The organism is Streptomyces sp. NPDC025806 (assembly GCF_055558275.1).
In genome coordinates this window covers 1-42,226 of record NZ_JBVHMU010000017.1, presented here as the reverse complement: position 1 = coordinate 42,226, position 42,226 = coordinate 1, and the positions used below count along the sequence as shown (strand labels likewise).

At 72.3% G+C, this 42,226-nt stretch carries 42 protein-coding genes; 14 read left to right on the top strand and 28 right to left on the bottom strand.

The genetic code is table 11. The features are described from left to right. Positions 1-150: 150 nt before the first annotated feature. The 4 genes from ACZ4E1_RS31395 to ACZ4E1_RS31380 all read right to left on the bottom strand — a co-directional run bounded on the left by ACZ4E1_RS31395 (position 151) and on the right by ACZ4E1_RS31380 (position 4,597). Positions 151-1,275 (bottom strand): GuaB3 family IMP dehydrogenase-related protein, encoded by a 1,125-nt coding sequence (locus ACZ4E1_RS31395; RefSeq protein ID WP_399129153.1) that lies wholly within the window; start codon positions 1,273-1,275, stop codon positions 151-153. A 102-nt stretch (positions 1,276-1,377) separates the two neighbouring features. Next, entirely contained in the window at positions 1,378-2,883 is a 1,506-nt protein-coding gene (gene guaB, locus ACZ4E1_RS31390; RefSeq protein WP_467545872.1) for an IMP dehydrogenase, read from the bottom strand. Between the two features lie 161 nt (positions 2,884-3,044). Next, complete coding sequence (locus ACZ4E1_RS31385) at positions 3,045-3,632, bottom strand: sigma-70 family RNA polymerase sigma factor (RefSeq protein WP_188337338.1); 588 nt, start codon at positions 3,630-3,632, stop codon at positions 3,045-3,047. A gap of 353 nt (positions 3,633-3,985) precedes the next feature. Beyond that, positions 3,986-4,597, bottom strand: coding sequence for a response regulator transcription factor (locus tag ACZ4E1_RS31380; protein ID WP_003948568.1), 612 nt, complete (start codon positions 4,595-4,597; stop codon positions 3,986-3,988). A gap of 393 nt (positions 4,598-4,990) precedes the next feature. On the opposite strand from ACZ4E1_RS31380, the gene ACZ4E1_RS31375 reads away from it, so the two are divergent. After that, positions 4,991-5,332: a WhiB family transcriptional regulator gene (locus ACZ4E1_RS31375; RefSeq protein ID WP_467545870.1), complete on the top strand. Its 342-nt coding sequence runs from the start codon at positions 4,991-4,993 to the stop codon at positions 5,330-5,332. A 102-nt stretch (positions 5,333-5,434) separates the two neighbouring features. Here ACZ4E1_RS31375 and ACZ4E1_RS31370 read toward each other — a convergent pair whose 3' ends face one another. Continuing rightward, positions 5,435-6,385 (bottom strand): LysR family transcriptional regulator, encoded by a 951-nt coding sequence (locus ACZ4E1_RS31370; protein WP_467545869.1) that lies wholly within the window; start codon positions 6,383-6,385, stop codon positions 5,435-5,437. A gap of 82 nt (positions 6,386-6,467) precedes the next feature. Here ACZ4E1_RS31370 and ACZ4E1_RS31365 point away from each other — a divergent pair, with 82 nt between their 5' ends. The 3 genes from ACZ4E1_RS31365 (at position 6,468) to ACZ4E1_RS31355 (ending at position 9,610) form a co-directional block, all read left to right on the top strand. Continuing rightward, positions 6,468-7,148, top strand: a complete 681-nt coding sequence (locus ACZ4E1_RS31365; protein ID WP_467545867.1) for an MOSC domain-containing protein — start codon at positions 6,468-6,470, stop codon at positions 7,146-7,148. A gap of 111 nt (positions 7,149-7,259) precedes the next feature. Beyond that, positions 7,260-8,816: a multicopper oxidase family protein gene (locus ACZ4E1_RS31360; RefSeq protein WP_467545865.1), complete on the top strand. Its 1,557-nt coding sequence runs from the start codon at positions 7,260-7,262 to the stop codon at positions 8,814-8,816. Between the two features lie 20 nt (positions 8,817-8,836). Next, complete coding sequence (locus ACZ4E1_RS31355; protein ID WP_467545863.1) at positions 8,837-9,610, top strand: SDR family NAD(P)-dependent oxidoreductase; 774 nt, start codon at positions 8,837-8,839, stop codon at positions 9,608-9,610. On the opposite strand, the gene ACZ4E1_RS31350 is transcribed toward ACZ4E1_RS31355, so the two are convergent. The 5 genes from ACZ4E1_RS31350 to ACZ4E1_RS31330 form a co-directional block, all read right to left on the bottom strand. After that, the gene (locus tag ACZ4E1_RS31350; protein WP_467545861.1) at positions 9,604-10,041 is read right to left on the bottom strand and encodes an SAM-dependent methyltransferase; all 438 of its coding nucleotides are present in this window, start codon (positions 10,039-10,041) and stop codon (positions 9,604-9,606) included. The two genes, ACZ4E1_RS31355 and ACZ4E1_RS31350, sit on opposite strands and share 7 nt — an antisense overlap. A gap of 93 nt (positions 10,042-10,134) precedes the next feature. Next, entirely contained in the window at positions 10,135-11,763 is a 1,629-nt protein-coding gene (groL, locus tag ACZ4E1_RS31345; protein ID WP_467545859.1) for a chaperonin GroEL, read from the bottom strand. A 133-nt stretch (positions 11,764-11,896) separates the two neighbouring features. Beyond that, positions 11,897-12,205 (bottom strand): co-chaperone GroES, encoded by a 309-nt coding sequence (groES, locus tag ACZ4E1_RS31340; RefSeq protein ID WP_006347174.1) that lies wholly within the window; start codon positions 12,203-12,205, stop codon positions 11,897-11,899. A 343-nt stretch (positions 12,206-12,548) separates the two neighbouring features. Continuing rightward, a complete protein-coding gene (locus tag ACZ4E1_RS31335) occupies positions 12,549-13,403 on the bottom strand; it encodes a polysaccharide deacetylase family protein (protein WP_467545857.1) in 855 nt (284 codons plus the stop codon). Beyond that, positions 13,400-14,215, bottom strand: a complete 816-nt coding sequence (locus ACZ4E1_RS31330; protein WP_467546062.1) for a polysaccharide deacetylase family protein — start codon at positions 14,213-14,215, stop codon at positions 13,400-13,402. Before ACZ4E1_RS31330 ends, ACZ4E1_RS31335 begins: the two co-directional genes overlap by 4 nt. Before the next feature lie 643 nt (positions 14,216-14,858). On the opposite strand from ACZ4E1_RS31330, the gene ACZ4E1_RS31325 reads away from it, so the two are divergent. Further along, positions 14,859-16,058, top strand: a complete 1,200-nt coding sequence (locus tag ACZ4E1_RS31325) for a THUMP-like domain-containing protein (RefSeq protein ID WP_467545855.1) — start codon at positions 14,859-14,861, stop codon at positions 16,056-16,058. A 31-nt stretch (positions 16,059-16,089) separates the two neighbouring features. Here ACZ4E1_RS31325 and ACZ4E1_RS31320 read toward each other — a convergent pair whose 3' ends face one another. From ACZ4E1_RS31320 to tsaB, 6 genes are all read right to left on the bottom strand, one after another. Then, the gene (locus ACZ4E1_RS31320; RefSeq protein WP_467546060.1) at positions 16,090-17,328 is read right to left on the bottom strand and encodes an RNA polymerase sigma factor; all 1,239 of its coding nucleotides are present in this window, start codon (positions 17,326-17,328) and stop codon (positions 16,090-16,092) included. Positions 17,329-17,426: 98 nt separating this feature from the next. After that, positions 17,427-17,783 (bottom strand): YciI family protein, encoded by a 357-nt coding sequence (locus tag ACZ4E1_RS31315; RefSeq protein WP_467545852.1) that lies wholly within the window; start codon positions 17,781-17,783, stop codon positions 17,427-17,429. A gap of 153 nt (positions 17,784-17,936) precedes the next feature. Continuing rightward, a complete protein-coding gene (locus ACZ4E1_RS31310) occupies positions 17,937-18,185 on the bottom strand; it encodes a hypothetical protein (protein ID WP_467545851.1) in 249 nt (82 codons plus the stop codon). Next, positions 18,182-19,276, bottom strand: a complete 1,095-nt coding sequence (gene tsaD, locus ACZ4E1_RS31305; RefSeq protein WP_467545849.1) for a tRNA (adenosine(37)-N6)-threonylcarbamoyltransferase complex transferase subunit TsaD — start codon at positions 19,274-19,276, stop codon at positions 18,182-18,184. The genes ACZ4E1_RS31310 and tsaD overlap by 4 nt, the downstream gene beginning before the upstream one ends. Beyond that, positions 19,269-19,751 carry a ribosomal protein S18-alanine N-acetyltransferase gene (gene rimI / locus ACZ4E1_RS31300; protein ID WP_467546058.1) on the bottom strand — a complete coding sequence of 161 codons (483 nt, stop codon included), beginning with the start codon at positions 19,749-19,751 and terminating at the stop codon, positions 19,269-19,271. The genes tsaD and rimI overlap by 8 nt, the downstream gene beginning before the upstream one ends. 20 nt (positions 19,752-19,771) lie before the next feature. After that, on the bottom strand, positions 19,772-20,428 hold the full coding sequence (gene tsaB, locus ACZ4E1_RS31295) for a tRNA (adenosine(37)-N6)-threonylcarbamoyltransferase complex dimerization subunit type 1 TsaB (protein ID WP_467545847.1): 657 nt from the start codon (positions 20,426-20,428) through the stop codon (positions 19,772-19,774). Between the two features lie 132 nt (positions 20,429-20,560). On the opposite strand from tsaB, the gene ACZ4E1_RS31290 reads away from it, so the two are divergent. Next, positions 20,561-21,109, top strand: coding sequence for a hypothetical protein (locus ACZ4E1_RS31290; RefSeq protein WP_467545845.1), 549 nt, complete (start codon positions 20,561-20,563; stop codon positions 21,107-21,109). Between the two features lie 995 nt (positions 21,110-22,104). On the opposite strand, the gene tsaE is transcribed toward ACZ4E1_RS31290, so the two are convergent. From tsaE to alr, 3 genes are read right to left on the bottom strand one after another with little or no spacing between them, the layout of a single operon-like run. Next, positions 22,105-22,620 (bottom strand): tRNA (adenosine(37)-N6)-threonylcarbamoyltransferase complex ATPase subunit type 1 TsaE, encoded by a 516-nt coding sequence (gene tsaE / locus ACZ4E1_RS31285; RefSeq protein WP_467545843.1) that lies wholly within the window; start codon positions 22,618-22,620, stop codon positions 22,105-22,107. Further along, the gene (locus ACZ4E1_RS31280) at positions 22,601-23,815 is read right to left on the bottom strand and encodes an alpha/beta fold hydrolase (RefSeq protein WP_467545841.1); all 1,215 of its coding nucleotides are present in this window, start codon (positions 23,813-23,815) and stop codon (positions 22,601-22,603) included. Before ACZ4E1_RS31280 ends, tsaE begins: the two co-directional genes overlap by 20 nt. Before the next feature lie 13 nt (positions 23,816-23,828). Continuing rightward, positions 23,829-25,007 carry an alanine racemase gene (alr, locus tag ACZ4E1_RS31275; protein ID WP_467545839.1) on the bottom strand — a complete coding sequence of 393 codons (1,179 nt, stop codon included), beginning with the start codon at positions 25,005-25,007 and terminating at the stop codon, positions 23,829-23,831. A 153-nt stretch (positions 25,008-25,160) separates the two neighbouring features. On the opposite strand from alr, the gene ACZ4E1_RS31270 reads away from it, so the two are divergent. Next, positions 25,161-26,543 carry a cellulase family glycosylhydrolase gene (locus tag ACZ4E1_RS31270; protein WP_467545837.1) on the top strand — a complete coding sequence of 461 codons (1,383 nt, stop codon included), beginning with the start codon at positions 25,161-25,163 and terminating at the stop codon, positions 26,541-26,543. 239 nt (positions 26,544-26,782) lie between these two features. On the opposite strand, the gene ACZ4E1_RS31265 is transcribed toward ACZ4E1_RS31270, so the two are convergent. Then, a complete protein-coding gene (locus ACZ4E1_RS31265; protein ID WP_467545835.1) occupies positions 26,783-27,799 on the bottom strand; it encodes an LmeA family phospholipid-binding protein in 1,017 nt (338 codons plus the stop codon). Positions 27,800-27,945: 146 nt separating this feature from the next. Between ACZ4E1_RS31265 and ACZ4E1_RS31260 the strand changes: the two genes are divergently transcribed. From ACZ4E1_RS31260 to ACZ4E1_RS31250, 3 genes are read left to right on the top strand one after another with little or no spacing between them, the layout of a single operon-like run. Further along, entirely contained in the window at positions 27,946-28,524 is a 579-nt protein-coding gene (locus ACZ4E1_RS31260; RefSeq protein ID WP_467545833.1) for a TetR-like C-terminal domain-containing protein, read from the top strand. Further along, positions 28,521-29,390, top strand: a complete 870-nt coding sequence (locus ACZ4E1_RS31255) for an alpha/beta fold hydrolase (protein WP_467545831.1) — start codon at positions 28,521-28,523, stop codon at positions 29,388-29,390. Before ACZ4E1_RS31260 ends, ACZ4E1_RS31255 begins: the two co-directional genes overlap by 4 nt. Beyond that, entirely contained in the window at positions 29,377-30,810 is a 1,434-nt protein-coding gene (locus ACZ4E1_RS31250; RefSeq protein WP_467545829.1) for an NAD(P)H-hydrate dehydratase, read from the top strand. The genes ACZ4E1_RS31255 and ACZ4E1_RS31250 overlap by 14 nt, the downstream gene beginning before the upstream one ends. 277 nt (positions 30,811-31,087) lie before the next feature. Here ACZ4E1_RS31250 and ACZ4E1_RS31245 read toward each other — a convergent pair whose 3' ends face one another. From ACZ4E1_RS31245 to ACZ4E1_RS31235, 3 genes are read right to left on the bottom strand one after another with little or no spacing between them, the layout of a single operon-like run. After that, positions 31,088-31,459, bottom strand: a complete 372-nt coding sequence (locus ACZ4E1_RS31245; RefSeq protein WP_399129177.1) for a holo-ACP synthase — start codon at positions 31,457-31,459, stop codon at positions 31,088-31,090. Positions 31,460-31,510: 51 nt separating this feature from the next. Then, positions 31,511-33,358, bottom strand: a complete 1,848-nt coding sequence (gene glmS, locus ACZ4E1_RS31240) for a glutamine--fructose-6-phosphate transaminase (isomerizing) (RefSeq protein WP_467545827.1) — start codon at positions 33,356-33,358, stop codon at positions 31,511-31,513. Between the two features lie 33 nt (positions 33,359-33,391). Further along, positions 33,392-33,589, bottom strand: a complete 198-nt coding sequence (locus tag ACZ4E1_RS31235; RefSeq protein ID WP_467545825.1) for a hypothetical protein — start codon at positions 33,587-33,589, stop codon at positions 33,392-33,394. 274 nt (positions 33,590-33,863) lie between these two features. On the opposite strand from ACZ4E1_RS31235, the gene coaA reads away from it, so the two are divergent. Together coaA and ACZ4E1_RS31225 are read left to right on the top strand one after the other, a co-directional pair. Further along, positions 33,864-34,850 (top strand): type I pantothenate kinase, encoded by a 987-nt coding sequence (gene coaA, locus ACZ4E1_RS31230; RefSeq protein ID WP_467546056.1) that lies wholly within the window; start codon positions 33,864-33,866, stop codon positions 34,848-34,850. Between the two features lie 20 nt (positions 34,851-34,870). Continuing rightward, positions 34,871-35,797: a DUF389 domain-containing protein gene (locus ACZ4E1_RS31225; RefSeq protein ID WP_467545823.1), complete on the top strand. Its 927-nt coding sequence runs from the start codon at positions 34,871-34,873 to the stop codon at positions 35,795-35,797. Between the two features lie 96 nt (positions 35,798-35,893). Here ACZ4E1_RS31225 and glmM read toward each other — a convergent pair whose 3' ends face one another. From glmM to ACZ4E1_RS31205, 4 genes are all read right to left on the bottom strand, one after another. After that, complete coding sequence (gene glmM, locus ACZ4E1_RS31220) at positions 35,894-37,252, bottom strand: phosphoglucosamine mutase (RefSeq protein WP_467545821.1); 1,359 nt, start codon at positions 37,250-37,252, stop codon at positions 35,894-35,896. 100 nt (positions 37,253-37,352) lie between these two features. Next, positions 37,353-37,874: a 30S ribosomal protein S9 gene (gene rpsI / locus ACZ4E1_RS31215; RefSeq protein WP_467545819.1), complete on the bottom strand. Its 522-nt coding sequence runs from the start codon at positions 37,872-37,874 to the stop codon at positions 37,353-37,355. A gap of 44 nt (positions 37,875-37,918) precedes the next feature. After that, positions 37,919-38,362: a 50S ribosomal protein L13 gene (rplM, locus tag ACZ4E1_RS31210; protein ID WP_188337365.1), complete on the bottom strand. Its 444-nt coding sequence runs from the start codon at positions 38,360-38,362 to the stop codon at positions 37,919-37,921. Between the two features lie 176 nt (positions 38,363-38,538). Beyond that, positions 38,539-39,741: a glycosyltransferase family 87 protein gene (locus ACZ4E1_RS31205; protein WP_467545817.1), complete on the bottom strand. Its 1,203-nt coding sequence runs from the start codon at positions 39,739-39,741 to the stop codon at positions 38,539-38,541. Positions 39,742-39,839: 98 nt separating this feature from the next. Between ACZ4E1_RS31205 and ACZ4E1_RS31200 the strand changes: the two genes are divergently transcribed. Continuing rightward, a complete protein-coding gene (locus ACZ4E1_RS31200) occupies positions 39,840-40,688 on the top strand; it encodes a hypothetical protein (protein WP_467545815.1) in 849 nt (282 codons plus the stop codon). A 36-nt stretch (positions 40,689-40,724) separates the two neighbouring features. Here the strand turns inward: ACZ4E1_RS31200 and truA are convergent, their stop codons facing one another. Then, complete coding sequence (truA, locus tag ACZ4E1_RS31195) at positions 40,725-41,579, bottom strand: tRNA pseudouridine(38-40) synthase TruA (protein WP_399129186.1); 855 nt, start codon at positions 41,577-41,579, stop codon at positions 40,725-40,727. A 122-nt stretch (positions 41,580-41,701) separates the two neighbouring features. Between truA and ACZ4E1_RS31190 the strand changes: the two genes are divergently transcribed. Continuing rightward, a complete protein-coding gene (locus tag ACZ4E1_RS31190) occupies positions 41,702-42,124 on the top strand; it encodes a peptidoglycan-binding domain-containing protein (RefSeq protein ID WP_467545812.1) in 423 nt (140 codons plus the stop codon). Positions 42,125-42,226 lie beyond the last annotated feature (102 nt).

Sequence of the window (42,226 nt, the reverse complement as noted above, 5' to 3'; positions counted from 1 at the left end):
CCCCGCCCTGACCCCCGTTTTCTGGGCGGCCGCCGGGCGGGCGGGGCCGGCCAGCCCCCCCCCGGCCCGCGTTAACGCCCCGCACCCACATTCGGGGGGGGCCCCCCCCTTGGGGGGGGGCCCCCACTCATATCCGGCTACGACACAGCGTCAGCGACGGTGCTGGGAGTCAGCCACCGTGACCTCGACCCGCTGGAACTCCTTGAGCTCGCTGTAGCCGGTCGTGGCCATCGCGCGCTTGAGGGCACCGAAGAAGTTCATCGAGCCGTCCGGGCGGTGCGACGGGCCCGTGAGGACCTCCTCCGTCGTGCCGACCGTGCCGAGGTCGACCTTCTTGCCGCGCGGCACGTCCTCGTGGACGGCCTCCATGCCCCAGTGGTGACCGCGGCCCGGCGCGTCCGTCGCGCGGGCGAGCGGCGAGCCCATCATCACGGCGTCGGCGCCGCAGGCGATGGCCTTGGGCAGGTCACCGGACCAGCCCACGCCGCCGTCGGCGATGACGTGCACGTAGCGGCCACCGGACTCGTCCATGTAGTCGCGGCGCGCGGCGGCGACGTCGGCCACCGCGGTCGCCATCGGGACCTGGATGCCCAGCACGTTGCGCGTGGTGTGCGCGGCGCCGCCGCCGAAGCCGACGAGGACACCGGCCGCGCCGGTCCGCATCAGGTGCAGCGCGGCCGTGTACGTGGCGCAGCCGCCGACGATGACCGGCACGTCCAGCTCGTAGATGAACTGCTTCAGGTTCAGCGGCTCGGCGGCACCGGAGACGTGCTCGGCGGAGACCGTCGTGCCGCGGATGATGAACAGGTCGACGCCCGCGTCCACCACGGCCTTGGAGAACTCGGCGGTGCGCTGCGGGGAGAGCGCGGCGGCGGTGACGACACCGGAGTCGCGCACCTCCTTGATGCGCTGCTTGATCAGGTCGGCCTGGATCGGGGCCGAGTAGATCTCCTGGAGGCGGCGCGTGGCGGTCTCCGGGTCCAGCTCCGTGATCTCGTCGAGCAGCGGCTGCGGGTCCTCGTACCGGGTCCACAGACCCTCGAGGTTCAGCACGCCGAGGCCACCGAGCTCACCGATGCGGATCGCGGTGGCGGGCGAGACGACGGAGTCCATGGGCGCCGCGAGGAACGGCAGCTCGAAGCGGTAGGCGTCGATCTGCCAGGCGATCGAGACCTCCTTCGGGTCGCGGGTGCGCCGGCTCGGCACGACGGCGATGTCGTCGAAGGCGTACGCGCGGCGGCCGCGCTTGCCGCGCCCGATCTCGATCTCAGTCACGTTGTGGGGCCTTTCCCTCTTGGTCTGCGCGTACCAGTATCCCCGACACGCGCGTGAGGGGCGGCCCCGGAGTGTCCGGGACCGCCCCTCATGGGCGTACGGCTACTTGCGGCTGTAGTTCGGCGCCTCGACCGTCATCTGGATGTCGTGCGGGTGGCTCTCCTTGAGACCCGCCGACGTGATGCGGACGAACTTGCCGTTGGCCTGCAGGTCCGGCACGGTGCGGCCGCCGACGTAGAACATCGACTGGCGCAGTCCGCCGGTGAGCTGGTGGACCACCGAGGCCAGCGGGCCGCGGTAGGGCACCTGGCCCTCGATGCCCTCGGGGATCAGCGCGTCGTCGGAGGCGACGCCCTCCTGGAAGTAGCGGTCCTTGGAGAACGACTTGCGCTCACCGCGCGTCTGCATGGCGCCCAGCGAACCCATGCCGCGGTACGACTTGAACTGCTTGCCGTTGATGAACAGCAGCTCGCCCGGCGACTCCTCGCAGCCCGCGAGCAGCGAGCCGAGCATCACCGTGTCGGCGCCGGCGACGAGCGCCTTGGCGATGTCGCCCGAGTACTGCAGGCCGCCGTCACCGATGACCGGGACACCGGCCGCCTTCGCGGCGAGCGAGGCCTCGTAGATCGCGGTGACCTGCGGGACGCCGATGCCGGCGACCACGCGGGTGGTGCAGATGGAGCCGGGGCCGACGCCGACCTTGATGCCGTCCACGCCCGCGTCGATGAGCGCCTGGGCGCCGTCACGCGTCGCGATGTTGCCGCCGATGACGTCGACGCCCGCGTGGTTGGACTTGATCTTCGCGACCATGTCGCCGACGAGGCGGGAGTGGCCGTGCGCGGTGTCGACGACGATGAAGTCGACGCCCGCCTCGATCAGGGCCTGCGCGCGCTCGAAGGAGTCACCCGCGACACCGACGGCGGCACCGACGAGCAGCCGGCCCTCGGAGTCCTTCGCCGCGTTCGGGTACTTCTCCGCCTTGACGAAGTCCTTGACGGTGATGAGGCCCTTGAGGACGCCCGCGTCGTCGACCAGCGGAAGCTTCTCGATCTTGTGGCGGCGCAGCAGCTCCATGGCGTCGACGCCGGAGATTCCGACCTTGCCGGTCACGAGCGGCATCGGCGTCATGACCTCGCGCACCTGACGGGTGCGGTCGGACTCGAAGGCCATGTCGCGGTTGGTGACGATGCCGAGCAGCTTGCCCGCCGGGTCGGTGACCGGGACGCCGGAGATCCGGAACTTGGCACAGATCGCGTCGGCCTCGCCGAGCGTCGCGTCCGGGTGCACCGTGATCGGGTCGGTGACCATGCCGGACTCGGAGCGCTTGACCAGGTCCACCTGGTTCGCCTGGTCCTGGATGGACAGGTTGCGGTGCAGCACGCCGACGCCGCCCTGCCGCGCCATGGCGATCGCCATGCGGGACTCGGTGACCTTGTCCATCGCCGCGGACAGCAGCGGGATGTTCACCTTGACGTTCTTGGACACGTGCGAGGAAGTGTCGATGTCGTCGGGCGCCATGTCCGACGAGCCCGGCAGCAGCAGCACGTCGTCGTAGGTCAGCCCGAGTGTCGCGAATTTAGCGGGCACTCCGTCGACGTTTGCAGTCATGACACCTTCCCCAAATGGCCTTGATCGGTGCGGATGTCCATGCTAACGGGAACAAGACCCGTCTCATTCCACGAGCAAGATCATCAGCAGACTTTGTACGTTCACACGTCTGCCACCGGGGTCGTGCGGGGGTCGTGCACCACCTGGCCGCTACGGCCGGATCACTGCTCCGCCAGGGCCCGCAGGCGGCTGAGCGCGCGATGCTGGGCGACCCGGACGGCGCCGGGTGACATGCCCAACATCTGCCCGGTCTCCTCCGCGGTGAGCCCGACGGCGATACGCAGCAGGAGCAGCTCCCGCTGGTTCTCCGGGAGGTTCGCGAGGAGTTTCTTCGCCCATGCGGCGTCACTGCTGAGCAGCGCGCGCTCCTCCGGGCCGAGCGAGTCGTCGGGCCGCTCGGGCATCTCGTCGGAGGGCACGGCCGTGGACCCGGGCCCGCGCATGGCCGCGCGCTGCAGGTCGGCGACCTTGTGCGCGGCGATGGCGAAGACGAAGGCCTCGAAGGGCCGACCGGTGTCCTTGTAGCGCGGCAGGGCGAGAAGCACCGCGACGCAGACCTCCTGTGCGAGGTCCTCCACGAAGTGCCGCGCGTCCCCCGGGAGCCGCGACAGCCGCGTACGGCAGTAGCGGATGGCCAGGGGATGGACGTGCGCGAGCAGATCGTGCGTGGCCTGCTCGTCGCCGTCGACGGCGCGGCCGACGAGTGTGCCGATGCCCCCCTGAGGGGTCACTGTCTCGTCGTCGCGCATCGATCCATGGTGCCCTGCCGAGGCGCGGTCCGCGGCACCGCGCCCCTGGTTGTGCACCGAAGCGTTATGGACAGAAGCGTCATGGACAGGTGCGCCGGAACTCATCTCCTGCGCCCTCCCCTCTCGCTGACCCTGTTCGCCCGACTCGTCGTCCCCGAGGAACTCCACACATCAAGGATGCGGCATCCGACGCGAAACGAGGCAGCGACGCCCACGCCGAGCGTCCCCAGGGCGCACGAAGTGCGCCTGAGGGGGCGCGGGGCCGCATTCATCAGCGGCTCCGCCGCGGGGCGCGACCAGCCACGACGGCGGGCCAGTCGCGCGAGAACGACCACCACCCCGAACGTCGGGCGTTATCGAACGAGCCCCCACCGGAACCCGAGAGCGACCGCGTGCGCCCGGTCGGACGCGCCGAGCTTCTTGAACAGGCGCCGGGCGTGCGTCTTCACGGTGTCCTCGGAGAGGAAGAGCTCACGCCCGATCTCCGCGTTGGACCGCCCGTGGCTCATCCCCTCGAGCACCTGGATCTCGCGCGCGGTGAGCGTCGGCGCGGCGCCCATCTCGGCGGACCGCAGCCGGCGCGGGGCGAGCCGCCACGTCGGGTCGGCGAGCGCCTGCGTCACCGTGGCCCGCAGCTCGGCGCGCGAGGCGTCCTTGTGCAGGTATCCACGGGCACCGGCGGCGACCGCGAGGGCCACGCCGTCCAGGTCCTCGGCCACGGTGAGCATGATGATGCGCGCACCGGGGTCGGCGGACAGCAGCCGCCGGACCGTCTCGACGCCGCCCAGACCGGGCATGCGTACGTCCATCAGAATCAGGTCCGAGCGGTCGGCGCCCCAGCGGCGGAGGACTTCCTCGCCGTTGGCCGCGGTCGTCACGCGCTCTACACCGGGCACGGTCGCGACCGCGCGGCGGAGCGCCTCTCGGGCAAGCGGGGAGTCGTCGCAGACGAGGACGGATGTCATGACCGTCCTCCGCAGCTGATGCGCGTCACCTTGAGCCTCCAGGCTGGTACGAAATCGTCACCTGTGCGGTCGACCCTCTCCGAGCGATCCGGACATCTGCCCGAACCCCTCGGTGCTGCAACCGCCTCTGCACTCTCAACGACGGTCACCCGAAAGAGTTACGGGTCGGACGGCCTGGTTCGGCACTCTACGTGAGGGGCCGCACACGGCAAGGGCAGCGCGGCGTACTCACAAGGTTTCCCCACAACCTATGCCCCATTCGGCCGCTTTTCTTCCCATCCGCTGGTGTCTGTAGCTAGATTCTCAATGAGTCATATTTTCATCTCCTTAGACAGTAGATGTACGGTCATGGGCACCGTATCCGCGTCACAACGGCTACAAGGGGACAACGCAATGGCAGATTTCTCCCGCCTTCCCGGACCGAACGCAGATCTGTGGGACTGGCAGCTCCTCGCGGCCTGCCGCGGGGTCGACAGCTCGCTCTTCTTTCACCCGGAGGGCGAGCGGGGGGCGGCGCGCAGCGCCCGTGAGAACTCGGCCAAAGAGGTGTGCATGAGGTGCCCCGTACGTGCAGAGTGCGCAGCTCACGCGCTACAGGTGCGTGAGCCGTACGGCGTGTGGGGCGGCTTGACCGAGGACGAACGCGAAGAACTCATGGGACGGGCGCGCAACCGGCTCGTCACGGCGTCGGCGGGGGGTGTGGGGCGCCCTGCGGCCACTCCGGCCGGTCACTGAGGGGTCATCGAAGGACCGCTGAAGGAACGTTTTTGCACACCGGACGGGCCTGGGCGCGCTGCGGCGCGCCCAGGCCCGCGGCGTGTTCCGCGCGCCGGCGGATCAGCGCGTGGCAGCCCGCTCCAGATGGTCGAGCGTCGCCGCGACAGCCGGCACCTGGGCCAGATCCGGCAGGGTGAGCGCGACGATCTCGCGCTGCACGGGCGGCTCCACCGTCACTGTGCGTGCACCCTTGGGCCGAACAGACTCGATGGCCAGTTCGGGCAGGACCGCCACACCGAGGCCGGCGCCGACGAGTCCGACCACGGCCGGATAGTCGTCCGTCGCGAAGTCGATGCGCGGCGTGAAGCCCGCACTCCGGCACACCTCCACCAGCTGGCGGCGGCAGCGGGGACAGCCCGCGATCCAGGGCTCCTCGGCGAACGCGTCGATGGTCACCGAGCCCGCGCCGGCCAGCGGGTGCGCCTCCGGCACCAGGCCCACGAGCCGGTCGGCGAGCAGCGGGCGCACGACGAGGTCGTCCCACTCCTCCTTGGCCTGCGCCCCCTCGCCCTCCCGTCTCCCACCACCACCCTTCTCCTGAGGCGCTTCGCGCCGCCCCTCGTACCGGAAAGCGAGCGCCACGTCGCAGTCGCCCTCGCGCAGCATCTCGACCGAGCGCGGCGGTTCGGCCTCGACCAGCGACACGCGCGTGCCGGGGTGCTCGGCGCGCAGAGCGGCCAGCGCGGTCGGGACGAGCGTCGAGCTGCCGCTGGGGAAGGAGACGAGCCGGACCCGGCCCGCGCGCAGGCCCGCGATCGCGGCGACCTCCTCCTCGGCGGCGGTGAGCCCCGCGAGGATGCCCGCCGCGTGCCGTACGAGGGCCTCGCCGGCCTGGGTCAGGCGCATCTCACGGCCGGTGCGGATGAGCAGGGGGGTGCCGGCCGAGGACTCCAGGGCCTTCATCTGCTGGCTGACCGCGGGCTGGGTGCAGCCCAGTTCACGGGCCGCGGCGGAGAAGGAGCCGGTGGCGGCGACGGCGCGCAGGACACGGAGATGACGAGCCTCGATCATGCCTCAAGCATAAGCGGAGCTTGGGGTTGACACCGATTAATGCGTGGCGGCTTTGGATCGTGGTCCCGTAGCGTGCGTTCTCATGAAGCTTCTGTCTCTCAATCTGGGCCGTCCCGAGGCCGTGGAGTACACCGATCAGGCCGAGGGCGTGACCGGGATCGACAAGCGGCCCGTCGAGGGCCCCGTCCGGGTGGCGGCGCCCGGTGAGCGCGGCGTCGGCGGGAGCGGCCTGGCCGGGGACGCGGTGTGCGACCTGCGCTATCACGGCGGCGACCACCAGGCCGTGTACGCGTTCGCGCGCGAGGACCTGGACGGCTGGGAGCGGACCCTGGGGCGGACGCTGCCGAGCGGCTGCTTCGGCGAGAACCTCACGACGGAGGGCGTCGACGTGTCGGGCGCCCTGATCGGCGAGCGCTGGCAGGTCGGCCCCGACCTGCTCCTCGAAGTGGCCTCGGGCCGCATCCCGTGCCGCACGTTCCAGGGGCACCTGGGCGAGCAGGGCTGGGTCAAACGGTTCACGCAGGAGGGGGCGCCGGGGGCGTACCTGCGGGTGATCGAGCCGGGTGAGATCCGGGCCGGGGACGCGATCGAGGTCGTGCACCGGCCGGAGCACGAGGTGACGGTGGCCTTCCAGTTCCGCGCGGTGACGGTCGAACGGGCGCTGCTGCCCCGGGTGTTGGCGGCCGGGGACGCGCTGAGCCCCGGCACCGCGCGGGCGGCGCGGGAGTACGTGGCCAAGTACGGCTCGGGGGACGCCTCTTGAGCCGGGGCGCCTCTTAAGGGAGAACCCCACCGGGGGTGAGGGCGGGGATCGGGGTCGGCTCCGGGGCCGTCCCCGATGTGCCGGTACCGGCCCCGGCGGGACGCTCGGCACATGGCCCACACCGACCGGAAGTCTCCCGGCAGGCGCCGACTGCGCCGTGTCCTCGTCGTCCTCGGCTCCCTCGTCGCCGTCCTCGCCCTCGCGCTCGGCGCGGGGGTGTGGTGGCTGTGGGCCGACGCGAAGGTGACGACGGCCGGCCGGACGACGTTCACGAACGAACTGGCGATCCCTCCGCTCGCGAAGTCGCACGTCGACCGGAGGACCGGGCGGCGCGTCTTCGACCTGCGGATGCAGGCGGGCGAGACCGAGTTCCGCCCCGGCCGCACGACACCCACCTGGGGTTTCAACGGGAGCTACCTGGGCCCCACGCTGCGCGCGAAGCGCGGCGAACGGGTCGAGGTCCGCGTCCGCAACTCCCTCGACGAGGCCTCCACCGTCCACTGGCACGGCATGCACCTGCCCGCCCGGATGGACGGCGGCCCGCACCAGATGATCGAGCCCGGCGCCCGCTGGTCCCCGAACTGGCGGATCGACCAGCCCGCGGCCACCCTCTGGTACCACCCGCATCCGCACGGGAAGACCGAACGGCACGTGCAGCGCGGGCTCGCCGGAATGTTCCTGCTCGACGACGAGAACAGCGAGCGGCTCGCGCTGCCGAAGCGGTACGGGGTCGACGACCTGCCGGTCGTGGTGCAGGACGTGAAGTTCGACGGGGACCGCTTCGACCACGGCCACGCACTGATGCGGAACATCGGCTTCCTCGGCGACCGCACCATGGTCAACGGCACCCTGGACCCGTACCGGACGGTCCGCGACGCACGCGTGCGGCTCCGCCTCCTCAACGCGTCGACCGCGCGCACCTACGACTTCGGCTTCTCCGACGGGCGGGACGTCGCGCTCGTCGGCACGGACGGCGGGCTCCTCGAACGGCCCGCGACCCTGAAGCGCGTACGGCTGTCACCCGGTGAACGGGCCGAGGTCGTGGTGCGGATGCGGGCCGGAGAGCGGGCGGTGCTGCGCGGCTTCCCGCTGAGCTCCGGGTACGGGGACGCGTGGCAGAAGCGGTTCGGGGGCGGCGACGACTCGTTCGACGTACTGCAACTGCGGGCCGCGGACCGGCTGCGCCCCTCCCCCGCCGTCCCACCGCGGCTCGCCGAGACCGAGCTGCCGGACCCCGCGGACGCGGTGCGCTCCCGGTTCTTCGGCCTGGAGATGAGCGGGATCAACGGGCGGGCGATGAAGGCGGACCGGGTGGACGCGACGGTGACCCGGGGGACGACCGAGGTCTGGACGGTGCGCAACGACAACGGCATGCCGCACAACTTCCATGTCCACGACGTGCAGTTCAGGGTCGTGGAGGTGAACGGCGCGCCGCCGCCCGCCGCGCTGCGCGGCCGCAAGGACACGGTCCTGGTCCCGAGCGGGACGACGGTGAAGCTGGCGCTGCGCTTCGACGGCGGGCCCCAATTCGCCGACCCCGACACGCCGTTCATGTACCACTGCCATCTGCTGTACCACGAGGACGGCGGAATGATGGGCCAGTTCGTGGTCGTCGACCGGGGCGGCCGGGCCGGTACGCCGCAGGGCGGCGGGCACGCGGGGCACTGATCGCTCACTACGCTTGCCCCATGACTACGGCACTGATCACCGGATCCACCGCGGGCATCGGCGCCGCGTTCGCCAGGCGCCTGGCCGCCGACGGCCACAATCTGGTCCTCGTCGCGCGCGACACGAAGCGGCTCCGGGAGCAGGCCACCGAACTGCACGACGGGCACGGCATCGAGGCCGAGGTCCTCTCCGCGGACCTGTCGACGGACGAGGGCATCGCGGCGGTCGAGGAGCGGCTGCGGGACCGCCGCTCCCCCGTCGACCTCCTCGTCAACAACGCGGGGTTCGGCAACAAGGGCCGTTACCTCGACGTCCCGATGGCCGACGAGCTGACGATGCTGAAGGTGCACATCGAGGCGGTGCTGCGGCTGACCTCGGCGGCGACCGAGTCGATGCGGGAGCGCGGGCGGGGCGGCGTGATCAACGTGGCGTCGGTCGCGGCGTTCGTACCGCGCGGCACGTACGGGGCGTCCAAGGCGTGGGTCGTGCAGTTCACGCAGGGCGCGGCGAAGGACCTGGCCGGCAGCGGCGTCCGCCTGATGGCGCTGTGCCCCGGCTTCGTGCGGACGGAGTTCCACGAGCGGGCCGGCATGGGCACGGACAACATCCCGAAGTGGATGTGGCTCGACGCGGACAAGCTGGTCCCGGCGGCCCTGTCCGACCTCTCCCGCGGCAAGACCCTCTCGATCCCCGACCCCCGCTACAAGGCGCTGATGGGCGTCGTGAAGGTGACCCCGCGCCCGCTGCTCGGCGGCCTCACCTCGCGGACGGGGCGCAAGTACGGGCCTCAGTAGTCAGGCAGGAGGGGCAGCTCGCGCAGGGGATCGCCGCCGTCGATGAAGAGGCGGGCCGTGGGGGTGGTGGCCGCGGCGATCCGGGCGAGGGCCCGGCGGCCCGCCTCCGGGTGACGGCCGTCGAGGGCGCCGACGCGCACGGCGAAGACGAGTTCGTACGGTGCCTCGCCGTCCAGCAGGACGAAGTCCTCCGCGGCGGCCTGCCGGACCCCGAGGCGCCCGGCGGCGATCTGCGCCGCCCCGGCGCGGCGGGCCTGCTCGACGGCGGTGGCGGAGCGGTCGATCGCCAGGACGAACCCGGTGTCGAGCCGGTCCGCGACGGCGCGGGCGGCCACGCCGGGACCGCAGCCGATCTCCAGGACCCGTAGGCCCGGAGTGAGCGGCAGCGCGTCCACGATCGCGGCGAGGCGAGGGGACGGACGCGAGGTCATGTCACCAGGCTAGTGCGCCGGACACGCCGGACATGCCGAGGCCCGGCCCCCCGAACTGCTTCGGGGAACCGGGCCTCGTGAGACCTGGGAGGGTCAGTGGGCGTGGCCGTGGCTGTGGCCGTGGCCCGCCTCGGCCTCTTCCTCGGCCGGCTTCTCGACGACCAGGGTCTCGGTCGTCAGGAGCAGGGAGGCGATGGAGGCCGCGTTCTCCAGAGCGGAGCGGGTGACCTTGACCGGGTCGATGACGCCGGCCTTGACCAGGTCGCCGTACTCGCCGGTCGCGGCGTTGTAGCCGGAGCCCTTCTCGAGCTCGGCGACCTTGGAGACGATGACGTAGCCCTCGAGGCCCGCGTTCTCCGCGATCCAGCGCAGCGGCTCGACGGCGGCGCGGCGGACGACCGCGACACCCGTGGCCTCGTCGCCGGTCTTGTCGAGGTTGCCCTCGAGGACCTTCACGGCGTGGACGAGCGCGGAGCCACCACCGGAGACGATGCCCTCCTCGACCGCGGCGCGGGTCGCGGAGATGGCGTCCTCCAGACGGTGCTTCTTCTCCTTGAGCTCGACCTCGGTCGCGGCGCCGACCTTGATGACGCACACGCCACCGGCGAGCTTCGCCAGGCGCTCCTGCAGCTTCTCGCGGTCCCAGTCGGAGTCCGTGTTCTCGATCTCGGACTTGATCTGGTTGACGCGGCCGACGACGTCCTCGGACTTGCCGCCACCGTCGACGATGGTGGTGTCGTCCTTGGTGACGGTCACGCGGCGGGCGGAGCCCAGCACGTCCAGACCGGCCTGGTCGAGCTTGAGGCCGACCTCCTCGGCGATGACGGTGGCACCGGTGAGGGTGGCCATGTCCTGGAGCATCGCCTTGCGGCGGTCACCGAAGCCGGGGGCCTTCACGGCGACGGCGTTGAACGTGCCGCGGATCTTGTTCACGACCAGGGTCGACAGGGCCTCGCCCTCGACGTCCTCGGCGATGATCAGGAGCGGCTTGGAGCCACCGGCCTGGATGACCTTCTCCAGGAGCGGGAGCAGGTCCTGGATGGACCCGATCTTGCCCTGGTGGATCAGGATGTACGGGTCGTCGAGGACGGCCTCCATACGCTCCTGGTCGGTGACGAAGTACGGGGACAGGTAGCCCTTGTCGAAGGCCATGCCCTCGGTGAAGTCCAGCTCCAGACCGAAGGTGTTGGACTCCTCGACGGTGATGACACCGTCCTTGCCGACCTTGTCCATCGCCTCGGCGATGAGCTCGCCGACCTGGCTGTCCTGGGCGGACAGACCGGCGACAGCGGCGATGTCGGACTTCGAGTCGATCGGGCGGGCGGTCGCGAGGAGGTCCTCGGACACGGCCTTGACCGCGGCGTCGATGCCCTTCTTCAGGGCGGCCGGGGAAGCGCCGGCGGCGACGTTGCGCAGGCCTTCCTTGACCAGAGCCTGGGCCAGCACGGTGGCGGTGGTCGTACCGTCACCCGCGATGTCGTTGGTCTTGGTCGCCACCTCCTTCACCAGCTGGGCGCCGAGGTTCTCGTACGGGTCCTCGACCTCGACCTCGCGGGCGATGGTCACACCGTCGTTGGTGATGGTGGGGGCGCCGAACTTCTTGTCGATGACGACGTTGCGGCCCTTGGGGCCGATCGTCACCTTGACCGTGTCGGCAAGCTTGTTGACGCCGCGCTCGAGGGCGCGACGGGCGTCCTCGTCGAACTTCAGGATCTTCGCCATGGGAGCGGTTCAGCCCTCTCGGAAAGCTAGGGGTGCTGCTGGGTGGTGAAAAACGAACCGCGCCCCCGACCCCGGCTTCTTACGATGCGGGTGCCAGGGGCGCAGATTCGAAACAAAGGTGCTGCTTCTCGACTTACTTCTCGACGATCGCGAGAACGTCGCGGGCCGAGAGGACGAGGTACTCGTCACCGTTGTACTTGACCTCGGTGCCGCCGTACTTGCTGTACAGCACGACGTCGCCGACCTTCACGTCGAGCGGCAGGCGCTCGCCGTTCTCGAAGCGGCCCGGGCCCACGGCGAGGACGGCGCCCTCCTGGGGCTTCTCCTTCGCGGTGTCCGGGATGACCAGGCCAGAGGCCGTGGTCTGCTCGGCGTCGAGCGGCTGGACCACAATGCGGTCCTCGAGCGGCTTGATGGCAACCTTGGAGCTGGCGGTCGTCACGATCCGACCTCCCCCTTCGGAGATCTCACGGGGTTAACTGTCTGAGGTGGCGACCAGGTGGATCCGTCGTCGCGGGTGCCGGACCTGCCCGTCGCTGTGTTGGCACTCTCCAGTGGTGAGTGCCAGGGCCGAGACTATGACCGCGATTAGCACTCGGTCAAGCGGAGTGCCAAATGCCTGCGGCGCTGTGTCGGGTTTTCGGGGCGGCTTCGCCGATCCGGGGGGGGCGCCGTAGGGGTTTTGGTGCGTTGCCGGGTGCTGGTTTCGCCGTGGCTGGTCGCGCAGTTCCCCGCGCCCCTGAGGGCTTGCCCTTCGGGCTTTGCCCTCATTCCTGGTCCGCTGCTCAGATGTAGTCCTCCAGTTTGGCGACCGTGAAGCCTTGTTGCTGGATGTGGCGCAGGAGGGTGGCCGTCGACGGGGCCAGGGACCTGGTGGACGGCGGGAGGATGATGTCGCCGGGGCGGAGGCGGTCCGTGCGGGACGGGTCGCGGCCGAGGACGATCGCGTCGATGCCGCAGGCGCCCGCCGCCCTCAGCGTGCTGGCGTCGTACTCGCCGGACGGCGGTCGCAGCAGGCGCGGGGTCCGGCCGAAGCGGCCCGCGAGCCGGCGCTGCTGCCCGCAGATCTCGGCGTGCTGGCGGACGTAGCCGAGGCCGGGCAGGTACGGGTGGGTCAGGGTGCGGTTCTGGACGCCGGCGCCGAGCGCGCGCAGCGTGCCGTACGGGCCCCGGCCCGGGCCCGCGCCGGTGCCGTCGAGGAAGACGGAGACCGGCAGATGCAGGTCGCGGACCAGTTGCGGGAAGCGCGGGTCGCGTTCCACGCCGCCGTCGAAGGTCAGGAAGACCACCTTGTCCCGGGTGGGGACGCGCTCGATCACCGGCGGTACCGCGCCCGGCGCCCGGCGCGGCAGCACCGGGCGGGGCGGCGGCGCGGGCGGCGGGTCCAGCGGCTCGGCGAGCCCCCAGCGGCGGTGCGCGGCCGGCCCGGCGCGGTCGTCCCGCGCCGGGCCCGCCGCACCGGGGGCGCGCGCCGCCGCCCGGTGCGGATGGCTGCGGACCTTCTGCGCGGCCTTGCGGCCCATCCGCTCGATCGGATCCACGGACTGCGCGCACCCGGTGAGCAGCGCGGCGGCGAGCGCGCAGCCGATCAGCCGCGCGCCGCACCGCCGTACCGCCGCCCCCACCCCTGGACGTGTCACAGGTAGTCCTCCAGGCGGGCGACCGCGTAGCCCTTGTCGGTGACGTACTTCAGGAATTTACGGACCATGTCGGGCATGGTGCCCTTCCACTCGTCCCGTCCGCGGAAATGCGTGAGGATGATGTCCCCCGGATGGATGTTCCTGTCCCACTCCCGGTAGTCCATACGGTCGACGAAGACCTCGGCGTTCCAGATCGGCGCGTACTTGATCCCGCACGCCTTGGCGGCCCTGAGGGTGTCCCGGTTGTAGTTGCCGAACGGCGGGCGCATCATCGTGGGCCGCTCGCCGTACTCCTTCTCCATCACCCGCTGCATGCCGCAGATCTCGTGCTTCTGCCGCGCGTAGGACAGGCCCGGCAGGTACGGGTGGGTCAGCGTGTGGTTGTTCAGGGAGGCGCCGAGCCGCTGGGCCTTCCTGAAGTAGCCGTAGTCGTCCTCGATCTCGTCGTTCGTGAGGAAGGCCGTGTACGGGATCCGCAGCTCGCTCATCATCTTGAGAAACCTCGGGTCCTTCTCGGCCCCGTCGTCGATGGTGAGGAAGACGACCTTGTCCTTGGTGGGGATCGTCGTGAAGACCGGGGGCAGGCCCAGTTCCTCCTGGTCCTCGACCTCGAATCCCTTGCGCGGCTCGATGACGGGCTTGTGCGCGGGCGGGGCGGGTGCGACGAGCGGCGCCTCGGCGAGGCCCCACTGCCGGGCGAGGACGAGCCGCGCGGTCTGCGCCACGCGCTGGCGGGCCGCGTAGTCCGTGCGGGCTCCGGGGGCCGCCGCGCCCAGGCCCTGCGGCGCCGAGCGCAGGACGCCGCGCGGCATGCCCGCCGGGAGTGCGGCGAGGGCCTGCGGGGCGCCCTGCGCGGGCCGGACGGGCTTCTGCGCCTTCTTCCCGGCGGGCTTCTCGGCCGGTTCCTCGGCCTTCTTCCCTGCGGGCTTCTCGGCGGGTTTCTCGGCCTTCTTCCCGGCGGGCTTCCCGGCGTGCTCTGCGGCGGGCTTCTGGGCGTGCTCCTTGGTGGGCTTCTCGGCGTGCTCGCCCGCCTGCTTCCCGGCGTGATTCTCCGCGTGCTCCCCGGCCTGCTTCCCCGCGTGCTTCTCCGCGTGCTCTCCGGCCTGTTTCCCGGCGTGATTCTCCGCGGGCCGTTCGGCGTGCCCCTGGGCGCCCTGGGCTCCCTGCGCGCCGCGGGCCGCGCCCGTGTCGCCCCGGTCCTCGGAGCCCGCGGCGCAGCCCGAGGCGAGGGCGGCGGCGATGAGTGCCGCGGCCGTGCCGCGTACCGCGGCGCGGCGGCCCGTACGGCGTCCGGAGTGAGGTCCGGCCCGGCGGCCCGCACTCCTCGGAGTCCCCTTCGCGGCGGTTTCTTCGTTTTGTCGTACTAGTTGCATGGCGCCGGATCCTCGCAGGCCACCGCGCCGTTCCGGGGCCGACACCGCCGCCGGGGACGCACCATCCACCGACTGGCCCACAATGGTCCGGGTGAGCTCCTTCTCCACCCCCGCCGACCTCGCCGCCCTCCTCGCCCCCGAGGGCCGGGCCCTCCTCGACGAACTGCGCGACCACGACCCGGGCCAGGAGCTCGCGCTCGCCACCCGGCTGCGCCGCGACCACCCCGCCGACCTCGTCTCGGCGGCGCTCACCCAGGCCCGGCTGCGCCAGCGCGCGGTCGCGAAGTTCGGGGCGCAGGACGCGGCCCGCATGTTCTTCACCCCGCACGGCGTCGAGCAGGCGACCCGGACGAACGTGGCGGCCCACCGCGCCGACGGGTTCACCGCGCTCGGCGTCCGCTCGGTCGCCGACCTGTGCTGCGGTATCGGCGGCGACGCGATCGCGCTGGCCCGCGCGGGCGTCCAGGTCCTGGCCGTCGATCGGGACCCGCTGACCTGCGCCGTCGCCCGGGCCAACGCGGAGGCGCTCGGTCTCACCGAGCTGATCGAGGTGCGCGAGGCCGACGTCACCGAGGTGGACACCGCCGGCTACGACGCCGTGTTCGTCGACCCGGCCCGGCGCTCCGACAAGCGCGGCCGGATCTTCGACCCCGAGGCGTACTCGCCGCCGCTGTCCTGGGCCGTGTCCGCCGCCCTGAAGGCCCCGCACGCCGCGCTGAAGATCGCCCCGGGCATCCCGCACGAGGCGATCCCGGCGCAGGCCGACGCCGAGTGGATCTCGGACGGGGGCGAGGTCAAGGAGGCCGTGCTGTGGTTCGGCACGGAGCCCGGCCGGATGCGGGCCACGCTGCTCCCGGGCCCGCGCACGCTCGCCGGGCGCGGGCTGCCGGACCCCGAAGTGCGGTCCGTGGGGCGGTACTTGTACGAGCCCGACGGCGCCGTCATCCGGGCGCATCTGGTCGCCGAGGTCGCCGAGGAGGTCGGCGGCGGACTGCTGGACGAGACCATCGCGTACGTCACCGCCGACGAGCTGCACGACACCGGCTACGCGGCGGCGTACGAGATCACGGACCTGCTGCCGTTCAACGTGAAGAAGCTGAAGGCGCTGCTGCGGGAGCGGGAGGTCGGCGTGCTCACCGTCAAGAAGCGGGGGTCGGCCGTCGAGCCGGAGGAGTTGCGGCGGAAGGTGATGCCGAAGCCGTACGGGAAGGGCTCCGCGACCGTGTTTCTGACCCGGGTCGCCGGGGCCCCGACGATGTTGGTGGGCGCCCCCGTGCGCTGAGGTCGCGGGGCTCCGCCCCGGACCCCGCTCCTCAATCGCCGGAGGGGCTTGAATGGGCGGAGCTTGAACGGGCGGATGCCGCCCGGGTGAGCAGGAAATCGCGTTCCCGCTCGTTCTGCGTGAGCGTCGCCGCGCGGCGGAACTCGGCTTCCGCCTCCTCCCGCCTCCCCAGGCGCTCCAGCAGATCCCCGCGCACGCTCGGCAGCAAGTGGTAGTCCCGCAGGGCCGGTTCGGCGGTGAGGGTGTCGACGAGGGCGAGGGCGGCCTCGGGGCCCTCGGCCATCGAGACGGCCACCGCGCGGTTCAGCTCCACGACCGGCGACGGGGTGCGGGCCGCGAGCAGGGCGTAGAGCGCGGCGATCTGGTGCCAGTCCGTCTCCTCGTACGTGTGCGCCCGCGCGTGGCAGGCGGCGATCGCGGCCTGGAGCGCGTACGGCCCCGGCGCGCCGGTGGCGACCGCCTGCGATGCCGCGAGGGCGGTGAAGCCGCGCCGGATCAGCAGCCGGTTCCAGCGCATCCGGCGCTGGTCCTTGAGCAGGACGGGGGTGCCGTCGGGCGCGGTGCGGGCGGCGGCGCGGGAGGACTGGAGCTCCAACAGCGCGGCCAGGCCGTGCACTTCGGGCTCGTCCGGCATCAGGATCTGCAGGACACGGGCCAGGCGCAGGGCGTCCTCGCACAGGCCGGGCCGCAGGTGGTCGTCGCCGGCGGTGGCAGCGTACCCCTCGTTGAAGATGAGGTAGATGACCTCCAGGACCGAGCCGAGCCGGGCCGCGCGCTCGGGCCCGTACGGGACCTCGAAGGCGACGTTCTTGGTGGCGAGGGTGCGCTTGGCGCGGACGATGCGCTGGGCGACCGTCGGTTCGGGGGCCAGGACCGCGCGGGCGATCTCGGCGGTCGTGAGGCCGCCGAGCAGGCGCAGGGTGAGGGCGACGCGGGCCTCGGCGGAGAGCACCGGGTGGCAGCTCATGAAGACGAGCCGGAGCAGGTCGTCGTCGATGTCGTCCGGGTCGGCGGCCTCGGGCGCCGCGTACGCGAACTCGGTGGCGCGGCCGACCTCCTGGAGCTTGCGCGCGTAGTTCTCGCGGCGGCGTACGAGGTCGACGGCGCGGTGCCGCGCGGTGGCCGTGAGCCAGGCTCCCGGGTTGTCCGGGACACCCGCCTCCGGCCACTGTTCGAGCGCGGCCACCAGCGCGTCCTGTGCCAGCTCCTCCGCTATGCCGACGTCGCGCACGACGCGGGTGACGGCCGCGATGATGCGCGGGGCCTCCATGCGGAAGACGGTCTCGACGGTGCGGGCCGTGGTGGGCTGCTGCTCGGTCACGGCCACATCAGACACCCCGGGGCGGGGCGCCGCCAAGCGCGGAGGGGTCAGCCCTCCTGGATCTCCCGGATCTCGGAGGTGACGGTCCAGTGCGGCTCGTGGACCTGGAGGAAGCGCTTGGTCCACTCCAGGCACTCGGCCTCGTCCTTGGTCTGCAGGACCGCGTAGCCGCCGATGACCTCCTTGGTCTCGGTGAACGGGCCGTCCGTGACGGTGATCTGCCCGTTCTCGTAGTGCACGCGCTTGCCCTGCGAGGTGGGCATGAGTCCGGCCGTGTCGAGCAGCACGCCGGCCTTGGTCATCTCCTCGATGAGGGCGCCCATGCGCTGCATCAGGCCCTCGCTGATGCCCTCCGCGGGGGTGTTGTTCTCGTCGATGCGGACCATGGTCAGGTAGCGGGGCATGGTGTTCTCCTCGGTGCGTTTCGCGGTGGCCGTTCCCGGCCTCTCACCCGTACGTCGATCGGGGAACGCCCCGATCGACACCGGCACCGATTTTTCTCGAAGAAGTTTTCCCGCGCCCGCCGAACCACCGAAACCACGGGAACGAACACCAGGTCAGACGGCTTCGAACCGCCACCGGTGCACGGCCCGCGTCACCAGATCGCCCGCCGGCTCGGGCAGCTCGGGCAGCGGGGCGTCGTACGCCGCGTCCCACCACGTGATGACGAGGACCCGGTCCTGCGGGGCGCGGAACGTCTCGCGGCGCTCCGGCTCCCGCTCCAGGACCTGGCCCTTCGCCCACGCCAGCAGGTCCTCGCCGCGGCCCTCGACGGCCCGGGCCTCCCACATCAGCGCGACGGTCACGAGTACAGGTTCTCCTTGCTGACCTCGTGCACGTGGTCGTGGTGGTGATGGCCGGGCACATGGGTCTCCGTCACCGGGAGCGAGGAGTCCGCCGACAGGTCCCAGGAGGACGGCTGCCGGTTACGGGCGACCATCTCGGCGCCGAGGGCCGCGACCATCGCGCCGTTGTCCGTGCACAGCTTGGGGCGGGGCACGCGCAGCCGGATCCCGGCGCGCTCGCAGCGCTCCTCGGCGAGGGCGCGAAGGCGCGAGTTGGCCGCGACGCCGCCGCCGATCATCAGGTGGTCGACGCCCTCGTCCTTGCAGGCCCGCACGGCCTTGCGGGTCAGCACGTCGACGACGGCCTCCTGGAAGGACGCCGAGACGTCCCGCACCGGCACGTCCTCGCCGGCCGCCCGCTTGGCCTCGATCCAGCGGGCCACGGAGGTCTTGAGCCCGGAGAAGGAGAAGTCGTACGCGGGGTCGCGCGGTCCGGTCAGACCGCGCGGGAACGCGATGGCGGCCGGGTCGCCCTCCTTCGCGTACCGGTCGATGACGGGGCCGCCCGGGAAGCCCAGGTTCAGCACGCGGGCGATCTTGTCGAAGGCCTCGCCGGCCGCGTCGTCGATCGTGGCGCCGAGCGGGCGCACGTCGGCGGTGATGTCGGTGGAGAGCAGCAGCGAGGAGTGGCCGCCGGAGACGAGCAGGGCCATCGTCGGCTCGGGCAGCTTGCCGTGCTCCAGCTGGTCGACGCAGATGTGCGAGGCCAGGTGGTTGACCCCGTAGAGCGGCTTGCCGAGCGCGTACGCGTACGCCTTGGCGGCGCTGACGCCGACCAGCAGGGCGCCCGCGAGGCCGGGTCCGGCCGTGACGGAGATGCCGTCGAGGTCCTTCGCCGTGACGCCCGCGTCCTTCAGGGCGCGCTGGATCGTGGGGACCATCGCCTCCAGGTGCGCGCGGGAGGCGACCTCGGGGACGACGCCGCCGAAGCGGGCGTGTTCGTCGACGCTGGAGGCGACGGCGTCGGCGAGCAGGGTGGTGCCGCGGACGATGCCGACGCCGGTCTCGTCGCAGGAGGTCTCGATGCCGAGGACGAGCGGTTCGTCAGCCATGGTTGTTCTCTTCAGTCGCTTTCTCGGTGGTGAGGCGCATCACGAGGGCGTCCACGTTGCCCGGCTGGTAGTAGCCGCGGCGGAAGCCGATCGGCTCGAAGCCGAAACGCTCGTAGAGCTTCTGCGCCCTCGTGTTGTCGACGCGTACTTCGAGCATCACCTCGGCGACCTCGAAGGCGGTGGCGTGCCGCAGGAGCTCGGTGAGCAGCCGGGCGCCCAGCCCGGTGCCCCAGTGGTCGCGGGAGACGGCGATGGTCTGCACGTCGGCGAGGTCCCCGGAGGCGGCGAGGCCGCCGTAGCCGACGAGCCGCTCGGTGCCGTCCTCGTCACGGTCGTACGCGACGACGTAGCGGCGGGTCGCGCCGGTGCCGCGCGCGTGCGCGAGCTCGGACCAGAACATGCCGCGCGACCAGGCGTCGTCCGGGAAGAGTTCCTTCTCCAGGGCGAGCACGGGATCGATGTCCCACCAGCGCATCTCGCGCAGTTCGGCGCCGGTCACTTCGGGGTGACCACCTTGTAGTTCTTGGGGACCTGGGCGTCGGGGCGGCGCAGGTACAGCGGCCTCGGCTCGTCCAGCTCCACGCCGGCCGCGAGACGCTCGGCGGCGAGCGCGGCGAGCGCCCCGGCCGACACGTGCTCGGGGCCGCGCGGGTCGGCGAAGGTGTCCGGATACAGGAGCGCGCCCGCGCCGACCGCGGGCAGCCCGGCGACCTCCTCGGCGAGGTCGGCGGGCCGGTCGACGGCGGGGCCGGTGAGGCGGGTGCGGGCGTCCTGGTAGCGCGCCCAGTAGACCTCCTTGCGCCGCGCGTCGGTGGCGACGACGAAGGGGCCCTCGACGTCCTCGGCCGCGTAGGCGAGTCCGTCGAGCGTGCACACGCCGTGCACGGGCACGCCGAGGGCGAGCCCGAAGGTGTCGGCGGTCATCAGGCCCACGCGCAGGCCCGTGTACGGGCCGGGGCCGGTGCCCACGACGATCCCGGTCACGGCGTCGAGGCCGGTGCCGGCCTCGCGGAGCACCCGGTCGACGGCGGGCAGCAGCAGCTCCCCGTGTCTGCGGGCGTCGACCTGACCCGACTCGGCGACGACGGACGTCCCGTCGTGCAGGGCGACGGTGACGGCGGGGGTGGCGGTATCCAGAGCGAGCAACAGCACGCGAACAGCCTACGGCCACACAGCCCCGGACACGTCCGTCCTCCTGTCGGCCGGGGGCCGCCGCGCCCTGCTGCTAACGTCACTCAGAGCCGTCACTGGCGTCGTACGTGGGACATGAGAGGCAGGCACCTGGTGGCACGGAGCAGCACCGGATTCGTCACCGCGCTGACCGCGGGCGCGCTGGCCGTGGTCGGCTTCCTCGCCTACCAGGCCTCGGCGAGCGCCCCGGCCGACCTCGGCGCCCACAAGTCCGCCACCCCGGCCGCGACCGCGTCCAAGAAGCCGAAGCCCAAGGACCCGAAGGCGCTGCCCGCCGCGTCCGGCAAGGGCGAGCGGGTCGTGTACGCGCTGAGCACCGACCGGGTGTGGCTGGTGGACGCGCGCGGCAAGACGCTGAGCACGTACGAGGTCATGCCGGGCACGGTGGACCCGGCGCCGGGGAAGTACTCGGTCGACTCGCGGACCGGGTCGGTGCTCGGCACGGACGGGAAGCAGATCGAGCACGTCGTGCGGTTCACCTCGGTGAACGGGGTGGCGATCGGGTTCAGCGCCGCGGTGGACGGCTCGACGCCCGAGCCGGACCCCACGAAGCAGACCGGTGGCATCCGTACGTCCCGTGACCAGGGCGACAAGATGTGGGAGTTCGCCGGGATCGGCCGTCAGGTCGTCGTCGTCCCCTGAGACCTGGCGTCCTTCGCCGGTGGCGGTGGCGGAGTCGAGACGGCCTGCGCCGCGGCGCAGGAAGCCAGCAGATCCCGCATACCCACGTGGCGCTCCGCGTCTCGCCGGGTCTGAGCCTCCGGTCCCCGTGCGTCCTGCTCCGCACCGGCCACAACAGCCTCCCGCACCTCATCAGAGCCCCGTAGTTAGGTAACCCTAACCACGCCTCCCCTCCCGTGCAAGCTCTTACCGACACCCTGTCGGCACCCCACGCCTCCACCGACGGCGCGCCCCGCCATGAGCGCGGGGATGTGTCGACGCGCGACCCCACCCTGGGCGCGGGGACGTGTCGACATGCAGCTCCCCCCTGGTGCGCCTGCCCCCTCCCCGCGCCTGAGCGCAACCCATCCGCCCAGCCCTGCTCCCACCCGCCCGCCCCCTCCGGGGGCCGTCGGCCCGGCACCCACGCCCGGGACCAGCCCTGCCGAACAAGGCTGCGCCTCCCAGCACCCGAGGCAGGCGCATACGCCGAGCCCTGCTCCCACCCACCCGCCCCCTCCGGGGGCCGTCGGCCCGGCACCCACGCCCAGGACGGGCGCTTCCTGGCCCGACGCCGCACCGACGCACGGGCTCCGCCGAAGGCGCGCCCCTCAGGCGCGTCGCCAGGCCCCCTCTTGAAGCGGCGATGCGGCACATCAAGCCCCTCCGGCGATTGAGGAGCGGGGGCCGGGGCGGAGCCCCTGGGGGTGCCGCCGTTGCGGATTGCGGAATCGTCGCCGAGTGCGGGTGCGTCGTGGCTGATCGCGCAGTTCCCCGCGCCCCTGAAGGCGCACTCCGTGCGCCCCGGGGGCGTCGGCGACCCTCTTCAAGCGGCGGGTCAGCAAAATCGAGCCCCTCCGGCGATTGAGGAGCGGGGCCCGGGGCGGAGCCCCTGGGGGCAACGCCGTCGGGGGCGCGGCTTCGTCGCCGGGTGACACGAGTGTCGTAGCGGAGGGGGCGACGCCGTGCCGGGGGGGTTAAAGGGCGAAGGAGGCCAGGTCCGACTGGGTCCAGCGGGGGCCGATCCCGTTCAGGGTGACGACGCGGAGCTCGTCCGTCGTGTCCCCCGTCGCCCGGTCGATGATCACGTGAAGGCGGTCGTCCGCGAGGTCCTCGACCTTGCCGTCGCCCCACTCGACCACGACCACCGAGTCCGGCAGGGACACGTCGAGGTCGAGGTCCTCCATCTCGTCGAGCCCGCCGCCCAGGCGGTACGCGTCGACGTGGACCAGGGCCGGCCCGTCGCCCAGGGAGGGATGAACGCGGGCGATCACGAAGGTCGGCGACGTGACCGCGCCGCGCACGCCGAGCCCCTCGCCGAGCCCCCGGGTCAGCGTCGTCTTGCCGGCGCCGAGCTCCCCGGTGAGCATCACGAGGTCGCCGGGGCGCAGCCGCTTGGCCAGCGCGAGGCCGAGCTCGCGCATCGCGTCCGGGGAGTCGACGGTGGCTGTGACTGTGGTGACGGGCAGGGCGTCAGTCGCCGGGTTCTCCATGCTTCCCCACGGTAGCGGCTGCGGGCACCGCCCCCGCACGCGCGAGGAGGTCGGCGAGGCGGTCGGTGACCAGCTCGGGGTGTTCCAGCATCACCAGGTGCCCCGCGTCGGGGACCAGCACGAACTCGGCGTCGGGCAGCAGCGCCGCGATCGCCTCGCTGTGCTCGCTGGGCGTCACGAGGTCGCCCTCCCCGGCCAGGACGAGCACGGGCAGGTCCGCGAACCGCTCCAGCGCCGCCGTCTTGTCGTGGTCCTGGAACGCCGGGTAGAACTCGGCGACCACGTCGATGGGCGTGCCCTCGATCATCCGCTCGGCGAACCGTGCGACCGCCGGGTCGACGTCCCGGCTCGCGAACGAGTACCGCTTGATGATCCCGGCGAACAGGTCGGCGGTCGCCCGCCGCCCCTTCTCCACCAGCTCGGCCCGCTGCCCGAGCGCCCGCAGCACCCCGGGCAGCACCCGTCGCACCGCGTTGACCCCCGCGACCGGCAGCCCGTAGTTGACCTCGCCGAGCCGGCCCGCCGACGTACCGACGAACGCGGCGCCGACGACCCGGTCGCGGATCAGTTCCGGGTAGCGGTCGGCGAGCGCCATCACCGTCATGCCGCCCATGGAGTGCCCGACCAGCACGAGGGGCCCCTCGGGAGCGGCCGCGTCGATGACGGCCTTGAGGTCCGCGCCGAGCAGGTCGATGGAGACCGGCGCGCCCTGCTCCGTCTGCTCGACGCCGCGCCCGGAGCGGCCGTGGCTGCGCTGGTCCCAGTACGCGCAGCGCACGACGCCGCGCAGCGCCGCCCGCTGGAAGTGCCAGGAGTCCTGGCCGAGGCAGTAGCCGTGGCTGAAGACGACGGTGACCGGGGCCGGGGCCTTGCGCCCGAACAGGCGGCGCCGGCGCGCACCGTCACCGCCCGGCTCGGCCTCGTCGACCTCGTAGTAGAGCTCGGTGCCGTCCTGGGCGCGGGCCTTGCCGGGGGTGCCGCGCAGCGCTCCGTACGGTCCGGCCGCGTCCAGCGCGAGGCGGGCCTTCTGGCGCATGCCGCGCCCGACCGTGAGCCGCTCGATGGCGACACCGGCCGCGGCGCCCGCGGCGACCACACCTATCGCCGCGCCCGCGATGCCGGCCCGCCGCCAGTTCCCCGTGGCGGCGGCCTCGGTCACGGCCTGCGCGGCCCGCGCGCCGCTGCTCTCGGTCATGCGCCGGTCTCGCTCACGTGCCCGCTCCTTCTCGTCGAGCCCCGCGGCCCTCCTGGAGGTAGACGCGCGGGACGCGGGATCCGATCCGCGTGACGATCTCGTACGCGATGGTGCCCGCCGCGACCGCCCAGTCCTCGGCAGTCGGCTCGCCCGTGTCGCCGGGCCCGAAGAGCACCGCCTCGTCGCCGGCGGCGGGCTCGTCCCCGCCGAGGTCGACGACGAACTGGTCCATGGCGACGCGGCCCGCGACCGTGCGCCGCTTGCCGCCGATCAGCACGGGGCCGGTGCCGGAGGCGTGCCGCGGGATGCCGTCCGCGTAGCCGACCGGGACCAGGGCGAGCGTGGTCGGGCCGGGAGTGACGTAGTGGTGTCCGTAGCTGACGCCGAGTCCGCCCGGCGCGTGCTTCACCAGCGCGAGCGACGCCTTCAGGGACATCACCGGGCGCAGGCCGAAGTCGGCGGGGGTGCCGAGCTCGGGGCTCGGCGAGATCCCGTACATCGCGATGCCGGGGCGGACGAGGTCGAAGTGGGTCTCGGGCAGGGTCAGCGTGCCCGGCGAGTTCGCGATGTGCCGCACCTCGGGGGTGACGCCCTCCCGTTCGGCGTGGGCCACCATCTCGCGGAACGCGGTGAGCTGCGCGGCGATGGACGGGTGGCCGGGCTCGTCGGCGCACGCGAAGTGCGACCACAGGCCGGTGACCGTGACGAGGCCCTCGGCCTGCGCGGCGAGCGCCTCGCGGACCAGCTCGGGCCAGTCCGCGGGCAGGCAGCCGTTGCGCCCGAGGCCCGTGTCGGCCTTGAGCTGGATGCGGGCGGTGCGGCCCGACTCCCGCGCCGCGGCGGTCACTTCGCGCAGCGCCCACATGCCGCTGACGGACAGGTCGAGGTCGGCCTCGACGGCCGCGCGCCACGGCCCGCCCGGCACCCACAGCCAGCACATGATGCGGCCGGTCAGGCCCGCCGCGCGCAGTTCGAGCGCCTCCTCGGGCGTGGCGGTGCCGAGCCACTCGGCGCCCGCCGCCTTCGCCGCGCGGGCCACCGGGATCATGCCGTGCCCATACGCGTCCGCCTTCACCACGGCCATGAACGCGGCCGAGGGCGCGTGGGCGCGCAGCGACCTGACATTGGCCTGGAGGGCGGCCAGATCGATCTCGGCGCGGGCGCGGAGCGGGGCAGTCACGTTCTCGTTCATCGTGCGCCAGTCTCTCAGAGCTCCTCGAGAGGCCCTCGAGTGCCGGGCCAACGGGGCCGTGAAGTCGGCGTGCCGTACCCATTCCCAACTGCGCTACCGACCGGTAGAACCTCGGATGACCGCCCGGCCCGCCCATCCCTGAGGGAGCCTTTCTTGCTGCGTGTGACCCTTGCGGCCGCTCTGGCGGCCGTCCTGCTCCCGGTCTCGGCCGCCCAGGCCGACACCGCGCACCCGTCCCCGCCCTCCTCCTCGTCCGCCCCCGTACTGACCGACGAGCACGGCCGGACGCTGACGCTGCGCGGCTGGAACGTCGAGGACAAGGGGAACCGCGGGGACGCCGCCCTGTCCGCGATCACCGAGCGGCACTTCCGCGACATGCGGGCCAAGGGCTTCGACTTCGCCCGGCTGCTGATCTTCTGGGACGACCTGGAGCCGCGCCCCGGGCAGTACAGCCGCGCCTACCTGGACAAGATCGAGCGGGTCCTGGACTGGGCGGACCGCTACGACATCCATGTGGTCCTCGACGCCCACCAGGACGTCTTCGGGCCCGCCTTCGGGCACCGCGGCATCCCGGAATGGGCGACCCGCACGGACGGGCTGCCGTTCCAGCGGCATCCCGAGGACTGGTTCGCCGAGTACTTCGAGCCGGCCGTGCAGCGGGCCTTCACGCACCTGTACGAGGACGAGGACCTGCGGCAGGCGCAGGCCCGCATGTGGAAGGTCGTCGCGGACCGCTTCGCGCACCACCCGGCGGTGCTCGGCTACGACGTGATCAACGAGCCGATGGGTGAACTGCGGGAGGGCGAGGACCTGCCGACGGCGGCCCGGCGCATCGAGCGCGAGCAGCTCACCCCGATGTACAACCGGGTCACGGACGCGATCCGCACCGAGGACCGGGACGCGTGGCTGTTCGTCGAGCCGACCCCGATCGTCGGCGAGGGCGTCCCGACGGACCTCGGCCGCATCGACGACCGCAAGGTCGTCTACGCCCCGCACTTCTACAACACGGCCATGGAGGCGGGCGCGGACTACGACCCGTCGGCAGGGTGGGTCGAGACGTACGAGGCCGCGGTCACGGAGTACCCGCGCACGTACAAGGTCCCGGTCGTCGTCGGCGAATGGGGCCCGCTGAACAACTCCCTCCCGAACATGGGCCCCTTCTACCGCGACGCGATGGCCTCCCTGGGCCGCTACAGCTCGGGCTGGGCGGGCTACGTCTGGTGTTACGGGGGTGGCTACTGCGCCGTCGACGAGAAGGGGGCGTTCCGTACGAACAAGGAGGCGACGGCGGAGCCCTACGCGGAGGCGGTCGCCGGGACCGTTCGTTCCTCGGCGTTCGACGCGGCTACGGGTGTCTATCGCCTCACCTACGACGCGGCGCGGCGCGGCTCCCACGCGACGGAGATCTCCCTTCCGTCGCGTGGGTGGCGGGTCGGCGTCGAGGGCCGGGCGCGGGTCCGGGCCCTGGGCCCGGGGCGCCTGGTGGTGACGGCGGCGCCGGGCTCTCGGGTGACCGTGACGGTGACCCGGGGCTGAGGTTCGGGGGCGCCCTTTCGTGTGCCTGGTGCGCTTGTCGTGCGAGTGCGGCCCGGTGGGGCTTCTCGCGCAGTTCCCCGCGCCCCTGAAATGCAGACCCTTCGGGTCGCATTTCCCCGATCAAGGTGCGGGGCGCCTTTTGTCGGGGGAAGGCGCGGCGAAGCCGCATGCCTTCCAGGGGCGCGGGGAACTGCGCGACCAGCCCCCACCGGGGCGCACCCGGCGACGAACGGTCGGAGTTACGGCGCGGGGACGCTCACGCCCGCCCCCGCGAGCTCCGCCCGGATCCCACCCGAGGTCACCGACAACCTCCGGAGCCCAAGATCCCCCGGCAACCCGGAGGGCAACGTCGCCGAGAACTCCATCGCCTCCGCCACCTTCGGCTCCCGCGCCTTCTGCAGCCCCCGGAGCAGCGACGGATCGATACCGGCCGGCTTCAGCAGGGCCGGATGGTCGACCAGCGCGTCCACCGCCCGGCCCTTCAACAGCCGCCCGGGCACGAGCCGTTCCCCCGTGGTCTCCTCGAACTCGGCCCGGTCCATCCGGCCCGTCGCGGGCGCGGCCAGTTGCAGTCCCCCGCCCTTGCCCGGCGTGTACGTGAGGACGTCCGGGACGACGAGCCGCGTGTTCGCCACGGTGAGGGCGACCCCCTGGCGGCCCTCCCGGCGGACCTGCGCGTCGGCCCGTACGTCGACCTCCGTACCGGCGACCGGGATCCGGCCCCGGGCGAGGACCGAACCGCGCGCGCGGCCCGGGGCCAGGCGGACCTGGGAGGCGCCGACCTCCCGGGTCAGGTCGTCGAAGTCGAGCAGGATGTCGCCGCGGACCTTCCCGAGGTCCACGCCGTCGATCCCCGTGGGCCAGCCCGCGACCCGGATGTCGTCGACGGTGGCCTGGACCTGAGCGATCGACACGGGCCCGGCGCCGAGGTCGGGGATCGTGACCCGCACCCGGTCGAGGTCACCGGCCGCGACCTGGGTGAGGAACGGGAAGCCGTCGATCCGCACCTCGGGCGCGGCCTTGAGCTTCAGGGACTTGCGGACCTGTTCCGCCGCGAGGTCCTGGGCGTAGAGCACGGCCCAGCGGTCGGCGACGGCCAGGAACGCGAGGACGACCAGCGCCCCCGCGAGGACTTTCAGCACGCGTCGCCCTCGGCGGCGCGGCACCGCCTTCGGCTCCGGCTCCGGCTTCTCCTCGGCCCGGCGGGCGTGCGGGATGCGCTGCGTGTCGTCTGAGGTCGGTATCTCGGAAGTCACCGGCCCATGCGATCACGGGGCGCCCGGACGGGTCGAACCCCCTTTTCTCCCTACCGTTCCCTTCACAATCTAGGTACCCTAGGTATGAACCTAGGGTACCTAGGTTCAGGTGAGCACTCGCGGAGGAACGGGGCGCGGAGATGATGATGGCGCGGGCAGGTCTGACGACGGAGCGGGTGGTGGCGGCCGCCGCCGACCTCGCGGACACCGTCGGCTTCGAGCACATCACCATCGCGGCGCTGGCCCGCGGCTTCGGCGTGAAGGACGCGAGCCTGTACGCCCATGTCCGCGGCCTCTCCGACCTGAGCACCCGGGTCGCGATCCGGTCCGGGCTCGACCTCTCCGAGCGGATCGCGGACGCCCTGGCGGGCCGATCGGGCCGTGCGGCGCTGCTCGCCTTCGCGCACGCGTACCGGGGTTTCGCCCTCGCCCACCCGGGCCGGTACGCGGCGACACAGCTGGAGCTCGACCCATCGGTCTTCGACGAGCACCCGGCGCTGCGCCGCAATCTGACCTGCACCTACGCGCTGTTGCAGGGCTACGGACTGACCGAGCCGGCCCTGACGGACGCGGGCCGCGTGCTGCGCAGCACGCTCCACGGCTTCGTCACCCTCGAACTCGCGGGCGGCTTCCGCCACTCCAGAGACGTCGAGGACACATGGGCCATGGGCCTGGAGGCCCTGCACGTCATGCTCTCCAACTGGCCGGAAGGACAGGAAAGTTGACCAGCCCAGACCGCCCGATCACCCCGCACCGCCTCCCCGTGCCCGGCGCCACCCTCCACTACGAGACCCGGGGCGCGGGCCCCGCTCTCCTCCTGCTCCCCGGCGCGGGCGGCGACGCGGCCGTCCTGGACCCGGTGGCGGACGCCCTCGCGGACACGTTCACCGTGATCACGCACGATCCGCGCGGCTACTCCCGCAGCACGCGCGACGCCCCGGACGCCGAGCAGCGCGTGTCCGAGCACGCCGAGGACGCGCTGCGCCTGCTCGACGCGGTGTCGCCGGACGTGCCCGGGTACGTGGCCGGGGCCTCCAGCGGCGCGATCGTCACCCTGGACCTGCTGGCCCGGTTCCCCGAGCGGGTCCGCGCGGCGGTGGCGCACGAGCCGCCGTCGTGGAGCGTGCTGCCCGACGCGGCGGAGCACCTGGCGCTCTTCCAGGAGGTGTACGAGACGCTCGAAGCCGAGGGCCTGGCCGCCGCGGGCGAACGGTTCCTGCGCGGCGTCGGGCCGGTCATGCTGCCCGCGCCGGACTCCGAGGCCGCGCCCTCGCCACGTACGGCCGCGATGATGCGGCGCCTGGCGGCGAACGCGCCGTCGGCGATCCGCCACGAGTTCCGTTCCTTCGCCGCCTACGAACCGGATCTCGCCGCGCTGTCCCGGCTCGCCGGGCGCCTGACCCTGGCCGTCGGCGAGCGGACCCGCCCGCACCTGCCGAGCCGCCCCGCGACCCTGATCGCCGAGCGTCTGGGCCTCACCCCGGCGCCGTATCCCGGCGCGCACAACGGCTGGTCCACCCACCCGGCCCGCACCGCCGCACTGCTGCGCTCCCACCTCCTGGGAGACACTCGACGACATGCGACGTGCTGACGATGTGGAGACGGTCAGGTCCGCCGAACGCGCGCTGATGGCGCGGCTACCCGAGGGCGCGCTGATGCAGCGGGCCGCCGCGGGTCTCGCCGCGGCCTGCGCCGAGCTGCTGGGGAAGGTGTACGGCGCCCGCGTCACCGTCCTGGCCGGCTCGGGCGACAACGGCGGCGACGCGCTGTACGCCGGCGCCCGCCTGGCCCGGCGCGGCGCGGGCGTCACCGCGCTGCTGCTCAGCCCGGACCGCGCCCACCCCGGCGGTCTCGCCGCCCTGCGCGCGGCGGGCGGCACCGTGCTGGACGCCGAGCACGACACCGCCCCCTCGGCCCTGGCCCGCGCGGACCTCGTGCTCGACGGCATCGTGGGCATCGGCGGCCACGGCGGCCTGCGCCCCCGCGCGGCCGAGCTGATGACCCACGTACGCGGCCTCGTCGTGGCCGTCGACCTGCCCAGCGGTGTGGACGCGGACACGGGCGAGGTGCACGGGGACGCGGTACGGGCCGACGCGACGGTCACCTTCGGCACCTACAAGCCCGGCCTTCTCATCGACCCGGCCCGTGCGTACGCGGGCGCCCTCCGCCTCGTCGACATCGGCCTCGACCTGCCGCCGGGCGGCGCCGTCGCGGAGTCCCTGCAGTACGCCGACGTGGCCGCGCTGCTCCCGGAACCGACCGGCGAGAGCGACAAGTACCGGCGCGGTGTCGTCGGCGTCGTCGCCGGTTCGGCCCGCTATCCCGGCGCGGCCGTGCTCGCGGTGGCGGGCGCGCTGCACGGCGGCGCGGGCGCGGTCCGGTACGTCGGCCCGGCCGCCGACGCGGTCCTGGCCCGCTTCCCCGAGACCCTGGTCTCCGCCGGGCCCCCGGCGAAGGCGGGCCGCGTCCAGTCCTGGGTGATCGGCCCCGGCCTCGGCGACGACGCCTCGGGCCTGGCGGACGTCCTGGCCTCGGACGTCCCGGTGCTCATCGACGCGGACGGACTGCGCCTCGCGGACCGCGCCGCGGTGCGCTCCCGCACGGCGCCCACGGTCCTCACCCCGCACGCGGGCGAGGCGGCGGCGCTGCTCGGCCTGGACCGCCCGGAGGTGGAGGCCCGACGCCTCGCCTCCGTACGGCGGTTGGCCGACGCCTATGACGCGACGGTGCTCCTGAAGGGCTCGACGACCCTCGTCGCGACGCCCGACGCCGGAACGCCGGTCCGGGTGAACCCCACCGGCACGGCGTGGCTGGCCACGGCCGGCAGCGGCGACGTCCTCTCCGGCCTGGCCGGTTCCCTCCTGGCGGCGGGGCTCACCGCCCTGGACGCGGCCTCGGTCGCCGCCCACCTCCACGGCCTGGCGGCCCGCCACGCGGCCCAGGGCGCGCCTGTCTCCGCCCAGGACGTGGCGATGGCGATCCCCACGGCCTGGCAAGACGTCCGCCAGTAGGGGGTTGCCACGTGCGGCCGTCGCGCGACAGCCGCCCCGGTGGGGGCTGATCGCGCAGTTCCCCGCGCCCCTGAAATGCAGACCCTTCGGGTCGCATTTCCCCGATCAAGGTGCGGGGTGCCTTTCATCTGGGGAAGGCGCGGCGAAGCCGCTGCCTTCCAGGGGCGCGGGGAACTGCGCGACCAGCCCCCACCGGGCCCGCGGACGACGGACGGACCGTTGGAGGCAGACGACCACTCGGACCCGCCCCCACCCGCCCGCACCCGCAGAGCGAACGTCACCCCTCCGCCACCACCACCGCCGACGCCACCCCCGCGTCATGGCTCAGCGACACATGAAAGGACCGCACCCCGAGCTCCGCGGCCCGCGCCGCCACCGTCCCGGTCACCCGCATCCGCGGCTGCCCACTGGACTCGACCCAGACCTCCGCATCGGTCCAGTGCAGCCCGGCCGGCGCCCCGAGCGCCTTGGCGATCGCCTCCTTGGCCGCGAACCGCGCGGCCAAGGAGGCCACCCCGCGCCGCTCCCCGCTGGGCAGCAGCAACTCGTCCGGCAGGAACAACCGCCCGGCCAGCCCCGGCGTCCGCTCCAGCGACGCCGCGAACCGCTCGATCTCGGCCACGTCGATTCCGACCCCGATGATGCTCATGCCGAGCACCCTACGGCCGACGGAACCCTGGTCCGCGCCTCGCCCGGTCCGTCATTCCACGGTCACCGACTTCGCCAGGTTGCGCGGCTGGTCGACCTCGTTGCCCCGGGCCGTCGCCAGCTCGCAGGCGAACACCTGGAGCGGCACAGTCGCGACCAGCGGCTGCAGCAGGGTCGGCGTCGCCGGGACGCGGACGAGATGGTCGGCGTACGGGACGACGGCCTCGTCGCCCTCCTCGGCGATCACGATGGTGCGGGCGCCGCGGGCCCGGATCTCCTGGATGTTGGAGACGATCTTGTCGTGGAGGACGGAGCGCCCGCGCGGCGACGGGACGACCACGACCACCGGGAGGCCTGGCTCGATCAGTGCGATCGGCCCGTGCTTGAGCTCGCCCGCCGCGAAGCCCTCCGCGTGCATGTACGCCAGCTCCTTGAGCTTGAGTGCGCCCTCCAGCGCCACCGGGTAGCCGACGTGCCGGCCCAGGAACAGCACGGTGTCGTGCGCGGCGAGCGAGCGCGCCAGCTCCCGTACGGGCTCCATCGTCTCCAGGACCCGTTCGACCTCCTCGCCGATCCGCGCGAGGTCCCGTACGACGGCGAGGATCTCGTCGGCCCACTTGGTGCCCCGCACCTGCCCCAGGTACAGCGCCACGAGATAGCAGGCGACGAGCTGGGTGAGGAAGGCCTTCGTGGACGCCACGGCGACCTCCGGGCCGGCGTGCGTGTACAGGACCGCGTCGGACTCGCGCGGGATCGTCGACCCGTTGGTGTTGCAGATGGCCAGCACCGTCGCGCCCTGCTCGCGCGCGTGCCGCAGCGCCATCAGCGTGTCCATCGTCTCGCCGGACTGGGAGATCGCGATGACGAGCGAGCGGGCGTCGAGGATCGGGTCCCGGTAGCGGAACTCGCTGGCCAGCTCGACCTCGCACGGGATCCGGGTCCAGTGCTCGATGGCGTACTTGGCGATGAGCCCCGCGTGGAAGGCGGTCCCGCACGCCACGATGACGACCTTGTCGACCATCCGCAGCACCTGCGGCGGGATCCGCAGCTCGTCCAGGGTGAGCTGCCCCTCGGCGCCGATCCGCCCGAGCAGCGTGTCCGCGACGGCCTTCGGCTGCTCGGCGATCTCCTTGAGCATGAAGTAGTCGTAGCCGCCCTTCTCGGCGGCCGAGGCGTCCCAGTCGACGTGGTAGTGCCGCACGTCGGCGGGCCGCCCGTCGAAGTCGGTCACGGTCACCCCGTCCCGGCGCAGCTCGACGACCTGGTCCTGGCCGAGCTCGATCGCGGAGCGGGTGTGCGCGATGAACGCGGAGACGTCCGAGGCGAGGAAGGCCTCGCCCTCCCCGACCCCGACCACGAGCGGCGAGTTCCGGCGCGCGCCGACGACCACGTCGGGCTCGTCGGCGTGCGCCGCGACCAGCGTGAACGCGCCTTCCAGGCGCCGGCACACGAGTCGCATCGCCTCGGCGAGGTCACCGCTCGCCGAGTACTCCTCGGCGAGCAGGTGGGACACGACCTCGGTGTCGGTCTCGGAGGCCAGCGCGTGGCCGCGCCCGGCGAGCTCCTCGCGCAGCGCGGCGAAGTTCTCGATGATCCCGTTGTGGACGACGGCGACCCGGCCCGCGTTGTCGAGGTGCGGGTGCGCGTTGGTGTCGGTCGGGCCGCCGTGGGTGGCCCAGCGGGTGTGTCCGATCCCGGTGGCACCGGCCGGCAGCGGCCGGTCCACCAGTTCCTTCTCCAGATTGGCCAGCTTGCCCGCCTTCTTGGCCGCGGCGAGCGACCCGTCGGCGAGCACGGCCACACCGGCGGAGTCGTACCCCCGGTACTCCAGTCTCTTCAGCCCGGCCAGGACCACGTCCAGCGCCGACTGCGACCCTACGTATCCCACGATTCCGCACATGGATCGCAGCCTAGGGCTGACCCGCGCTCCGGTTCAGTACCCGCCCTCCAGCCGGTCGCGCGCGTCCTCCACGAGGCTCAGGTACTCGTCCTCCTCCCAGCGCGGCTTGGTCCCCCTGCGATAGAGGTCCAGACAGTCGTCCAGGTCCTCGCCGATGTCCTCGTCGGGCAGCTCCTGCGCCAGGTCACTGAGCACCTGACCGGCCCAAGCCGTACTGGCCGTCTTCCCCACCTCCCCCGTCCTCCAGCCGCGACGGGCACGGCCGGATCTCTTTCTTCGTCCGAATCCGGGCATGCGAAACACACTCATCGGGCTCCCCTCCCTCCCTGTACGGCGTAGATGGCCCGTACAGGTGTCGGAAACGTACCCGTCAGTTGCGCAACAGGTCCATACCTGTTGAGAACCTGTGACATGTCCGGGGAGCGACCGAGCGTGACGGACCCCACCCTCCGATCACGCCACACAGCCGTAACAATGAACTGTGATCTCTCCGGTCTCCGAGCCTCTGGCTCCACGATCCGCGACTTCCCGGAGCGCCCACCGGCAACGGCCGGAGGCGACTCCCTACGTCGACCTCACCCGCAGTGAATGGAGCGCCCTGCGCGACAAGACGCCGCTGCCTCTGACCGCCGAGGAACTGGAACGGTTGCGCGGTCTCGGCGACGTGATCGACCTCGACGAGGTCCGTGACATCTACCTGCCGCTCTCCCGGCTGCTGAACCTCTACGTGGGCGCCACCGACGGCCTGCGCGGCGCGCTCAACACCTTCCTGGGCGAGAAGGGCACCCAGACCGGCACCCCGTTCGTCATAGGGGTCGCCGGCTCGGTCGCCGTCGGCAAGTCCACCGTGGCCCGCCTGCTCCAGGCACTCCTCTCCCGCTGGCCCGAGCACCCGCGCGTCGAGCGCGTCACCACCGACGGCTTCCTGCTGCCCACCAAGGAGCTGGAGGCGCGCGGCCTGATGGCCAGGAAGGGCTTCCCGGAGTCCTACGACCGCCGCGCCCTGACCCGCTTCGTCGCCGACATCAAGGCGGGCAAGGACGAGGTCACCGCCCCCGTCTACTCCCACCTGATCTACGACATCGTGCCCGGCCAGAAGCTGACCGTGCGCCGCCCCGACATCCTCATCGTCGAGGGCATCAACGTGCTCCAGCCCGCCCTTCCCGGCAAGGACGGCCGCACCCGCGTCGGCCTCGCCGACTACTTCGACTTCAGCGTGTACGTCGACGCGAAGGCCGAGGACATCGAGCGCTGGTACCTCAACCGCTTCCTGAAGCTGCGCGCGACGGCCTTCCAGGACCCGTCCTCGTACTTCCGCAAGTACACGCAGGTGTCGGAGGAGGAGGCGCTCGACTACGCGCGCACGACCTGGCGCACCGTCAACAAGCCCAACCTGCTGGAGAACGTGGCCCCCACCCGCGGCCGGGCCGGTCTGGTCATCCGCAAGGGGTCCGACCACAAGGTGCAGCGCCTGCGGCTCCGCAAACTCTGAGCGGCGGCTACCGTACGCGCATGCTGCATCTGCGCCTGATCACGCCCGCCCGGACGACGGACGACGCGGTGCGTCTCATCGAGGAGACCGTCGGCACCACGCACCTCGTGGTGCTCCCGGGCGCCGCCCGCGACCCGTCGGGCGACGTCGTCATGTGCGACGTCGCCCGCGAGGCCTGCGACGAGCTCCTCCTCGGGCTGAGCGGCCTGGGCATCGAGACGGACGGCTCGATCGCCGTCGAGAACATCGACCTGTCCCTGTCGGAGCGCGCCGACCGGGCCGAGGACGACGCGCCGGGCGAGGGTGCCGACGCGGTGCTCTGGGCCCATCTCACGGACGCCACCCACGAGGAGTCCACGCTCAGCTGGACCTATCTGGCGTTCCTCACCATCGCCACGATGATCGCGGCGTGCGGTGTCGTCCTCGACAACGCGATCCTGATCGTGGGCGCGATGGCGGTCGGCCCGGAGTTCGGCCCGCTCGCCGGCATCTGCACGGCCCTGGTCCAGCGCGCCCCGCGCCTCGCCCTGCGCTCGCTGACCGCGCTGCTCGTGGGCTTCGCCGTGGCGATGGCGGTGACGGTCGGCTTCGCCCACTTCATGGACGCCGTGAACCTCTTCAGCGAGGCCCAGTTGGAGGCGAAGCGCCCCAACACGGGCTTCATCTACGCCCCCGACTGGTTCTCGTTCGTGGTGGCGGTCCTCGCGGGCGCGGCCGGAGTCCTCTCCCTCACCTCGACGAAGTCGGGCGCGATGGTCGGCGTGGCGATCTCCGTGACGACGGTCCCGGCGGCGGCGAACGCGGCGGTGGCCCTCGGCTACCGCGACGTCGACCAGACCTGGGGCTCCACGGAACAACTCCTCCTGAACCTCCTGGGCATCATCCTGGCCGGCACCACAACCCTGCTCCTCCAGAAGTGGTTCTGGGCGAGGAAAAAGCGCCCCTGAGACGGCGCACGAAGTGCGCGTCTCAGGGGCGCGGGGAACTGCGCGACCAGCCACGACGAAAGCCGCACCCGGCCGAGAACAGAACCAGGCAGACGCCTAGCCGAGCGCCGACTTCACGGCGTCAGCCAACCGCCCGGCAACCGACCGAGCCTGCTCGATATCGGCGGCCTCGACCATGACCCGAACCAACGGCTCCGTCCCGGAGGGCCGAAGCAGCACCCGCCCGGTGCTGCCCAACTCCCCCTCCGCATCAGAAACCGCCGAAGCCAGCGCAGCAGACGTCCCAACCCTGGACTTGTCCACGTCCGGCACATTGATGAGCACCTGCGGCAGCCGCTCCATGACGGACGCGAGCTCCTGGAGGCTACGACCGGTCTGCGCGACCCGCGCGGCCAGCAGCAGCCCGGTCAGCGTCCCGTCACCCGTCGTCGCGTGGTCGAGCGCGATGACGTGCCCGGACTGCTCGCCGCCCAGCGCGAACCCGTGCTCCTTCATGTTCTCCAGCACGTACCGGTCGCCGACGGCGGTCTGCACGAGCGTGATGCCCTCGCGCTCCATGGCCAGCTTCAGCCCGAGGTTGGACATGACGGTCGCGACCAGCGTGTCCTGGCGCAGCACACCGCGCTCGCGCAGGGCGATCGCGAGGACGGCCATGATCTGGTCGCCGTCGACCTCGGAACCGGTGTGGTCCACGGCGAGGCAGCGGTCCGCGTCCCCGTCGTGGGCGATGCCGAAGTGCGCGCCGTGCTCGACGACGGCGGCCTTCAGCAGGTCCAGGTGCGTGGAGCCGCAGCCGTCGTTGATGTTCAGCCCGTCCGGCTCGGCGCCGATCGTGACGATCTCGGCGCCGGCCCGGGTGAACGCCTCCGGGGAGACCCGCGCGGCGGCACCGTGCGCCTCGTCGAGGACGATCTTCAGGCCCTCCAGCCGGTTCGGCAGGACGCCGACGAGGTGGGCGACGTACTGGTCGAGGCCCTCGTCGTAGGACTTCACGCGGCCGACGCCGGCACCGGTGGGCCGGTCCCAGGGCGCGCCGGTGCGGTGCTCCTCGTAGACGGACTCGATGCGGTCCTCGAGGGCGTCGTCCAGCTTGTGGCCGCCGCGGGCGAGGAACTTGATCCCGTTGTCCGGCATCGCGTTGTGGCTCGCGGAGAGCATCACGCCGAGGTCGGCTCCCAGCGCACCGGTGAGGTACGCCACCGCGGGGGTGGGCAGCACACCGACGCGCAGGACGTCGACGCCCGCGCTGGCCAGACCGGCGACGACCGCGGCCTCCAGGAACTCGCCCGAGGCCCGCGGATCACGGCCGACGACCGCGACGGGACGGTGCCCCTCGAACGAGCCCGCCTCGCCGAGCACGTGCGCGGCGGCGACCGAGAGGCCGAGCGCCAGCTCGGCCGTCAGATCCGCGTTGGCGACACCGCGCACGCCGTCCGTGCCGAAGAGTCGTCCCACTTGGTGTCCTCCACAACTTCGTCGTCCATAAGCCGAACGCCCCGGCGGCACGGAAGGTGCCGCCGGGGCGAACGGGAAAAACAAGCAGGCAGCGCGAGATTTAGCGCTTGCTGTACTGCGGGGCCTTGCGGGCCTTCTTGAGACCGGCCTTCTTGCGCTCGACCGCACGGTCGTCGCGGCGGAGGTAGCCGGCCTTCTTGAGGGCGCCGCGGTTGTTCTCCACGTCGGCCTCGTTCAGCGCACGGGCCACGCCGAGGCGCAGGGCGCCGGCCTGACCGGAGACACCGCCACCCGCGATGCGGGCGATGACGTCGTAGCGGCCGTCGAGCTCGAGCACCTTGAAGGGCTCGTTGACTTCCTGCTGGTGGACCTTGTTCGGGAAGTAGTCCTCGAGCGTGCGCCCGTTGACCTTCCACTTGCCGGTGCCGGGCACGATGCGAACGCGCGCGATGGCGTTCTTGCGACGGCCCAGGCCGGCGGCCGGCTGCGGGTCACCGAAGCGGGCCGGGTTGGACTCCGAGGTGTACTCGCCCTCGACGGGCGCGTCCGACTCGGTGGTGTAGCTCTCGACGTCGACGATCTCGGTCTCTTCGACCGGCGTCTCGGCAGTGGTCTCGGCCACGATTCTCCTCAGATTCTTTTCTGTCTTAGGGGGTGTGGCCGGAACTACTGCGCGACCTGGGTGATCTCGAACGGCACCGGCTGCTGGGCAGCGTGGGGGTGCTGGTCGCCCGAGTAGACCTTCAGCTTCGAGAGCATCTGACGGCCGAGCGTGTTCTTCGGGAGCATGCCCTTGATGGCCTTCTCGACGGCCTTCTCGGGGTTCTTCTCGAGGAGCTCGTCGTAGCGCACGGAACGCAGACCACCCGGGTAGCCGGAGTGGCGGTACGCCATCTTCTGGGTCTTCTTGTTGCCCGACAGGTGAACCTTGTCGGCGTTGATGATCACAACAAAGTCGCCCATGTCCATGTGCGGGGCATAGGTCGGCTTGTGCTTGCCGCGCAGGAGGGTCGCAGCAGTGGTGGCCAGACGGCCCAGGACAACGTCCTGCGCGTCAATGACGAGCCACTGGCGGGACACATCGCCGGGCTTAGGGCTGTACGTACGCACTTCGCAGCCTTCTTCTTCAGTGGATGGGTGCTGAAACATGGCATCACTGAAGCGATCGTGCAGCTGGGGACGACAGTGCCGGGTTTCAGCGCCCGTATGCCGCCCACTGGTAACTGCTCCAGGGAACCCGTGTACGGCCTCTCACATGAGAATGAGCACGCCGATACACATAACGACTAGGCAGAATACCCGCGCCGCCCCGGACGGGTCAAAACGAGGTCGTCCCGGGCACCGGGGACCGCGGGCGGTGCCGCCTTGCCGGAAGCCTCCAGGGTAGCCGGGGCGCGGCGCGCGCAGTGCAGCCCGACGGCCAGCACCAGCCCGCACAGGGTCGCGCAGTCCAGGAACGCCCGGCGCGTAGCGGTGTCCAGCCAGGGCCAGGCGAGCCCCGGCACCTGCGGCAGCAGCACCGCCCAGAACCAGGGGCGGCCCGCCGCGGCGCCCGCCGCCGTCGCCCCGGCGACCAGGAGCGGCACGGCGACCAGGAGGTAGTGGTCGTACGAGGGCCGCGAGACCAGGAAGGCGGACAGCATCAGCAGCGTCGCGGTCTCGGAGATCCGGGCCGGCGTCCGGTCTCCCCTCCCCCAGCGCCGCGCCGCGCACCACACCCCGGCGGCGGCCCCCACGAGCGCGACCCCGCCCGCCAGGGGCGCCGGCAGCCCGAGCCGCGCGAGCACGGCCCCGGGCGAGGCCTCGTAGAGCCGTACGAAGCCGTCGCCGCCGCGCAGCAGGAAGGGCAGGGTGCGGGTGACGAAGCCCGCCGGGTCCGGCATGGCCAGGGCGGCACCCAGCGAGGCCACGACGGGGACCAGGACCATCGCCGCGAGCCCCTTCCAGCGGCGCGCCAGGACGAAGAGGAGCGCGACCGGGGCGAGCAGCGGCTTCAGCGCCAGGGCCGCCCCGAGCACGAGCCCGGCCGCGAGCCAGCGCTCCCGCGCGGCGAGCAGCAGGGCGCAGGGCAGCGCCACGGCGGCGGTCACGGTCCAGTTCCCGAGGGTGACGAGGTGGGCGAAGGGCGCGAACCCGAGCGCGAGCGCGAGCAGCCCGCCCACGGCGAACCGGCTCCGCCACGGCACCCCGTGCAGCCGCAGCGCCGCCGCCCACCCGGCGACGAGCCCGCAGGTCACCAGCGCGGGCACACAGGCCCGCAGCACCCCGACCGGGACGAGCGCCTGCGGCACGGCGGCGAGCACGGCGCTCGGGAAGTACAGGAAGTGCGGATCCGCGTACGGCGACCCTCCGTCCCGCCACACCCGCGCGGCCTGCACGACGATCCCGTTGTCCATGCCGCCGGCGACGCTCCGCAGGGAGGAGTGCAGCGCGACAGCGACCAGCACGACCCCGAGGACGGCCCACCCGAGCCGAGAAGCAGGCAGCAACAACCAGGACGAAAAGGGAGATTTAGCCTGATTCATGGAGCTAACGGTATGTCAATCTCCCTGGGGGCGCGGTCATCGCTCCCCGTAAGATGCGCCGCATGAGTTTCGGGCAAGGGGGAGCCCCGTGGGGCCCCGAAGACAACGGATCCACCCCGGACTGGGCAGCCCTCGCCGAGGCATCCGAGGCCCGCGCACGCAAACGCCGCTGGCTGATGATCGGCGGCGCCGTCGCGGCGACCCTCGCGGTCGGCTCCCTCGTCGCCTGGGGCATCGTCTCGGCGAACAAGGACAGCGAGGCGGGGAACAAGCCGGCCGAGCAGCTGCCGAGCACCGCCGACATCCCCAGCGAGGGCAAGACGCCCGGCCCGTCCTTCGAGGCGACGACCCCGCCGCCCCCGCTGGACCCCGAGGACTTCATCAACAGCGCCGACAAGGACCGGGCGCCGCTGAACGAGGACACCCTCTACCCGGGCAAGACCCTGACGATGGGCGGCAACGTCTACACGAAGGGCCCCTCGACCCACACCAAGAACTGCGCCTCGGCCGCGCAGGGCGCCCTGGCCGGCGTACTGAAGAACAACGACTGCACGCAGATGATCCGCGCCACCTACACCAAGGGCGACACCGCGGTGACCATCGGCGTGGCCGTGTTCGACACGAAGGCGAAGGCCACCAAGGCGGCCTCGGAGTACAAGCTGCGCGGCGCCGTGATCTCGCTGTCCGGCTCCGGCGTGCCCACCTTCTGCCGCACCACGATCTGCCGCCAGACGTCCAACTCGCACGGCCGGTACATGTACGTCACCAACGGCGGCCTGACCAACGGCAAGGACGCCACGAAGAAGGACACGACGCTGTTCACGCTCGGCGACAACCTGCGCGCGTTCACCTACCAGCAGATCCAGCGGCGCGGCCAGACGCAGGCCTCGGCGGCGGCCACGGCGGGCTGACCGCCCGCCCCTGACCGCCCGCCACCTGACCGCGCGTCAGCAGCAGCCGGAGCCCGGCAGCGTCCGCTTGTTGCGCGCCTCCTTGTTGCGGGCGGCGAGCAACTCGTCGGCCGGGTAACCGACTTCCTCCAGCGTCAGGCCGTGCGGGCGCACCACGTGCACGGCCGAGTCGCGCACCCCGGCGGCGAGCACCTTGCCGGGCCAGTCGCTCGGCCGGTGCCCGTCGCCGACGAACAGCAGGGCGCCGATCAGCGAGCGCACCATGTTGTGGCAGAAGGCGTCGGCCCGCACGGTCGCCGTGACGATCCCGTCGTCCCCGCGCACGAGACTGAGCTCCTGCAGCGTCCGGATCGTCGTGGCGCCCTCACGCTTCTTGCAGTACGCCGCGAAGTCGTGCTCCCCCAGCAGCCGCTCGGCCGCCGCGTTCATCGCGTCGACGTCCAATGGCCAGTCGTGCCACAGGACATGACCCCGCAACAGCGGATCGACACCGCCGGGCAGATCGGTCACGCGGTACGCGTAGCGCCGCCAGATCGCCGAGAAGCGCGCGTTGAACCCGCTCGGCGCCTCGGCCACCGACCAGACCCGTACGTCCTTGGACAGCCGCCCCGCGAGCCGCTTGAGCAGCTTCTCCCGGTGCTCGGCCCACACCTCGTCGGGCAGGTCCACATGGGCCACCTGACCGCGCGCGTGCACCCCTGCGTCGGTCCGCCCGGCCACCGTCAGCTCGTACGTCCGCTGCGAGCGCGTGACCGTGCGCAGCGCGTCCTCGATCTCCCCCTGCACGGTGCGCCGCCCGCCGGCCTGCTTGGCCCATCCGGAGAAGTCCGTCCCGTCGTACGAGAGATCCAGCCGTACGCGTACGGTCCCGGGAGCTGCCTCATCGGTCACCGGTTCATGCCTCCTGTCGAACTTCCACCCCGACCGCAACTGACCGGCGCGGCCGGGCGTCCCCCTGCACAGACCAAGATCGACCAGATCGACCAGATCGACCACCTGCTCCAGGGGGAACCATGAACAAGTGGACCACGCGTGCCGCGGCGGCTCTCGCCACCGCCGTCCTCGCCGCCGGACTGACCGCCTGCACCGGCACGGGCTCCGATTCCGATTCCGACTCCGACGACCGCGCCGCCGCGCACCCGACCCACGCCACCGTCTCCGAACCCGAGACCCGCTGCGTGCAGCAGGCGGTGAACTGGTTCCAGGAACCGCGGGTCACCGTCGACGGCGACTACAACGCCAAGACCCGGGCCGCGGTCGGGCGCTACCAGCACAAGCACGGTCTCGCCGGGGACGGCGAGATGAACGCCGCGACCGGCCGCGCCCTGTACGACAACGTCAACAAGGTCGTCGACACACTGCTCGAAGGCCCGAAGGACGGCTCCGCGAAGTACCGCGACTGGCTCGGCCGCTGCGACAAGGCCGTCCGCCGCTGACGCACGGCCCTAGGCCGTGTCCGGAAAGTCGATCGCTCGTTACTCCGTTCGTGGTGCGGCGACATGAACTGACGGATGAGTCTTGGGCGTTGATCGCTCCGT

Excerpts from the sequence above, each read along its gene's own strand:
- ACZ4E1_RS31360 (WP_467545865.1), top strand. The coding sequence starts at position 7,260 with ATGGCCCACACCGACCGGAAGTCTCCCGGCAGGCGCCGACTGCGCCGT.
- ACZ4E1_RS31250 (WP_467545829.1), top strand. The coding sequence starts at position 29,377 with ATGCGACGTGCTGACGATGTGGAGACGGTCAGGTCCGCCGAACGCGCG.
- alr (WP_467545839.1), bottom strand. The coding sequence starts at position 25,007 with ATGAACGAGAACGTGACTGCCCCGCTCCGCGCCCGCGCCGAGATCGAT.
- ACZ4E1_RS31365 (WP_467545867.1), top strand. The coding sequence starts at position 6,468 with ATGAAGCTTCTGTCTCTCAATCTGGGCCGTCCCGAGGCCGTGGAGTAC.
- tsaE (WP_467545843.1), bottom strand. The coding sequence starts at position 22,620 with ATGGAGAACCCGGCGACTGACGCCCTGCCCGTCACCACAGTCACAGCC.
- ACZ4E1_RS31245 (WP_399129177.1), bottom strand. The coding sequence starts at position 31,459 with ATGAGCATCATCGGGGTCGGAATCGACGTGGCCGAGATCGAGCGGTTC.
- ACZ4E1_RS31330 (WP_467546062.1), bottom strand. The coding sequence starts at position 14,215 with ATGCCGCGCGGCGTCCTGCGCTCGGCGCCGCAGGGCCTGGGCGCGGCG.
- rimI (WP_467546058.1), bottom strand. The coding sequence starts at position 19,751 with ATGCGCTGGTGGGACATCGATCCCGTGCTCGCCCTGGAGAAGGAACTC.
- ACZ4E1_RS31280 (WP_467545841.1), bottom strand. The coding sequence starts at position 23,815 with ATGACCGAGAGCAGCGGCGCGCGGGCCGCGCAGGCCGTGACCGAGGCC.
- ACZ4E1_RS31380 (WP_003948568.1), bottom strand. The coding sequence starts at position 4,597 with ATGACATCCGTCCTCGTCTGCGACGACTCCCCGCTTGCCCGAGAGGCG.
- groL (WP_467545859.1), bottom strand. The coding sequence starts at position 11,763 with ATGGCGAAGATCCTGAAGTTCGACGAGGACGCCCGTCGCGCCCTCGAG.
- ACZ4E1_RS31325 (WP_467545855.1), top strand. The coding sequence starts at position 14,859 with ATGGTCCGGGTGAGCTCCTTCTCCACCCCCGCCGACCTCGCCGCCCTC.
- ACZ4E1_RS31200 (WP_467545815.1), top strand. The coding sequence starts at position 39,840 with ATGAGTTTCGGGCAAGGGGGAGCCCCGTGGGGCCCCGAAGACAACGGA.
- ACZ4E1_RS31190 (WP_467545812.1), top strand. The coding sequence starts at position 41,702 with ATGAACAAGTGGACCACGCGTGCCGCGGCGGCTCTCGCCACCGCCGTC.
- ACZ4E1_RS31350 (WP_467545861.1), bottom strand. The coding sequence starts at position 10,041 with ATGACCTCGCGTCCGTCCCCTCGCCTCGCCGCGATCGTGGACGCGCTG.
- ACZ4E1_RS31370 (WP_467545869.1), bottom strand. The coding sequence starts at position 6,385 with ATGATCGAGGCTCGTCATCTCCGTGTCCTGCGCGCCGTCGCCGCCACC.
- ACZ4E1_RS31260 (WP_467545833.1), top strand. The coding sequence starts at position 27,946 with ATGGCGCGGGCAGGTCTGACGACGGAGCGGGTGGTGGCGGCCGCCGCC.
- guaB (WP_467545872.1), bottom strand. The coding sequence starts at position 2,883 with ATGACTGCAAACGTCGACGGAGTGCCCGCTAAATTCGCGACACTCGGG.
- ACZ4E1_RS31385 (WP_188337338.1), bottom strand. The coding sequence starts at position 3,632 with ATGCGCGACGACGAGACAGTGACCCCTCAGGGGGGCATCGGCACACTC.
- ACZ4E1_RS31320 (WP_467546060.1), bottom strand. The coding sequence starts at position 17,328 with ATGGAGGCCCCGCGCATCATCGCGGCCGTCACCCGCGTCGTGCGCGAC.
- ACZ4E1_RS31375 (WP_467545870.1), top strand. The coding sequence starts at position 4,991 with ATGGCAGATTTCTCCCGCCTTCCCGGACCGAACGCAGATCTGTGGGAC.
- glmS (WP_467545827.1), bottom strand. The coding sequence starts at position 33,358 with ATGTGCGGAATCGTGGGATACGTAGGGTCGCAGTCGGCGCTGGACGTG.
- tsaD (WP_467545849.1), bottom strand. The coding sequence starts at position 19,276 with ATGGCTGACGAACCGCTCGTCCTCGGCATCGAGACCTCCTGCGACGAG.
- ACZ4E1_RS31225 (WP_467545823.1), top strand. The coding sequence starts at position 34,871 with ATGCTGCATCTGCGCCTGATCACGCCCGCCCGGACGACGGACGACGCG.
- ACZ4E1_RS31355 (WP_467545863.1), top strand. The coding sequence starts at position 8,837 with ATGACTACGGCACTGATCACCGGATCCACCGCGGGCATCGGCGCCGCG.
- ACZ4E1_RS31315 (WP_467545852.1), bottom strand. The coding sequence starts at position 17,783 with ATGCCCCGCTACCTGACCATGGTCCGCATCGACGAGAACAACACCCCC.